At 60.4% G+C, this 54,280-nt stretch carries 61 protein-coding genes and 1 pseudogene (2 of these 62 only partly in view); 25 read left to right on the forward strand and 37 right to left on the reverse strand.

What is annotated here, in order from left to right:
• Together ACEK02_RS05475 and ACEK02_RS05480 are read right to left on the reverse strand one after the other, a co-directional pair.
• On the reverse strand, positions 1–1,697 hold the beginning of the coding sequence (locus ACEK02_RS05475) for an MBG domain-containing protein (RefSeq protein WP_371420786.1). The gene continues 5,395 nt to the left of window position 1, outside the view; 1,697 of the gene's 7,092 nt are visible here — the first part of the coding sequence; its start codon is at positions 1,695–1,697; its stop codon lies beyond the left edge, outside the window.
• Positions 1,698–1,764: 67 nt separating this feature from the next.
• The gene (locus ACEK02_RS05480; protein ID WP_371420787.1) at positions 1,765–2,481 is read right to left on the reverse strand and encodes a hypothetical protein; all 717 of its coding nucleotides are present in this window, start codon (positions 2,479–2,481) and stop codon (positions 1,765–1,767) included.
• Positions 2,482–2,806: 325 nt separating this feature from the next.
• Here ACEK02_RS05480 and ACEK02_RS05485 point away from each other — a divergent pair, with 325 nt between their 5' ends.
• Positions 2,807–4,516, forward strand: coding sequence for a ShlB/FhaC/HecB family hemolysin secretion/activation protein (locus ACEK02_RS05485; RefSeq protein WP_371420788.1), 1,710 nt, complete (start codon positions 2,807–2,809; stop codon positions 4,514–4,516).
• A 77-nt stretch (positions 4,517–4,593) separates the two neighbouring features.
• Positions 4,594–5,334, forward strand: coding sequence for a response regulator (locus ACEK02_RS05490; RefSeq protein ID WP_371420789.1), 741 nt, complete (start codon positions 4,594–4,596; stop codon positions 5,332–5,334).
• Here the strand turns inward: ACEK02_RS05490 and ACEK02_RS05495 are convergent.
• The 8 genes from ACEK02_RS05495 to ACEK02_RS05530 all read right to left on the reverse strand — a co-directional run bounded on the left by ACEK02_RS05495 (position 5,331) and on the right by ACEK02_RS05530 (position 14,738).
• Entirely contained in the window at positions 5,331–8,024 is a 2,694-nt protein-coding gene (locus tag ACEK02_RS05495) for an ATP-binding protein (protein ID WP_371420790.1), read from the reverse strand. The two genes, ACEK02_RS05490 and ACEK02_RS05495, sit on opposite strands and share 4 nt — an antisense overlap.
• Complete coding sequence (locus tag ACEK02_RS05500) at positions 8,021–9,049, reverse strand: ABC transporter substrate-binding protein (protein WP_371420791.1); 1,029 nt, start codon at positions 9,047–9,049, stop codon at positions 8,021–8,023. Before ACEK02_RS05500 ends, ACEK02_RS05495 begins: the two co-directional genes overlap by 4 nt.
• A 665-nt stretch (positions 9,050–9,714) precedes the next feature.
• The gene (locus ACEK02_RS05505) at positions 9,715–9,963 is read right to left on the reverse strand and encodes a hypothetical protein (protein WP_371420792.1); all 249 of its coding nucleotides are present in this window, start codon (positions 9,961–9,963) and stop codon (positions 9,715–9,717) included.
• Between the two features lie 469 nt (positions 9,964–10,432).
• Positions 10,433–10,930 carry an Hsp20/alpha crystallin family protein gene (locus ACEK02_RS05510; RefSeq protein ID WP_371420793.1) on the reverse strand — a complete coding sequence of 166 codons (498 nt, stop codon included), beginning with the start codon at positions 10,928–10,930 and terminating at the stop codon, positions 10,433–10,435.
• Positions 10,931–11,006: 76 nt separating this feature from the next.
• Entirely contained in the window at positions 11,007–11,468 is a 462-nt protein-coding gene (locus ACEK02_RS05515; protein ID WP_371420794.1) for an Hsp20 family protein, read from the reverse strand.
• Positions 11,469–12,075: 607 nt separating this feature from the next.
• Complete coding sequence (groL, locus tag ACEK02_RS05520) at positions 12,076–13,695, reverse strand: chaperonin GroEL (RefSeq protein WP_371420795.1); 1,620 nt, start codon at positions 13,693–13,695, stop codon at positions 12,076–12,078.
• Positions 13,696–13,734: 39 nt separating this feature from the next.
• A complete protein-coding gene (gene groES / locus ACEK02_RS05525) occupies positions 13,735–14,049 on the reverse strand; it encodes a co-chaperone GroES (protein ID WP_371420796.1) in 315 nt (104 codons plus the stop codon).
• Between the two features lie 362 nt (positions 14,050–14,411).
• A complete protein-coding gene (locus ACEK02_RS05530; protein ID WP_371420797.1) occupies positions 14,412–14,738 on the reverse strand; it encodes a hypothetical protein in 327 nt (108 codons plus the stop codon).
• Positions 14,739–14,976: 238 nt separating this feature from the next.
• Between ACEK02_RS05530 and ACEK02_RS05535 the strand changes: the two genes are divergently transcribed.
• On the forward strand, positions 14,977–15,429 hold the full coding sequence (locus tag ACEK02_RS05535; RefSeq protein ID WP_371420798.1) for an Hsp20 family protein: 453 nt from the start codon (positions 14,977–14,979) through the stop codon (positions 15,427–15,429).
• 112 nt (positions 15,430–15,541) lie between these two features.
• Positions 15,542–16,411 (forward strand): RNA polymerase sigma factor RpoH, encoded by an 870-nt coding sequence (gene rpoH, locus ACEK02_RS05540; RefSeq protein ID WP_371420799.1) that lies wholly within the window; start codon positions 15,542–15,544, stop codon positions 16,409–16,411.
• A 172-nt stretch (positions 16,412–16,583) separates the two neighbouring features.
• Here rpoH and ACEK02_RS05545 read toward each other — a convergent pair whose 3' ends face one another.
• From ACEK02_RS05545 to ACEK02_RS05560, 4 genes are read right to left on the reverse strand one after another with little or no spacing between them, the layout of a single operon-like run.
• Positions 16,584–17,195, reverse strand: a complete 612-nt coding sequence (locus tag ACEK02_RS05545; protein WP_371420800.1) for a cysteine hydrolase family protein — start codon at positions 17,193–17,195, stop codon at positions 16,584–16,586.
• A 2-nt stretch (positions 17,196–17,197) separates the two neighbouring features.
• The gene (locus ACEK02_RS05550; protein ID WP_371420801.1) at positions 17,198–17,629 is read right to left on the reverse strand and encodes a hypothetical protein; all 432 of its coding nucleotides are present in this window, start codon (positions 17,627–17,629) and stop codon (positions 17,198–17,200) included.
• Positions 17,626–17,967, reverse strand: a complete 342-nt coding sequence (locus ACEK02_RS05555; RefSeq protein WP_371420802.1) for a DUF3147 family protein — start codon at positions 17,965–17,967, stop codon at positions 17,626–17,628. The genes ACEK02_RS05550 and ACEK02_RS05555 overlap by 4 nt, the downstream gene beginning before the upstream one ends.
• On the reverse strand, positions 17,960–18,529 hold the full coding sequence (locus ACEK02_RS05560; protein WP_371420803.1) for a phosphatase PAP2 family protein: 570 nt from the start codon (positions 18,527–18,529) through the stop codon (positions 17,960–17,962). Before ACEK02_RS05560 ends, ACEK02_RS05555 begins: the two co-directional genes overlap by 8 nt.
• A gap of 183 nt (positions 18,530–18,712) precedes the next feature.
• Here ACEK02_RS05560 and ACEK02_RS05565 point away from each other — a divergent pair, with 183 nt between their 5' ends.
• A complete protein-coding gene (locus ACEK02_RS05565; protein WP_371420804.1) occupies positions 18,713–19,201 on the forward strand; it encodes a ferritin-like domain-containing protein in 489 nt (162 codons plus the stop codon).
• Here ACEK02_RS05565 and ACEK02_RS05570 read toward each other — a convergent pair.
• Genes ACEK02_RS05570 through ACEK02_RS05610 form a run of 9 tightly spaced genes read right to left on the reverse strand, consistent with a single transcriptional unit; the run spans position 19,182 to position 27,113 of the window.
• Complete coding sequence (locus tag ACEK02_RS05570) at positions 19,182–19,352, reverse strand: hypothetical protein (protein WP_371420805.1); 171 nt, start codon at positions 19,350–19,352, stop codon at positions 19,182–19,184. The two genes, ACEK02_RS05565 and ACEK02_RS05570, sit on opposite strands and share 20 nt — an antisense overlap.
• 59 nt (positions 19,353–19,411) lie before the next feature.
• Complete coding sequence (locus ACEK02_RS05575) at positions 19,412–20,329, reverse strand: dihydrodipicolinate synthase family protein (RefSeq protein WP_371420806.1); 918 nt, start codon at positions 20,327–20,329, stop codon at positions 19,412–19,414.
• Positions 20,330–20,341: 12 nt separating this feature from the next.
• Positions 20,342–21,127 carry an SDR family oxidoreductase gene (locus tag ACEK02_RS05580; protein WP_371420807.1) on the reverse strand — a complete coding sequence of 262 codons (786 nt, stop codon included), beginning with the start codon at positions 21,125–21,127 and terminating at the stop codon, positions 20,342–20,344.
• Positions 21,128–21,173: 46 nt separating this feature from the next.
• Entirely contained in the window at positions 21,174–21,857 is a 684-nt protein-coding gene (locus ACEK02_RS05585; RefSeq protein WP_371420808.1) for a GntR family transcriptional regulator, read from the reverse strand.
• Positions 21,854–22,873 carry a Gfo/Idh/MocA family protein gene (locus ACEK02_RS05590; RefSeq protein WP_371420809.1) on the reverse strand — a complete coding sequence of 340 codons (1,020 nt, stop codon included), beginning with the start codon at positions 22,871–22,873 and terminating at the stop codon, positions 21,854–21,856. Before ACEK02_RS05590 ends, ACEK02_RS05585 begins: the two co-directional genes overlap by 4 nt.
• Positions 22,870–24,006, reverse strand: coding sequence for an ABC transporter ATP-binding protein (locus ACEK02_RS05595; protein WP_371420810.1), 1,137 nt, complete (start codon positions 24,004–24,006; stop codon positions 22,870–22,872). Before ACEK02_RS05595 ends, ACEK02_RS05590 begins: the two co-directional genes overlap by 4 nt.
• A 9-nt stretch (positions 24,007–24,015) precedes the next feature.
• Positions 24,016–24,858, reverse strand: coding sequence for a carbohydrate ABC transporter permease (locus ACEK02_RS05600; RefSeq protein WP_092149946.1), 843 nt, complete (start codon positions 24,856–24,858; stop codon positions 24,016–24,018).
• An 11-nt stretch (positions 24,859–24,869) separates the two neighbouring features.
• Positions 24,870–25,820 (reverse strand): carbohydrate ABC transporter permease, encoded by a 951-nt coding sequence (locus ACEK02_RS05605; RefSeq protein ID WP_371420811.1) that lies wholly within the window; start codon positions 25,818–25,820, stop codon positions 24,870–24,872.
• A 9-nt stretch (positions 25,821–25,829) separates the two neighbouring features.
• A complete protein-coding gene (locus ACEK02_RS05610; protein ID WP_371420812.1) occupies positions 25,830–27,113 on the reverse strand; it encodes an ABC transporter substrate-binding protein in 1,284 nt (427 codons plus the stop codon).
• Between the two features lie 195 nt (positions 27,114–27,308).
• Here ACEK02_RS05610 and ACEK02_RS05615 point away from each other — a divergent pair, with 195 nt between their 5' ends.
• On the forward strand, positions 27,309–29,009 hold the full coding sequence (locus ACEK02_RS05615) for an IlvD/Edd family dehydratase (protein ID WP_371420813.1): 1,701 nt from the start codon (positions 27,309–27,311) through the stop codon (positions 29,007–29,009).
• Between the two features lie 418 nt (positions 29,010–29,427).
• Here ACEK02_RS05615 and ACEK02_RS05620 read toward each other — a convergent pair.
• Positions 29,428–30,267 (reverse strand): annotated as a pseudogene (locus ACEK02_RS05620) (molybdopterin-dependent oxidoreductase).
• Positions 30,268–30,279: 12 nt separating this feature from the next.
• Entirely contained in the window at positions 30,280–30,477 is a 198-nt protein-coding gene (locus tag ACEK02_RS05625; protein ID WP_371420814.1) for a hypothetical protein, read from the reverse strand.
• Between the two features lie 77 nt (positions 30,478–30,554).
• Here ACEK02_RS05625 and ACEK02_RS05630 point away from each other — a divergent pair, with 77 nt between their 5' ends.
• Positions 30,555–31,886 (forward strand): chloride channel protein, encoded by a 1,332-nt coding sequence (locus tag ACEK02_RS05630; protein WP_371420815.1) that lies wholly within the window; start codon positions 30,555–30,557, stop codon positions 31,884–31,886.
• A gap of 16 nt (positions 31,887–31,902) precedes the next feature.
• Here the strand turns inward: ACEK02_RS05630 and ACEK02_RS05635 are convergent, their stop codons facing one another.
• The 4 genes from ACEK02_RS05635 to ACEK02_RS05650 form a co-directional block, all read right to left on the reverse strand.
• Positions 31,903–32,214, reverse strand: a complete 312-nt coding sequence (locus tag ACEK02_RS05635; RefSeq protein WP_371420816.1) for a cytochrome c — start codon at positions 32,212–32,214, stop codon at positions 31,903–31,905.
• 10 nt (positions 32,215–32,224) lie between these two features.
• Positions 32,225–33,433: a molybdopterin-dependent oxidoreductase gene (locus tag ACEK02_RS05640; RefSeq protein ID WP_371420817.1), complete on the reverse strand. Its 1,209-nt coding sequence runs from the start codon at positions 33,431–33,433 to the stop codon at positions 32,225–32,227.
• Positions 33,434–33,810: 377 nt separating this feature from the next.
• The gene (locus ACEK02_RS05645; RefSeq protein ID WP_371420818.1) at positions 33,811–34,212 is read right to left on the reverse strand and encodes an ArsR/SmtB family transcription factor; all 402 of its coding nucleotides are present in this window, start codon (positions 34,210–34,212) and stop codon (positions 33,811–33,813) included.
• Entirely contained in the window at positions 34,209–34,868 is a 660-nt protein-coding gene (locus tag ACEK02_RS05650) for a peroxiredoxin (protein ID WP_371420819.1), read from the reverse strand. Before ACEK02_RS05650 ends, ACEK02_RS05645 begins: the two co-directional genes overlap by 4 nt.
• Before the next feature lie 91 nt (positions 34,869–34,959).
• Here ACEK02_RS05650 and ACEK02_RS05655 point away from each other — a divergent pair, with 91 nt between their 5' ends.
• The 12 genes from ACEK02_RS05655 (at position 34,960) to ACEK02_RS05710 (ending at position 44,175) form a co-directional block, all read left to right on the forward strand.
• On the forward strand, positions 34,960–35,886 hold the full coding sequence (locus tag ACEK02_RS05655) for an MBL fold metallo-hydrolase (protein WP_371420820.1): 927 nt from the start codon (positions 34,960–34,962) through the stop codon (positions 35,884–35,886).
• Positions 35,886–36,329: a YeeE/YedE family protein gene (locus ACEK02_RS05660; protein WP_371420821.1), complete on the forward strand. Its 444-nt coding sequence runs from the start codon at positions 35,886–35,888 to the stop codon at positions 36,327–36,329. Before ACEK02_RS05655 ends, ACEK02_RS05660 begins: the two co-directional genes overlap by 1 nt.
• A complete protein-coding gene (locus tag ACEK02_RS05665) occupies positions 36,326–36,778 on the forward strand; it encodes a DUF6691 family protein (RefSeq protein ID WP_371420822.1) in 453 nt (150 codons plus the stop codon). The genes ACEK02_RS05660 and ACEK02_RS05665 overlap by 4 nt, the downstream gene beginning before the upstream one ends.
• Positions 36,771–37,421, forward strand: a complete 651-nt coding sequence (locus tag ACEK02_RS05670; RefSeq protein ID WP_371420823.1) for a peroxiredoxin — start codon at positions 36,771–36,773, stop codon at positions 37,419–37,421. Before ACEK02_RS05665 ends, ACEK02_RS05670 begins: the two co-directional genes overlap by 8 nt.
• A gap of 72 nt (positions 37,422–37,493) precedes the next feature.
• Complete coding sequence (locus ACEK02_RS05675; RefSeq protein ID WP_371420852.1) at positions 37,494–37,688, forward strand: DUF2892 domain-containing protein; 195 nt, start codon at positions 37,494–37,496, stop codon at positions 37,686–37,688.
• 35 nt (positions 37,689–37,723) lie between these two features.
• Complete coding sequence (locus ACEK02_RS05680) at positions 37,724–39,382, forward strand: TIGR01244 family sulfur transferase (RefSeq protein WP_371420824.1); 1,659 nt, start codon at positions 37,724–37,726, stop codon at positions 39,380–39,382.
• Positions 39,379–40,164 (forward strand): sulfite exporter TauE/SafE family protein, encoded by a 786-nt coding sequence (locus ACEK02_RS05685; protein WP_371420825.1) that lies wholly within the window; start codon positions 39,379–39,381, stop codon positions 40,162–40,164. The genes ACEK02_RS05680 and ACEK02_RS05685 overlap by 4 nt, the downstream gene beginning before the upstream one ends.
• A 15-nt stretch (positions 40,165–40,179) precedes the next feature.
• Positions 40,180–40,668 (forward strand): DoxX family protein, encoded by a 489-nt coding sequence (locus ACEK02_RS05690; protein ID WP_371420826.1) that lies wholly within the window; start codon positions 40,180–40,182, stop codon positions 40,666–40,668.
• A complete protein-coding gene (locus ACEK02_RS05695; protein ID WP_371420827.1) occupies positions 40,599–42,056 on the forward strand; it encodes a cytochrome ubiquinol oxidase subunit I in 1,458 nt (485 codons plus the stop codon). Before ACEK02_RS05690 ends, ACEK02_RS05695 begins: the two co-directional genes overlap by 70 nt.
• Before the next feature lie 3 nt (positions 42,057–42,059).
• On the forward strand, positions 42,060–43,067 hold the full coding sequence (gene cydB, locus ACEK02_RS05700) for a cytochrome d ubiquinol oxidase subunit II (RefSeq protein ID WP_371420828.1): 1,008 nt from the start codon (positions 42,060–42,062) through the stop codon (positions 43,065–43,067).
• On the forward strand, positions 43,067–43,180 hold the full coding sequence (locus ACEK02_RS05705; RefSeq protein WP_371420829.1) for a DUF2474 family protein: 114 nt from the start codon (positions 43,067–43,069) through the stop codon (positions 43,178–43,180). The genes cydB and ACEK02_RS05705 overlap by 1 nt, the downstream gene beginning before the upstream one ends.
• Positions 43,181–43,704: 524 nt before the next feature.
• Positions 43,705–44,175, forward strand: a complete 471-nt coding sequence (locus ACEK02_RS05710) for an isoprenylcysteine carboxylmethyltransferase family protein (RefSeq protein ID WP_371420830.1) — start codon at positions 43,705–43,707, stop codon at positions 44,173–44,175.
• Between the two features lie 80 nt (positions 44,176–44,255).
• Here ACEK02_RS05710 and ACEK02_RS05715 read toward each other — a convergent pair whose 3' ends face one another.
• The 6 genes from ACEK02_RS05715 to soxY form a co-directional block, all read right to left on the reverse strand.
• Positions 44,256–44,774 carry a DsrE family protein gene (locus tag ACEK02_RS05715; RefSeq protein ID WP_371420831.1) on the reverse strand — a complete coding sequence of 173 codons (519 nt, stop codon included), beginning with the start codon at positions 44,772–44,774 and terminating at the stop codon, positions 44,256–44,258.
• A gap of 53 nt (positions 44,775–44,827) precedes the next feature.
• A complete protein-coding gene (locus ACEK02_RS05720) occupies positions 44,828–45,532 on the reverse strand; it encodes a c-type cytochrome (protein WP_371420832.1) in 705 nt (234 codons plus the stop codon).
• Positions 45,516–46,790, reverse strand: coding sequence for a sulfite dehydrogenase (gene soxC / locus ACEK02_RS05725; RefSeq protein WP_371420833.1), 1,275 nt, complete (start codon positions 46,788–46,790; stop codon positions 45,516–45,518). The genes ACEK02_RS05720 and soxC overlap by 17 nt, the downstream gene beginning before the upstream one ends.
• Positions 46,791–46,859: 69 nt before the next feature.
• Complete coding sequence (gene soxB, locus ACEK02_RS05730; RefSeq protein ID WP_371420834.1) at positions 46,860–48,557, reverse strand: thiosulfohydrolase SoxB; 1,698 nt, start codon at positions 48,555–48,557, stop codon at positions 46,860–46,862.
• A 55-nt stretch (positions 48,558–48,612) separates the two neighbouring features.
• Complete coding sequence (soxZ, locus tag ACEK02_RS05735; RefSeq protein WP_371420835.1) at positions 48,613–48,942, reverse strand: thiosulfate oxidation carrier complex protein SoxZ; 330 nt, start codon at positions 48,940–48,942, stop codon at positions 48,613–48,615.
• Positions 48,943–48,983: 41 nt separating this feature from the next.
• A complete protein-coding gene (gene soxY / locus ACEK02_RS05740) occupies positions 48,984–49,445 on the reverse strand; it encodes a thiosulfate oxidation carrier protein SoxY (protein WP_371420836.1) in 462 nt (153 codons plus the stop codon).
• A 168-nt stretch (positions 49,446–49,613) separates the two neighbouring features.
• On the opposite strand from soxY, the gene soxA reads away from it, so the two are divergent.
• Genes soxA through ACEK02_RS05755 form a run of 3 tightly spaced genes read left to right on the forward strand, consistent with a single transcriptional unit; the run spans position 49,614 to position 51,595 of the window.
• Positions 49,614–50,432 (forward strand): sulfur oxidation c-type cytochrome SoxA, encoded by an 819-nt coding sequence (gene soxA, locus ACEK02_RS05745; protein WP_371420853.1) that lies wholly within the window; start codon positions 49,614–49,616, stop codon positions 50,430–50,432.
• Between the two features lie 9 nt (positions 50,433–50,441).
• Entirely contained in the window at positions 50,442–51,068 is a 627-nt protein-coding gene (gene soxX, locus ACEK02_RS05750) for a sulfur oxidation c-type cytochrome SoxX (RefSeq protein ID WP_371420837.1), read from the forward strand.
• A 29-nt stretch (positions 51,069–51,097) separates the two neighbouring features.
• Positions 51,098–51,595 carry a heme-binding protein gene (locus tag ACEK02_RS05755; RefSeq protein ID WP_371420838.1) on the forward strand — a complete coding sequence of 166 codons (498 nt, stop codon included), beginning with the start codon at positions 51,098–51,100 and terminating at the stop codon, positions 51,593–51,595.
• A 2-nt stretch (positions 51,596–51,597) separates the two neighbouring features.
• Here ACEK02_RS05755 and ACEK02_RS05760 read toward each other — a convergent pair whose 3' ends face one another.
• Together ACEK02_RS05760 and ACEK02_RS05765 are read right to left on the reverse strand one after the other, a co-directional pair.
• On the reverse strand, positions 51,598–52,188 hold the full coding sequence (locus ACEK02_RS05760; RefSeq protein ID WP_371420839.1) for a SoxW family protein: 591 nt from the start codon (positions 52,186–52,188) through the stop codon (positions 51,598–51,600).
• A gap of 10 nt (positions 52,189–52,198) precedes the next feature.
• Positions 52,199–52,993 carry a cytochrome c biogenesis CcdA family protein gene (locus ACEK02_RS05765; protein ID WP_371420840.1) on the reverse strand — a complete coding sequence of 265 codons (795 nt, stop codon included), beginning with the start codon at positions 52,991–52,993 and terminating at the stop codon, positions 52,199–52,201.
• Positions 52,994–53,057: 64 nt separating this feature from the next.
• Between ACEK02_RS05765 and ACEK02_RS05770 the strand changes: the two genes are divergently transcribed.
• The 3 genes from ACEK02_RS05770 to ACEK02_RS05780 form a co-directional block, all read left to right on the forward strand.
• Positions 53,058–53,381, forward strand: a complete 324-nt coding sequence (locus tag ACEK02_RS05770) for a hypothetical protein (protein ID WP_371420841.1) — start codon at positions 53,058–53,060, stop codon at positions 53,379–53,381.
• A gap of 26 nt (positions 53,382–53,407) precedes the next feature.
• On the forward strand, positions 53,408–53,785 hold the full coding sequence (locus tag ACEK02_RS05775; protein WP_371420842.1) for a metalloregulator ArsR/SmtB family transcription factor: 378 nt from the start codon (positions 53,408–53,410) through the stop codon (positions 53,783–53,785).
• Positions 53,786–53,857: 72 nt separating this feature from the next.
• A protein-coding gene (locus ACEK02_RS05780; protein ID WP_371420843.1) for a YeeE/YedE family protein crosses the window boundary here: on the forward strand, positions 53,858–54,280 show its beginning. Its footprint extends 678 nt past the window's final position; only the first 423 of its 1,101 coding nucleotides appear in the window; it begins with the start codon at positions 53,858–53,860; the stop codon falls past the right edge of the window.

Below are 54,280 nucleotides of genomic sequence, written 5' to 3' on the forward strand. Positions count from 1 at the left end.
CTCGAATAGTCGGTCCACATGTTGGCGACCCGATTGCCAGTGCTGGTCAGCGACACTGACGAGAAGTTCAGCGGCAGGACCAGATTGGTCACCAGGATCGGCGCGGTCTGCGTGATATTACCGGGCGCCGTCAGCCATAGCGTCCCGCCATTGCTGCCGGAAATGGTGCCGTTGATCTGGATGTCGCGATAGGCGTTGAGATACAGCGTATTGGCTGAAGTCCAGGAGATCGGCGCATTGATGATGATATCGCCGGCGCCCTGCGACTGGTTGCCCGGCCCGCTGGCTGAGGACGCCGTGGTAATCAGCGTGACATTGGCCGAGCCGAGATTGGCGCCGATAGTCGCCGCCGCTGCGGAATCGATGGTCAGCGTAACTGGATCGAGCAGCCAGTCGCCGGTGTGCCCCTTCGGCGCTGACGCATCGACGCGAATGCCGGCGAAATCAAGCTGCTTGCCCGACGTCTCGATAAAGCCGCCGTCGCCGCCATTGACGCCGCCGCGTGCCGACAGCGTACCGCGCACGCTGGTGAGACCGTCCGACCACAGCACGATCTTGCCGCCCTTGCCGCTGTCCAGCGCATCGGCGCGGATCACCGTGGCCGAATCCGCTGTGACCTTGACGGCATGCTGGAAGTCGCCGCGACCATAGGCATCGCCGCCGATGCGGACGCTGCCGCCGCCAGCCGCGCCCGACGCATCGATGCGCGCACCGGCCAGCGCGATCTCGGCGCCGCTGATGTCGATCTGGCCGCCTTTCCTGGCGGCAACCTGATTGCGTGACTTGCCGGTCGCCGTGACGCGCCCGGACACGTTGACGCGCCCACCCTCGCCGCCACCGAGCACGATGCGCCCGGCACGGGTGCCGATGGAATTGGCACGAATCGTACCGGGCACATTGACCGCGTCGCGCAGGATATTGTTCGCCGTGGCGGCGCTGAGGAACACCTGCCCGCCATCGGCACGGATCTTCCCGCTATTGGCCACCAGCGCCTTACCGGTGCCATCGACGAGATTGCCGAGCTGATTGGAAGGCACGGCGACCGACAGGAAGCCGTCGCCGGAGAGATCGAGCGTGATCATCTCGCCGGAGCCGAGGCCGACCCTGCCGAGCCGCGCCGAAATGATGCCGTCGTTGGCGACGCGGCCCCCGAGCAACGCCGCGAAGCCGCCGTCGGACACGTTGATGCGGCCGGCATTGGTGACCACGGCCGAGGAGCCGTTGCCGGTGAACTTGTACTTGCCCGACAGGAAGTCCTCGTTCCTGATGTCGAGGGTAGAGGCTGCGAAAGAGCCCGTATTGACGACACCCGTATTGGTGATCGCGACACCGTTCGGATTGACCAGCAGCACGGTGCCGGGCGCGTTGATCGTGCCGGCGATACTGGAAGGCGTGTTACCCGTAACGCGGTTGAGGGTGGCCGCCGCCGCGCTTGGCTGGTTGAAGTTGACGGTGCCGCCGGCGCCGATCGAGAACGAATTCCAGTTGATGATGGCGCTGTTCGAGGATTGGTTGACGTTCAGCGTCCCGGCCGACGGCGCGGCGATACTCGCAGCGCCGTGAGTTACGGTGCCACCGCCCGGCAGCGTCTGCGCCAGCGCAACGCTGCCACTGAACACTACGCAGCCGAACACCAGCGGTGCAAAGGCCGCCTTCATACTGCCTCGGATCGGCGTCACCTTGTATGTCTGTGCCATGCCCAGTTCCTGTCACCTGCACGGGCGCCGTTGACCGACGTTCCCGAAATTATCTCGTCGGTCCGCTCTAGAATTTGCCGCGCTCGATCCGCGCAATGTCGGGATCGTCACGCTCGGCGATGTAGTTGATGATCAGCTTTGGCGGCCCCTTCGGATCCGGCGACGTAGTCTGGTTGCCCTCGCGCTGCATCTGATACTTGACACCATCCGCAATCAGCCGGACCGCCCCCTTCTTCTCGTCCTCGCCGGCGAACAGCACGATGGTGTTCTCGCCAACAGGGATGCCCGAACGCAGGGTGTCCTTCTTCCAGGCGAATCCCGCGAAGTATCGCTCGATCCGCGATCCCGCCGCGATCATCGCATTGGGATCGATCGCCGGCGTAGACGCCACCTCGCCCCAGATGACATTCACCTGGATCAATTTCTTCGACTTGTTGCCAAAGATGTAGGCAACCCGCGCGGCGCCCGGGCCGGGATCGAGCGACGGCAGATTGACGGTAATGACATTCGTACCTTCGACGCTGTTCACGCCGCTCGTGATATCGGCCGGCTTGAGATTGAATGCCTTCGTCACGATGGCCCGCACCTCCGCCTCAGTCATGCCGAAGCGGGCGTCGCGGAATCCGGTGACCTCATACTTCGGCGCCTCATGCTGCGCCCGGGCCGGCAAGACATCGGCCACGCCCGCGACAATCGCCGCGACGAGGAGCAGCCGCGCCATCGCGCGCTTGAACGCATGCGACATGGAAGCACGACGAATGGAAGTGCCGAAATGATCTCTCACCTGCCCAACTCCTAAGCGATCAGTTGCATCGGTTGATGCGCAGAACCGCCCCGGGCTGCGCGCACGCAGCCGATGCCCATGGTAACAGCGTCTTATTAGGGGCTGGATGCAATCAGTTTCGAACACCTTGTGAACGCACGTTCACATCGCCCATCAACGACCGTTATGGTTGATGCACGCCAAAACTATCCATGCATATATGCGCCGCGTCACCGCTGCCTGACGACGCCAGTCGTCGGATTGCGCATGCCCCACGGATGCATGCGCACTGCACGTGGGAAGTTCTGGGGCTGCCTTGATGTCTATTCGTTCGACAAAGAAATCCTTGGCGTTGATCGCAATCGCCCTGGGATCGTCATGCAGCGGCGCGCTCGCTCAGTCCCCCGCGCCCGCACCAAGCCTCGTACAACCACCGACCATTGCCACGCCGCCCGCATCGACGCGCATCACCTTGCCGCAAATCGCCGCCGGCTCAGCCGTGCCGGATGCCGCTAAAAAGCTGACATTTATCCTGACCGGAATCGACATCGAAGGCGAATTTGACGAGATCGCCATCGCGAGGAAAGAAGCCGCGGCAGCGCTGCTGGGAAAGTCCGTCACGGTCGCAGATCTGTTCGGCCTTGCCGACAAGCTGCAGCAAGCCTATGTGCGCGCCGGCTACCCGCTCGTGCGCATCGTCATCCTGCCCCAGGAACTTGACCGGCGCGCACGTGTAAAGCTGCGCGTCATTGACGGCTACATCGAGAAATTTGACACCAGCACGCTGTCCGGAACATCGGCCGCTCGCGTTGCAGCCGTGCTGGCGCCGTTGCTCAACAAGCGGCGCCTCACGCAGAACGAACTCGAACGGCAGCTGCTGATTGCGGGCGATACACCGGGTCTCGTTCTCAATGCCACTTTTGCTGCCGGCTCGGCCATCGGCGGCTCTGTCCTGGTGCTCAGCGGCCGGTACAGGCCCGTCTCGGCGAGCCTCTATCTCGACAACGGCATGCCCAAATCCTTTGGCGAATGGCAGGCGGCGACGTATTTCTCGCTCAACAACCTGACGGGATTTGGCGAACAACTCTCGGTCTCCATCGCTGGCCTGCCCGACAATGATTTCGTGACGCCCTATCCGACACGTCGCTATCTCGGTGCAAACCTCGCCGTCCCACTCGGTATCGACGGCTGGCGGTTCGAACTCGGTGTCACCGATGGTCGCACGACCCCGCGGGTCGATGCGATATTCGCTTCACAGGGTGTTTTCCGGCAAGGGCGCGCGAAGCTCGCCTACGATGTCGTCAAACGCCGCGATACCGAACTGAGCTTCAATGCGCGCTTCGATCTCACGGAAGAACAGGTCAGCACGCTGATTACGACACCGGCCACGCCGCTATCGCTTGACCGTACACGCGTGCCACGCGTCGGCCTCGACGGCATCCTGCGACTACGCGAAAGCGGAACCACCCTCAGCTACACGGCGACCTATTCTCACGGCATCAATGCGCTTGGAGCCCGATCCATGGCCGATGCGACGCCGTTGCTCACGCTCTCGCGGCAAGGCGCGGACGCGGAATTCAGCAAGCTCGACGGTCGCATCGACGTCATGCAAACGCTTCCCGAGAACCTGTTTCTTTCGGCTGGGCTTGCCGGACAGACATCGTTCGGTCGCCCGATGCTCACATCCGAGCAATTTCCGATCATTGGCGCCAATATGCTGTCCGGCTTCGCCGCCGGCACGCTCGCCGGCGATACAGGCTGGGTGGGACGCGGAGAGTTCGGCTGGAGCACCCAGCTCCCGTTCATCGCCGAACCGCATGCAATCGTGCCTTACGTCTTCGCAGCGACCGGCGAGCGCCGCTACGAAATGCCGACCGTCCTGGAGATCCCGGTCATCCGCGCGAACAACTATGGCGGCGGCATGCGCTTTCAGCTCGCGCCGCAGGCACCCGACGCCCCGTCGCTGTCCGGCTTCGTGGAGCTGAGCGAACGACGCGCCAGCGCTTCCAGCCTCGACGGCTGGATGGTGTTCGCCGGCGGCTCGATCCGCTACTAGACTTCAGCAATGGCGACAACGAACAGGTCACTTGCTTTCAGTCAGATGCCATTCCATTGATACGGCAGGAGCACAAGATGTCGGCGCCAGCCCCTTCATTTAACCGAGATTCGCAGCGCCGCGACAGGCTCCTGATCGTCGAGGACGACCCCGTGACGCGGGCCATGCTGGCCGGTTACTTCACCGATCACAATTTTGACGTCGCCGAAGCGGCAAATTGCGCTGAGTGCCGTCAGAAGATCAGGAAGAACGGTGCAGAGCTCGTTTTCATCGACGTTCAGCTTCCGGACGGCGACGGGTTCGAACTCGCGAGGGAAATCCAGAGCGTGAGCCAGGCCGGCATCATATTTGTCACGCGCCGCGATACCGAAGTTGATCGGATCCTTGGCCTTGAATTGGCCGGCGATCACTACGTCACGAAGCCGATTAACCTGCGCGACCTGCTCGCACGCGCGCGCTCGGTCCTCAGGCGACGCGCGATCGAGCGTGATGCCGTGATCGCCGGCACTACGATCGTATTCGGGCGCTGGATCATCGATCTCGTGCGACGCGAACTGGCCACACTCGGCGGCGAGCTGGTGCATCTCACACGCGCCGAATTCGACCTGCTCGCAGCGCTGGTCGGTGCCGATGGCAGGCCGCTCAGCCGGGAGTATCTGATCGAAGTCGTCAGCAATCGGCAGACCGATGTCGATATACGTACTGTCGACGCCCTCGTTGCCAGGCTCAGACGCAAACTCGCCAGCGGCAGCAACCAGCCCCTGATCACGACCGTGACGGGCATAGGCTACAAACTCACGATCGAATCAAAGCGCTAAGCTCGTTCGGACTCTCGTAACCGTTCATTGAGTGCAGCGATGGATTCATGGCAGGTTGCCTCCAACTGCACGGCAGCACTTTCGAGCGCATCCACCGGCAATCGCGCCGCATCGGCCTCGATCCCGTTGCATTGGGAGAACAGGCGCTCGAGACCGAGCGCACTGGCCGCACTGCCGATCCGATGCGCCAGGCGTTGCATGTGATGCCGATCGCCCGTCCTGGCCGCTTCTACCATGCTCCGCGTCAGCGGAAGGCAGGTGTCAAGGAAGATCGTGCGCAGACCACGCAACCGCGGCACCCCTAACAATTCTTCCTGATCGTTGAAGAAGTCGTCATCGATGAGAGAACCAGCGGTGAGCTCGGACGCCCCGACCGGGGTGCCTGGCTGATCGTCGACACTCGCCTGCAAGGCTGATTGCAGCGCCTGTAGCGTGATCGGCTTGCTGACGCGCGCGTGGATGCCACTGGCCGTGAGCCGTCCCTGTGTCCGATCCGACAAGTCGGCTGTCAGTGCGATAATCCGTGGCGATTGATCGAGCTGCAGCCTGCGGATGAGCCTGGCCGTGGCAATGCCGTCCATCTCCGGCATATGCACATCCATGAGTACGACGTCGAAGGCGCCCGAGCGAACGAGCTCCAGGGCCACGGCTCCACTCGATGCCACGACAGGTTCGTGACCGAGACGAACAAGGAGGGCATGCCCCACGTCGCGATTGACCGGATCGTCATCGACGAGCAGCACGGACAGCTTCGTTACCGGAGGTCTCACCTCGACAACGGCCGGCACCGGTTGCGCCCGATCGAGGGGAATGGACAGGGTAAACGTGCTTCCCTTGCCGAGTTCGCTGCGGACCGAGAGATCACCGGCCATCAGCCGCGCCAGCCGGCGGGAAATGGCAAGACCAAGCCCCGTGCCGCCGAACCGACGCTCGATATCGCTATCGGCCTGCACGAAGTCTTCGAAGATGCGCTCCTGAATGTCTGGCGCGATTCCGATACCCGTATCCGTGACCGACAGATGGAGCATGCCGGGGGCATCCGGCGTATCGAATACGAGATCGACCTGGATACCGCCCAGCGCGGTGAATTTGACGGCATTGCCGAGCAAGTTGAGCACCAGCCGACTGAGCTTGATCGGGTCACCGGCGACATCCGCGGCCACATCGCCCCGCATCGACAGGCCCAGCGTCAATCCCTTCGCCTCGGCCTCCTGCCTCAACAGATCCAGATCTGCTTCGATCAGTTGGTCCAGGCGAAAATTGCGTAATTCGAGCTTGTCGGCGCCCGCTTCGAGGCGGGCATAGTCGAGAATCGATTCGATCAGTGCGAGCAGGGTATCGCCCGAGACCTTGGCTGCCGTGAGCAAGCGAATCTGGCGCCCGTCCAGGTGGCTGTTATCGAGCAGTTGCAGCACGCCCATCACGCCGTTGAGTGGCGTCCGCAGTTCATGGCTGACCACCGCAAGGAAGCGCGACTTGGTTTCATTGGCCAGTTCGGCCGCCTGTCGCGCGTGATGCGCTTCTGCCCGTTCCTCGATCGCTTGATCGCGCGCCTGCGCGAGTTCGGTCGTCCGCGCCGCAACCCGTCCTTCAAGGGTCAGATATGACTCCCGCAACCGCTCTGCCATACGGTTGAACTGCTCGCCCAAGGTCTGCAGCTCGTCACCCGTCCGAATGACAAGTCTCTGATCGAGATCACCACTTCCGATGCGTTCAGCGCCTTCCGTCAGCGCACGAATGGGATCGGCCATACGGCGGCTGAGCAACAGCGCCGCGAGAAACGCGCAGAACAGCGAGACAAGCAGCAGCAGGGCCGAATTGAGCATCGACGCGTAAAGCGACGCATAGGCTTCGTGCGTTGGCAGTTCGACGAACACCTTCCAGCCGATCGGCGCGATGGATGTGTGAACGGACAGAACGCGTTTCCCCGCGAGATCGGTGACGACGGAACCCGCATCACTGTCGGCGCTGCCCGCGAGCGCGGACGCAACCTGCGGAAGCCCCGACAGATCGGTGTTCTTCAGCACAAGGCGGAGATCGGGATGGGCTATCAAACGCCCCCTTGTATCGACGACGAAGGCATTCCCCGCGTTCCCGACTTTGATCTGCGAGACGAGATCCCACATGAAGCGGAGATTAACATCGGCGATAGTCACGCCGCCATCCGCGCCGCTCACGGCAACGGTGATATAGGGCTCGGTCTCGCGGAAGAAGAAGATCGGCCCATAGTAGACACCGCGTGCCCTCGCATCGACGAATGCGGGTGACTGCGAAAGATCCGTATTGCTACGCACCGTGTCACGTACATAGCGCGACACCCGTAGTTGCTCGCGACCTTGCGGATCGAGTTGGGCGATTTCGGAGATCGCCGGCGTCAGGCGTAGCAGACGAATGCCGGTAACGCGCATCTCTTCTGGCGGAAGCATCTGTAGCGAGAGCTGGGACAACCAGACGAGCTGCCGCTCGATCTCCTTGAGAAATTGATTGATCTTGTCCGCCGCGGCACCGGCCTGCTCGCGTTGCACGGCGATCAGCAGGCGTTGCTGCTCGCGATAGGAGAATATCGCATCGACCACGTTGTTGGCGATCAGCGCTGCCGAAACGACTACCAGAAAGGAAACGAGATACTTGCGGAACAGACCGCCGCGTACCGGCGGTCGTGCATCGCGATCGGCGCCGATCGCGCTCATTCGATGATCTTGTCCGCGCGGGCCAGCAGCACCGGCGGCACAGTCAGGTTCAGTGACTTCGCGGTCTTGAGATTGATGATCAGCTGATAGGTGCGCGGCGATCGCACCGGCAACTCCGCGGGCTTGGCGCCGCGCAAGATCAGGTCCATATATTCGACCATCGCCTCCACCAGCTCCGAGCGCTCCGACGCCGCCGATTCATACTTGAAGCCGTAGGAGACCAGGCCACCTTCGGTCATGAAGAAGTGATAGGAATAGACCGCCGGGACCGCATTCGCCGCTACAGCGGATACGATCGCCTTGCGGTTGAGGACGGTGAACGCATCGGGCGTCACGACAAGTCCGCCGGCCGGTGCACCGCCGAGCCGGGCAATCTGTGCGGATATGTTGTCCGGTTCCGAAACCGGAAGCGGGATAATGTCAACGCCGAAAGATGACGCCATCTCCCTCAACGGATCGAGATAGTAGTCGCCATTGCGTGGCGCAGAAAGCGGATTGAAAATCACTCCGACGCGCTTGACGCGAGGCGCAAGCTCCAAAAGGATCTCCAGCCATTTGCTGCCCATCGATGGATGGCTAGTCATGAAGCCGGTGGCATTGCCCCCAGGGCGCACCAGGCTCTGCACAAATCCGCTGCTGACCGGATCCGCGGCCGTTGAGAAAACGAGCGGAATGCTCTGGGTCTCGCTCAGAATAGCTTGGGCGTCGAGCACGCCAGCCGTGACGATCAGATCCGGCGTCCGTGCCACGATCTGCTGGGCCATCGCCTTGCGTTGGACCGGATCGTTCAGACACGACAGCGCTTCATACTCGATCATACGCCCATCGACCCATCCAAGCTCGGCGAGTCGGGCCTTCATCGCTGCCAGCCGTGCAACGGTCATAGGCTCGTCATGGGCGGTGCTCAGCAGGAATGAGACGCGCCGCCGCTCGGGCGCCACCTGCGCGACGGCCAGGCGCGGCAGGGATAGGATCGCAGCAAACGCCAGAACACTTCGTCGATCGAGCGCCATAGTCTTTCGCATGAGGAATTTCCCAGCACAACCGCGAGACGTTGTACCGCGGGAGCGGACGTCCCACTACTCGCCTTTCTCAAATATCCGAAATGGACGATCTGAGCGAGAGCGATCAAAGCAGGTCGGGTTCGCTCGCCGCCGAACTCTTGGCAGGGCGACTCGCCCCCTATCTCCGTCTATCAACAGGTTCGCGGATCGTTCCGGCCCGGGCCTGCCTTGCCACCAAAACTGGCTATAATGGCCTGCAATATCCGCTCGGCTTCATTCTCTTTAGAGGCAAGGGAATGCTCAGCCTTTTCCGCGAGCCAGGTGAGGCGCCCCGCGGCCGACATCACTATGCCGCATCGAGAACGCTAACCATGCCGCACTGGGCCCGACGACATGCCGCAAACCTTGGGGTATAAACCTATATCAGAACCTATAGCGCCAACTGCTGCTCAAGCGGCTGCGGAACGCTTGCAGGCCATCCAACGGAAGCAAGAGGCGACCGGATTCGTACAAAACCGCATAGCTAGGCGCATGGGATCTGACGGTGGGCTCGTCCCCGGTGCGCTGTACGATGCCCGTCGGGCGAACCTCACGAGAGGCAAGTTACCTGAATCGTCAACGAGACTTACGCCGCCGACTAAAGGAATACTTAGCCATCTGGACAAGGAACGATCTTTCGCAGGCCCTCAATTACTGCCCGTATTATCTTCTGTGAAGTCGGAGAGAGCGACGCGCGCCCGGGCAAGATCTTCGCGGGCAACTCCGACAAGTTGCTCAGCCGCATCGAGCGCGGCAAAAGCCGCCACGGACGGCTCGGGGCGCTGTGCGGTGATCCTGACCCAAGCGGCATCGACCTCTGAAAGTGCTGCATGAAGATTAGCGATCGCCCGCCCAATCGCGTCGTATAAATCGGCTTCCTGATTTAACCACTGCATTGGCTTTCCTGACATCGATCTACACTTTCATTCAAGCCGGGCGTTTGCCAGCTCTCGAAGTAGAGCTCCGCCGACTATGCAGTAATGTTGCCTCGCTCTTTCACCATTGATCTGCCGTGCGCTTTGCCGGCGCATTTGCGAGCCCAACCTCGACGAGAGCGCTGCGACTCATGCCATTGCGATCGAACCGAAGCTCCAGCCGGCTACCCAGCGGTGTGAGACCGATTAAGTTGCGAAGCTGAGATGCACTTCTGATCGGCATGCCGTCAACTAACTTGACGATGTCACCTTTCCCGCGCGCGTCGGCCAAGTTCGCCGGCAGCCACATGATGAGCATGCAAAGAAGCAGAGGCCATCGGTTAGGCCGACGTCTAGTTGTCTTTGGTGATGAACGAATGAACATTTCTGTAGCAGGTTTCTCAGAATTGCCGTGGTCGGGCGCTCGACAGGCCCGACCACGGCGTTGCTGTTAGCCATTGTTAATCGAGATCCGGCGGACATCCTTTGCTTCGGCAGATTTGGGCACCGTTATAGTGAGTATCCCGTTCTTGAATGTGGCCGAGGTCTTGTCGTCGTCGACGTCCTGCAACGGTATGCGCCGCTCGAATCGGCCGTAATACCGCTCGCTGAATCGACGCTCCTTGTCTTCCGATTCCGACTTCTTCTCGCCTGAGATAGAAAGGACGCCGTCAGCGATTTCGAGGTTGACGTCCTTCTCGTCGAGACCAGGCAGTTCAGCGGTGATGCGCACCTCCTTATCCGTCTCGTCGATGTCGATCTGAGGCCACCCCAGCGCGCTCAGCGTCCGGGTCGACCCGAATGGGGCAAGATCAAAACCGCGAAATACGTCGTCGAACATGCGGTTCATCTCACGATGCAGCGTGAGGAAGGGGTTCGCGTCGGTTCCGCGATGAACGCCGACCTCGCGTCCAGTGCCGCTCCAGGGAATGAGATCTTTGAATGCCATCTTGTCTCTCCTTATTTCGAGCGACTTCCGCCGCGAAGGAGCTGCGGAAGTCGAGTCGTTGACGTGAGTTTCGCGTTCAGGCTGCTTTGCCGTCGATCTGCCGGACATTGGGGCCCGCTGAGCCTGCGATCGAAATACGGCGCGGCTTCATGGCCTCCGGTAGCTCCCGGACCAGGTCGATCTGTAACAAGCCGTTGTCGAACGTGGCTCCTTTGACCTGCACGTAGTCGGCCAAATTGAACTGGCGCTTGAACGGCCGCGAGGAAATTCCCTGGTACAGGAAGTCACGCTGTTGCTTATCTGCTTTGTGTCCTTCGACCGTCAGGACGCTCTGTTCGGCAGTGATTGCGATCTCATCCGCGGAGAAGCCTGCGACGGCCAGCGAGATCTGATAGCGGTCGTCACTCAGGCGCTCGACATTGCACGGCGGATAATTGTCCTCCGCACCGGTCTGCTGCGCCGCGTCGACAAGATCAAACAGACGGTCAAAGCCGATAGTCGACCGCCAAAGGGGGGCAAAATCGTAGCTAGTCCTCATAGCCAAATCCTCCATTGAGCAAGTTGGGTACGAGCGGGCGTCGGACACCTCAGGCGCCCGTCTCCGCCGGGCCCTCAAATGGCGCCCGGACCGCTCTTCGCGGCAAACTAGAAATTAGAAAAGGCCGATCTGGTTTCAAGTAGGCCCCCAAATTTTTAGGGAGGCTGCCAACGGTGCCGCTACCCTCCGCAGGCGCCACTCCTCGCAGCGCTCGAGCCCGGAGGCAGACTCTCGGCGTTCGGGTGTTACGGGATCCTTCGATCGCCGAACGCTGCGAAGCGTGTTGCGGGAAGTTTCGATAGTCAGGTCTCCAAACGTTGCAATTCCGTTTCCACCAGTTCGACCAAACGGGTCAAACGGCGGCGGTCTTCTGACGCAAGCTCGTTAGCCTTGAGAAGCCAGGCGCAATGTTCAATCACTTTGCGTTCGCTCTCAATCAGAAACGATCTGACGCCTGGTATCTGGATCGGTCCCGAAATGCGCGTTGCGTATGGAGGTCGGACACTGGTTGATAAATTCGACATGACCTGGCTAACGCGGGAAGTTTCATTGAAATCCCTTGTCTTCGAGGGGAGCCCGAGATCTGAATCCAGGCTCCCCTCGTTGCTCAGAAGTCCATTTTGGGTAGGGCCGAAACATTCGCCTTCTTCGGCGTGTCAGCCACGAGAGCCTCCGTCGTAATCAGCAGCGAGGCCACCGAAGCGGCGTCCTGCAGGGCGGTGCGAACCACCTTCGCAGGATCGATCACGCCAGCCTCTACCAGGTCTTGGTACTGGCCGGTCGCGGCATTGAAGCCCCAATTGTAGTCACTGCTTTCCAGCAGCTTGCCGACCACCAGGGAGCCGTCCCCACCCGCGTTCTGGACGATCTGTCGGGCCGGTACCTGGATGGCTCGACGCACGATGTCGACGCCAGCCTTTTGATCCGGGTGCGAGGTGGTTACGCCATCCAGCGCCTTGAGGGAGCGGAGGAGGGCCACCCCTCCCCCCGGGAGGATCCCTTCCTCCACCGCGGCGCGGGTCGCATGTAGCGCGTCATCAACACGGTCCTTGCGCTCCTTGACTTCGACCTCGGTCGCCCCGCCAACCCGAATGAGAGCAACGCCGCCGGCAAGTTTGGCAAGCCGTTCCTGCAGCTTTTCACGATCATAGTCAGACGTGGTTTCCTCGATCTGTGCCTTGATCTGCGTGGTGCGTGCGTCGATTTCGTTCTTGCCGCCTGCTCCATCGACGATCGTGGTATTGTCTTTGTCGATCACGACCTTCTTGGCCCGGCCGAGCATACTCAAGGTAACCTTCTCGAGCTGGATGCCGAGATCCTCCGATATCGCCGTGCCGCCGGTGAGGATCGCGATGTCCTCCAGCATGGCTTTGCGACGATCGCCAAAGCCGGGAGCCTTGACCGCCGCAATCTTCAAGCCGCCCCGCAGCTTGTTGACGACTAGCGTCGCCAGCGCTTCGCCCTCGATCTCCTCGGCAATGACCAGCAGTGGCTTGCCAGACTGGACAACCGACTCGAGGAGGGGGAGCATGGTTTGCAGCCCCGTCAGCTTCTTCTCATGGATCAGAATGTAGGGATCGTCGAGTTCGACCCGCATCTTCTCGGCATTGGTCACGAAATAGGGCGAGACGTAGCCGCGGTCGAACTGCATGCCTTCGACCACATCCAATTCGGTGTTGAGGCTTTTTGCCTCCTCCACCGTGATGACGCCCTCATTGCCCACTTTCCGCATCGCCTCGGCCAGGAAGCGACCGATTTCAGTATCCCCATTTGCTGAAATCGTACCGACCTGGGAGATTTCGTCGTTGGAGGTGATGCGTTTGGCATGCGATTTGAGATCGGCCACGATCGCTTCCACAGCAAGATCAATGCCGCGCTTGAGATCCATCGGATTCATGCCGGCTGCAACGGATTTTGCGCCTTCCTTGACGATGGCCTGCGCCAACACGGTTGCCGTGGTGGTTCCGTCTCCCGCGAGGTCATTGGTCTTGGAGGCAACTTCCCGCAGCAACTGGGCGCCCATGTTCTCGAACTTGTCTTCCAGTTCGATCTCCTTGGCGACGGTCACGCCGTCTTTGGTGATGCGGGGTGCGCCGAACGATTTTTCGATCACCACGTTCCGGCCTTTTGGACCAAGGGTCACTTTGACGGCATTCGCAAGCGTATCGACACCCCGAAGCAAGCGGTCACGGGCTTCGGTCGAAAACTTCACGTCTTTGCCAGCCATGATTCTTAATTCTCCTTTCCCTTTGATGACTGCAAGATCTCAGGCGGCATTCTTCAGCGAGCCTGTCTCTTCGACTACGCCTAGAAGGTCACTTTCCTTCATGATCAGCAAATCCCGGCCATCAATTTTCACTTCCGTGCCAGTCCATTTCCCGAAAAGGACACGGTCGCCAGGCTTTACGTCCAGGGGTACTAATTGTCCCTGCCCGTTGCGCGCGCCGGGCCCGACGGCAATCACCTCTCCTTCCTGCGGCTTTTCTTTCGCAGTATCGGGAATGATGATGCCGCCCGCGGTTTTTTCGGTTGCTTCAATGCGTTGCACAACCACGCGGTCCTGCGTTGGACGGAAATGCATAAACATCCTCCTTTACGGTCTAGCGATATCATGAGCCCGGCGCCGGACTGCGCGGGGCAAGGACGACCTAGGAGCCGCCAAAATATGGTTCAAGGGGATATGCGAAATTTCGAAGTCCGGCACTTGCCGGAAGGAGAGAGGAAGGCGGGAGTTCACAAAGGAACGAAGTACTTCGCCGTCCAGCCCTGCGCTATGCCATTCAACGGACGGCGAAGTGTCGAAGCTCAGCCATTTTCCATGAAATCTTGGCTGCGCCAGACCCAACGAGTGCAGCGCTGTTAGCCCGCTGCACCCACAGGAGCCCAGACGTTCTCGATCGCAGTAGGCTGATCGCCCCTCGAGCGCCAGGAATTTTCGCGAGCTTAACAGCCGACCGCCACTTTGGGCTCTTCGAATATGGGAAGCCGCACAGCCGGTGCGCCGCTCAGCGGGGGAGGACCATCCTCCTCGTCGAGGTCCCTCAAAGCACTCAGGATGCGTCCCACCGGGATAGCAGCGGACGAACCGGGAAGCTGCCTCAGCCACGGATTATTCTCGACGGCGAATGCGTCCGACGCCCATGCCGCCAGCACGCAGCGCTTTTCAAGGCTTGTCAGCACCGGGTCGGCCAGCACTTCTGACGGGTCACTGTAAGTCGCTGCCAGAATCGAGTTCGCATGAATGTCGAAGAGTGTCTGGTTCGATTTCATGGTCGTCTCCTTACTCCTTTCTGTTAAGACGGCGACGAGCGATGTAGAGCGGCCGGCCGGCAGGTCAAGAACATCGCCATGGCAGGAGCCAAAAAATTTGCGACTCCCCCTTGAAACTTTCTGCCGTTTTTTTTTATTTTAGAACCGTTGGACGCCAAACGTCGGGTCCAACGTGAGGCGGACGCCGGGGGTGTCCGGCGCCTGCTCATACCCATCTTGCTCATTGGAGGATTTGGCTATGAAGAATTATGACTTCGCCCCGCTCTGGCGCTCAAGCATTGGCTTCGACCGCCTGGTTGACCTCGTGGATGCAGCACGGCGCGCCAACGAGGACAGTTTTCCCCCATACAATATCGAACGGGTCGGGGATGACCGATACCTCATCTCGCTTGCTCTAGCGGGTTTTTCGCCCGACGAGATCACCCTGACGGCAGAGCAGAACGTTCTGACGGTCGAGGGCCGCAAAGGCGAACAAAAGCGTGACTTCCTTTTCCAGGGTATTTCCGGTCGCGCGTTCAAGCGGCAATTCAACCTCGCTGACCACGTCCAGGTGACCAGCGCGACTTTCGAGAACGGCCTCCTGCAAATCAATCTGATCCGCGAGATTCCCGAGGCCATGAAGCCGCGAAAGATCGCGATCAACGCTGCTCCACGCTCAAACGTCGAGCAACTTGAAGCACAGGCCGCCTAACGCCTTTTTCGATCGCTTTATGCAATCGTCCCGCGATGGCTCCAGCCGTCGCGGATTGGCGTGACGTCTGGAATGGCGTGCTGATCACTCGCGAAATCGTCAGGAGACAGGGATGACCCATTTCGCACTTCCGGCCTTGGCCGGCGGAGAAGGCCTCACAAATTATCTCACCGCTATCAAGCAATTTCCGCTCCTCAAACCTGAAGAGGAGCTCGCCTACGCCAAGCGGTTACGCGAAGACGGCGACACGGACGCCGCCTATCATCTTGTGACCAGCCATCTCCGGTTGGTCGCGAAGTTGGCGATGCGCTATCGCGGCTATGGGCTGCCTATCGCCGACGTCATTTCGGAAGGCAACATCGGCCTGATGCAAGCCGTGAAACGATTTGATCCGGCCAAAGGGTTCAAGCTTGCGACCTACGCAACCTGGTGGATCAAGGCAACGATCCAGGATTACATTCTGAGGTCCTGGTCGATCGTCCACATCAGCGCTACTTCGACCCAAAAGCGGCTGTTCTTCAACTTGCGTCGCTTGAAGAGCAAGATTGCAGCTCTCGAGGAAGCCGATATGCGGCCCGACCATGTCGCAATGATCGCGCATCGCTTGAACGTTCCCGAGAGCGAGGTGATCGATATGAACCGGCGGTTCCTCGGGGACATGTCGCTCAACGCAACTGCAAGAGAGAATGACGAAGAGGGAGCTGAATGGCTGGAGCGCTTGGCCGATCCTGCGTCGAATTTTGAAGAAGAAGTCGCGGAACGCAGCGAGCTAAACTGGAAGCGACAGGTGCTTGCGCAAGCGCTCGCTCAATTGAACGTCCGCGAGCGGCGCATCATCGAAGCACGATGGCTATCGGACACTCCGCTTACACTTGACGAGCTGGCTGCAGAGTTCAAGATTTCGCGGGAGCGGGTACGTCAGGTGGAAGTCAGAGCGCTCGAAAAGGCCCGAGCATATGCAGCGGACCTAACCGCGCCATGAGAGTCCCCTGGCGGATGGTCGTGATGGTCGTTGATTAGCTTGCCCGCGACGCAATCACGGGGCTGATTGGTCAAATGACGAAAGACAAGGCCATTCTCCATGCAGGAACTTGCTTCCGGCAGGATTCTGACCGGCCTGCATCGCAGGATGGCCGAGCCAGGCTCTGCCAGAACTAGGAGGACAGAGACCAGCAAGCGAGTATTTCGCCGCACTCCGCCAGCTCTATCTGCAGGTCGAACCGTTTGGCGTAGAGCCCCAGTAGCGCGTCATGCGTCGCGTCCGCCGAACTGCAAAGTCCATCTTTTGCAACGATGATGCGATAGCCCAGATCGACGGCGCTGAGGATAGTTGAAAGAACGCATACGTCGGTCTCCGCCCCTGTAATGATCAGGGTGTCGATGCGGCGCTCCCTTAGAAAACCATGGATGCCCGGGTTTGAGAACGCTGAATAGGCCGCCTTGTCGAGAACGACCGCGGGCGGAACGTGGCGCTGCAAAGGCTCCATGAGTTCGAGAAGCTGCGGATCCACGACCTCGCGCGTGACCAAACGCCATTTGCGGAAATAGCTTCGCCACATCCCGTCCGCCTCGTCCGGTGATACCGGCGGAATGAACCGGGTAAAAACGGTCCGGGAGGGTGCGCGCTCGACAAGACTGACCACCGCCGGCATGACGCGCTCCAGCCACGGCGTCGGCCATGGCCCATCCGGCCCGAACAGGCGCTGCATGTCCAGACACAGATGGACCGTGCGATTTCCGTCGATGTCCGAACGCAGTTCTCCCATGTTTAGCTCCGAGCCTTGCGCAATCGCTTGTAGATCCACCAGCAACAGCCGGCCGCCAACGCCCAGGCAAGGGATGCCAGGGCCAGACTGGTCCACGGCGCCGACGCGTCGGTGCGAAGGACCACTGCAGCGAATGCCATCAGCCCGACACTGCCCAGTGCCGCTCCGACGGCATCGAGTGCGGCGGCGTCCGCACCGCGCCGATCACCCGTCAAGCCGGCTTCCTTTTTTCGCCGCCGTTCGTGCGTCTCGACAAGCGTCGCGCTCGCGCACAGCATGGCAGGAAAGGCCAGGAAAAGACCACCGACGGCTGGGCCCCATAATTGCCCGACGAGACCGGTCATGACTGTCGCCGCTCCGCCAAGCAGAAATCGCACGACATATTCGTACCAGCGACTATCGCCCAGCGACGAGAATGACACCCTCACGATCATGGGTTCACCGCCGCATAGAGGCCGAAAGCGACCGCAAGCCAGACAGGCAACGCGAGGAGAGTGGCCAACGCGGCGGATAATCGCGTGCGTTTAAGGAGATGACAGGTCACGAAGCTGAAGGCGAGCAGCGCAGCTGCACCGCTGAGCATCGACCCGGCATGGATGGATACGGAATCTGATCCGTGGATCGAAGTCGCGAGCGCCAATGACACCAACGCAACCGAAGGCGCGGCCCCGAAAAGTCCCGCAAAAGACTTGGGCCGCAAGATGTCGCCAATCAGTGCGAAGACCGAGACGACGGCGCCGCCCGCAATGAAGCGGATGACACTCTCAGTCATGAGACCCACGACCCGTACCATAACCGGTCCAACGCCTGACGAGTCGCTCGACCAGGAGGCCTCCGACGAAACCCGCGACAACATCGCTACTCCAGTGCGCGAGTACGACGATTCTCGTCATCGAAAGTCCAATGGCGGCGCTCCAGGTAAGCTGCCGATACGGCGTGGGGAACGCCGACGCCGCGCCCGCCAGAGCGCCCACATGAACCGCGTGCCCCGACGGAAACGCATCGTTTGGGCGGCCTGATATCGGGACGCCATGCAAATGGCCGATCGCCGTTAGCCGGTCCGGCCGACGCTGATTGAAGACGTGTTTCAGGGCGTGGGGCAATATGCCGGTGACAACCGATGTCGCCAAAAGATGCGTGCCGGCAGTTCGTGTCTGCTCGCTGCCTCTTCGCGAGAGGAGCCAAAAGGCCACGGCGGCTGCGATGAGGACATGTTCGTCCGCCCCCCAGGTCAGAGCCTGTGCTGCCTGCTCGAAGGCGGAATTTGTGTGCTGCGCTACCGCTGACGCGATCTCGCGATCATAGGTCGCGGGCGTAACCGTGACCGGCCGCATGGCGCACCTCCCTTAAAATGACGATTGGATAACAGGCCTTTCCAACTACGGCTCTCCAGCCTGGTTCCCGTCGGGGCTAACAACGTGTCTTGAACCACGCAAAAATTCGAACGTTGCGGACCATGGGAACCAGTATCCCCGCCTCGTGTTTTTAGACGGCCGTACCAACCAATGGAGAACGAGATGTCCGAGAAAAACCTCAACGATCTTTTCCTCGATACCCTCAAGGATATCTATTACGCGGAAAAGCAGATCTACAAAGCGCTGCCCAAAATGGCCAAGGCCGCGAACTCCGACCAGCTTCGCGCCGCGTTCGAGAAGCATGAGGCGGAGACCGAAGTGCAAATCGAGCGCTTGGAACAGATCTTCGAACACCTTGGCAAGGCTGCCCGGGGTAAGAAATGCGATGCGATCGAGGGTATCCTCGATGAAGGCAAGGAGATCATGGAGGAATATGCTGACACTGCGGGGCTTGATCCTGGCCTTCTGGCAGCAGCCCAGGCTGTGGAGCACTATGAAATCTCCCGCTATGGCACTCTGCGAACTTGGGCAAACACGCTCGGTCTTAAGGACGCTGTGAAGTTGCTTGATCAGACCCTCGCGGAAGAAAAAAAGACCGACGACGCGCTCTCAAAGCTGGCCCTGACCGCCGTTAACGCCAAGGCGGCCTGATCGGACCGAGTTGCCCGATAACGATCCGCCCCGCCATTGCGTTTGCGTTCCGCTTCACGTCGGCACGCAGCGCATCGCGGCGCATGTTGAGCCACAGCAGACCGATGGGGCCGATAACCAGGCCGATGCCGCCGAGCGAGCCGAGGATCACCGGCGCGCGTCGCGTGGCGAACCAGGGTGCGCCAAGAGCTGAGGTTCGCTCGTGGGCGCTTACGTTACCGCGCGCTGCAAACGATGCAGCATGTAATCGATCTCTTCGCGCGCCTTTGCAGAAAGTGCGGAGCCCGGCTTGCGTTGAGCGTCCGACGCCAGAAACCCGCGCTTCATCATCACATATTTCCGCACGGCGAGGCCAACGCCCTGCTGCTGTTCATATCGCAAGAGCGGCAAGTGCGCATCGAAGAGATCATGCGCCTCGTCGCGCTTGCCGGCCTTCTGCAGCTTGACCAGCTCGACTAGCATATCCGGGAACGCGTAGCCGGTCATCGCGCCGTCTGCGCCGCGCTCCATTTCAAAGTCGAGGAACAGTCCACCATTCCCGGTCAGAATCGAGATCGGCCGCAACGACCCTTCAGCCTGGAACGCACGCAGCGTCGATATCTTTTCAAGTCCCGGCCAGTCTTCATGCTTGAGCATGACGCAGGACGGGTTCTCCTGCACGATCTGGCGGATGACTTTCGGCGTCATCTGTACCGACAGTGTCAAGGGATAGTCCTGGATCACGAACGGAATGTCGGCGCCGATTGCCTCAATAGCCTGACGATAATAGCCCGTGATCTGATCGTCGGTGCGCAGGCTCGGCACGGGAGCAATCATCACACCCGCCGCGCCGTTCTCCATCACGGTCCGCGACAGCGCGCGCATCGCTGCGAAACCCGGCGCCGAAACGCCGACGATCACCGGCAGTTTGCCGAAGCCCTTCACGAAATGCTTGGCGATCGCGATCGATTCCTCGGGTTCGAGCTTCGGCGCCTCACCCATGATGCCGAGCACCGTGACGCCGGTGGAACCAGCCTTGAGGTATCCGTCGATCAACGTGCCAAGCGAGGCCTCATCAAGACGACCATCGGGATGAAACGGCGTGGGGGCGATTGGGAATACGCCAGAGGCGGTTGCGTCGAGAGCCATGATTTTGATCTTTCAGATGCTGGTAATGAGACCGCCATCGACGCGGATGACCGAGCCGTTGACGTAGGATGCGCGGGTGCTGGCGAGAAAGGTGACCACATCAGCATATTCTTGTGGCTCGCCATAACGGCCGGCAGGAATGCTGGCGGTGCTCTCCGCAGACACGTCCTCGACGGAGCGGCCTTCACGCTTTGCCTTCTGCTCGTCCAGGAAACGGATGCGACTGGTGGCAACCCGGCCTGGAAGCACGATATTGGCTGTGATGCCGTCACGTCCGACTTCGCGGGCCAGCGTCTTCGACCAGCCCACGAGCGACAGCCGCAGTGCATTCGAAATGCCGAGATTGGGAATCGGCGACACCACGCCGGACGATGTCGATGTCACGATACGCCCCCATTTGCGGGCGCGCATGCCGGGCAGGACGCGATCGGTCAGCGTGATCACCGACAGCACCATCTGCTCGAAGCTCCTGCTCCACAGTGCCGGGTCCTGCCCGGCAGCAGGCGTCGGCGGCGGCCCACCGGTATTGTTGACAAGAATGTCGACCGGGCCGAACGCCGTCTCGATGGCACTGACGCGCGCATCCATCGCGGCACGATCGGCCAGATCGAAAGCGACGGCCATCGCGTCGCCTCCACCCTGCTTGATCTCCGCGACGACACGATCAAGCGCGGTCGCGTCGATGTCGGCGAGCGCGACACGCGCACCTTCATTCGCCAGCGTCTTCGCGATAGCGCTTCCAAGGCCGCCGCCGGCGCCAAGCACCAGCGCGACCTTGCCTTGAAGTCCGAGATCCATGTCCTGTCCTTTGTCGAGATGCGAAATCGATATGCGTGTTGGCCTGTCAGTCCGGACCTCGATTTGGGTCGCGCTCGGCCACGCGTTGCAGGTAATCGGCCTTGCTGGAGTGCATGTGCTCGACGCAGAGCTGCGACAGCGCCCAATTGTCGTTGCCACGCAGCAGTGAAATCATCATATAATGCTGCTGGATCGACACCTGCAGCCCGTCGTGATCGGCAAGGTTCTTGGCACGCATGGGCAGTGTCAGGCCCATGTAATCCTGCAACGATTGCACCAGATACGGGTTTCCGCATGCCGCAAACAGAGCGATGTGAAACGCGTCGTTGGTGTCGTGAATGCCGCGCAGATCGCCGCGCTCTGCATGCCGCACATATTCTGCCTGAATGGCTTCGAGTTCGACGATCAACGACGCCTTGGCCGGCAACGGGATCATCAGTGCGGCCTGGCGCGTGAGCATCTCGCGCACCTCGTAGATCTGCTTCACCTCGGCCGCCGAATAGGAACGCACCGTCGCGCCGACATTCTTCTCCCGCTGGACGATGCCGGTATGCTCGAGATGCACCAGTGCCTGACGCACGAAGTGCCGCGAGGCGCCATAGCGTTCCATCAGATTGTCTTCGATCAGCCGCGCGCCCGGCGGCAATCGGCCGAAGATGATATCCTCTTCGACACGCCGGATGATCTCGGCCTGTTCATCGGCGCGCGACGCTATTTTGGTGACGGTCATCTGGCATTACCTCCAGATGCTTCGCGCCCTGACAGCCGGTAGCAATCCTCGACAAGGCGCAGGGTTTGCAGATTATCCGCGGGAGAGGTCTCGAACGGCGCGCCGCTTTGCAGCGCATCAATAAAATGCGCGATGGTTGCGTCATAGGACCCCTGATAGCCCGCAGCGAGATCGTAGGCGCGGATCTCGCTTTGTGCGCCTGTCAGCTTCAACTGCGTGCCATCGAGCCGGATCATACCCGTCGTGCCAAGGATTTCGAGTTGATCGGCCTGCGATATCGGCGCGCCATAAGCTGCAAAGCTCGCGAACAACGACACACCGGCGCCGCCGCGGGATCGCATCTGGATCACGGCACCGTCTTCACCCGCAATATCCGGACATGTTTGGGTCAGCGCCGCGGCGGTCACATCCAGCGGGCCCAGCAGCATGCGCAAAGTATCGAGATGGTGGATGAGCACTTCAGCTACCAACATGCGGGACTCGCCGCGCATGAACGGCTGGCGCTCGATCGCGGGATATTGGCCGTTCGCATCGGGAATCGTGCCCGATGTCAGCAGCGTCAGGCGCGCAGCCGTCACTGCGCCGATACGGCCGTCCCTGATCCAGGATGCAGCATCGCGATAATACGCACGAAAGCGCCAGTTCTCATGCACCATCAACCGGATGCGGCCGTCTACGTCACGAGCCAGGGCCTCGGCTTCTGCGAGTGTCGGGGCGAGCGGCTTCTGGCAGAGCACCGGCAGACCACGATCGGCGACGAGGCGCACCAAAGGTGCATGGAAAGCTCGCGGCGCAGCGATATCGACCGCATCGAGTTCACACTCCGCCAGCATGTCTTCCGCGCGCGAAAAGCATTGCCCGATGTTGAATTGCCGGGCGCGCACTGTAGCATTCTCCGACGAGGGATCGGCGATCGCGACGACCGCAGCACGTCCCGCGAGCTTCTGCCAGGCCTGCAGATGATATTGCGTGACCCACCCCGCTCCAATCAATCCGATCCGCAACGGCTTGCTCATTGCCTGATATCCCGACGCTTCTCGCCGATGATGGCCCGGCCCGTCATTGCGTCGAACACGAAGACCGCATTGGCCGGGAAATACAGATCGACGGTCTCGTCGATGGCGACAGGCACATGACGCGGCAATCGCGCCGTCCACTCCACGCCGGATTCGATTTCGACCAACAGCAAGGTTTCCGCGCCCAGCGGCTCCACCGCGATCGTGCGCCCGCGCACATGGCCCGCAGGCTCGCCGCCGAGCGCCGCCTTGTTGATATGCAAATCCTCGGCCCGCACGCCGATGGTTACCTTCTGGTCCGCCAGATTGCCCAACACCTGAGGCGACCAGCGCGTGAGCGCGGTCTCGACGCTCGGGCTGCGCGCCACATGACTGTCATCCACGGCAACAACGGCGGCCGTCGCCAGATTCATCGGCGGCGATCCCAGGAACCGCGCGACGAATGTGTCCGCCGGCTCCCAATAGACGTCGAGCGGCGCGCCGATCTGGGCGACGCGACCGGCATTCATGACGCAAATCCGCGTTCCCATGGTCATGGCTTCGACCTGGTCGTGGGTCACATAGATCATCGTCGATCCCAGGCGCTTGTGCTGCTTGATGATCTCGCTACGGGTATTGACGCGTAGCGCGGCGTCGAGATTCGACAGCGGTTCGTCAAACAGGAACACCATTGGTTCGCGCACCATGGCGCGCCCGAGTGCCACGCGCTGGCGCTGACCGCCAGACAGCGCGCTGGGCTTGCGCGTCAGCAGCGGCGTCAGACCGAGGATATTTGCCGCATCCTGCACCCGGCGCTCAATCTCGGCAGCGGCGAAATTGCGCCGACGCAATCCGAAAGCGAGATTGTCTGCAACGCTCATATGCGGATAGAGCGCATAGGACTGGAATACCATCGCGATGTCGCGATCCTTGGCAGGCACCTGATTGACCACGCGATCGCCGATCGAGAGCTTGCCGGAGCTGATCTCTTCCAGGCCCGCGATCATGCGCAGTGTCGTCGACTTGCCGCAGCCTGAGGGCCCGAGCAAAACCATGAATTCGCCGTCGCCGATATGAAGATCGACCTTGTCGACTACCACCGGGCCGGTCGGCCCATATTGTTTGGAGAGTTTGTCGAGGGTAACAACGGCCATGGCTGCCTCTTACTTGATTGCGCCGGCAGTCATGCCGCGAATGAGTTTCTCGGAGAAGAAAATGTACACGATGATCACCGGAATGACGGAGATCATGACGCCGGTGGCGATCATGCCGATGTCCTGGAAATGATCGCCCATGAAGGCGCGAATGCCGACCGGCAGCGTGCGCTTGTCGGGATCGGTGATCAGCACGACGGCGAACAGAAACTCGTTCCAGAGCTGGATGAAGTTCAGGATCAGCGTGGTGGCAATCGCCGGCATGCCGATGGGCAGCACGATGCGTCGGAAAATTTCGAGATCGCCATAGCCGTCGATCTTGGCGGCGTCGAACAGATCCTGCGGAATGCGCGCAAAGAACCCTTCCAGAAGGTAGACGGTCAGCGGCAGCTGCAGCGACACATAGACCAGCGTCAGTCCGAGCAGGCTGTTGTAGAGATTGTAGTCGACCAGGATCTGGTACAGCGAGATCAGGGTGATCTGCGGCGGGAAAATGATCGACGAGAACAGAATTCCGTAGACCAGCCGGTTGCCGCGGAAACGATAGCGCGCGAGCGCATGCGCCGCTGCCGCGCCGAGCAGAGTCACCACGGCGACAGCGCCCACCACCACGATCGTCGAATTCCAGAAATAGGTCGCAAAATCAGAATCAACCCAGGCGATCCGGAACTGCTCCCAATGGAATACTTTCGGCCACGCATAATGATCGGCGCTGATTTCGGCGGTGGTCCGTACCGACATCGTTGCCAGCCATAGGAACGGCCCCAGCGTGTAGATGGTGTAGAGACCCAGCACGAGAGCAAGCGCTCCGCGGCTGAAGAAGCGCGGCAATGGCGCGCGCTCCGCAAGCATGGCAGCCACGATCAGTACTCCAGACGTTCACGAGTCGCCAGAAGGCGATTGAGGATGATGACAGCGGCGCAGACCACCACGAACCACACCGACGCGATGGCCGAGGGGTAGCCGAGATCAAAGGTGTTCCAGTTGAAAGCGCGCTTGTAGACGTAGGTGGATACGGTTTCGGTCGCCCATAGCGGGCCGCCCTGGGTCATGATCCAGACCAGGTCGAAGATCTTCATCTTGCCGATGAAGGCGAGGATATAGAGGTTCAGCAAGGTCGGCCGCAGCATCGGCACGATGACGTAGCGCAGCTTGGCGCCCCAGCCGCAATTGTCGAGTTCGGACGCTTCCAGCACCTCGCGCGGAAGCGAATGGATCGCAGCGAGACAAACCACCATGTTGAAGCCGGCCCATTTCCAGGCATGGGTCACGATGAGCGCGCCAAGCGCCAAATTCGGATCACCAAGCCAGGACGACGCCAATGCCTCAAGTCCGACGGCGCGCAGCGTCGCATTGAGGATTCCCCAATCGTAGTTGAATATCCACATCCACAGGATAGCGACGACGACGTAAGACAGAAGGACCGGAGTGAACCACGCGACCCGCAGGAAGCGCGCAGCAGGCACACCTGCATACAGCGCCAGTGCGAGCAGCAGGCCTGTCACGACGTCGAGCACGGGCGCAATGAACGACCAGATGAACGTGTTCCGCACCGACACCCAGAATGTCTCGTCGGACATCAGCGCGCGATAGTTATCCAGGCCGACAAAGGTCGCATCGAGACCTTCGATGGTGAAGAAGCTGTCGTAGAAGGTTCGAAACGCCGGATAGGCGGTCAGTCCGACATACACCGCCAAGGCCGGCGCCAGAAAGACGGTCAGCACCCACCAGCTTGCCCGGCGCGGATCGGCCAGCGAGGGGGCTGCGTGCTGAGCCCCCTCCTCGGCAACGGATGGAACACTGATCGATGTCATTGTTACTACTCAGCTCTTGAAGCAGGCGCTGTCCATCTTCTCCGCGGCTTCCTGAACGCTCAGGAGGCCAGCCGGAAAAGCATTGTTCATCACCTGGGTGTAGGTCTCTGCACACCTGGCGCGGTAATACAGCAGCGGCGTGCCGAAGAAGTATTTGACGTTCTTGTTGCGTGCGTTGAGCTCCGCAAAGTAGTCCTTGCGCGGGCTGTTGATCTTGGCCGGGTCGGATTTCAGGCCGGTCTGCAGCGATACCTGCTCCATCCACTTGGTGCCGTTCTCGACGGTGGCGATGGATTTCATCAGCGCGCCGGCGCAATCCTTGTTCTTGCTCTTCGAATACATCACGAAGCTGCCGGCGACGGCGAGCGTCTTGCAGTCCGGACAAACGCCCTTGTCCATTGCCGGAAACTGCATGATGCCGAGCGGGAAATTGGCCGGCATGCCACCACCTTCCGGTGGCGCAAAGGCGCGACCGGTGAACCAACTTGGATCCGGGAAGGTCAGCGCGCCCGGCGTGTTATAGAAATAGAAGTGGGACTCACCGAGCTTCAGCGTGGAAAAACTCTTCGGATAGGCACCGGCATCGACCAGCCCCTTCATCCACGTCATGACTTCAACGACGCGCGGATCCTTGAACGACAGCCCGCCATTGAGCAGCTTGCCATAGTCCTCGGTACCGAGCTTGCGCAGCAGCGACTCGAAAAGAAGCAAGCCACCCGGGAACGGACGATCGCCGACGCCCTGCGACACCGGGGTGATGCCGGAGGCAACACCCTTCTTCACCAGATCGGTGAACTGCTCCTGCGTTAGCTGGAAGGACGCCGGCACATCCACGCCGACCTTCTTGACCGCGTCCTTGTTGTAGTAAAGCTCGACCGTGTAGGCCTCGACCGGCAGGCCGTAGACCTTGCCCTTCGATGTCCAGGCCGGTTTCGACCAGTCCTCGTATTGCGCCAGATCGACATAGCTATCCAGCGGCTCAAGGAAGCCTCCGGCGAGAAATTCCGGCTGATCTGGCTCCATGTAGAAAATGTCGGGCGCCTGCCCGGTCCGCACCGCCGATTTGGCCTGGGTGTAGAGATCCGCCTTCGGGATGAAGCTGAGCTTGACCGAGCACTGCTTGTTCGCAGCCTCGAAGTCCTTCACCCGCGTCGTGACCCAATCCTTCTTGGCAGGCTCGTCGGGCCAGTTGCTCCACATCGTGATCTGCGTGGCCTGCGCAAAAGCGGGAGCAGCGCTCGCGATGGTGGCCGCCGCGACAACCGCAGCCAGCCCAATTCTCCGTGCCGTCATGGTGATCTCCTCCGGATGTCTGTTTTTTATTGGGCCGGACCATGGAATAGGTCCAGCATCATTGTCAATAATAAATATCAAAAATGGCCATATTATCAATTTATACCGGCAACTCCCACTCTGATTATTGACAATCTGGACGGCGCCAGCGATGTAACGAAGAAAATCGGCTTTGGTGGCCGCAGGGGAAACGACATGTCCAAAGGGCTTCGCAAAGGGTTGACCAACTATGGCGACGCGGGATTTGCGCTATTTCTGCGCAAGGCGTTCATCAAGGCCATGGGCTATTCCGACGATGCGCTGGAGCGCCCGATCGTCGGAATCACCAACACCTACAGCGACTACAATCCGTGCCACGGTAACGTCCCTGCCATCATCGAGGCGGTGAAGCGCGGCGTGATGCTGGCCGGCGCGATGCCCATGGTGTTCCCGACCATCTCGATCCACGAAAGTTTTGCGCATCCCACCTCGATGTTCCTGCGCAACCTGATGGCCATGGACACCGAGGAGATGATCCGCGCGCAGCCGATGGACGCCATCGTGGTCATCGGCGGCTGTGACAAGACGCTGCCGGCCCAGATTATGGCCGCGGCATCCGTCAATCTGCCAACGGTGGTGATCCCTGTCGGGCCCATGGTCGTCGGTCATCACAAGGGCGAGGTGCTCGGCGCCTGTACGGATTGTCGCCGCCTCTGGAGCGCGCACCGCGCCGGCGAGATCGACGCCGAGGAAATCGAGATAGTCAACGAACGCCTCGCGCCCTCCGTCGGCACCTGCATGGTGATGGGCACCGCCAGTACGATGGCCTGCATCACGGAAGTGCTGGGCCTGTCGCTGCCGATGAGCGCGACCATCCCTGCCCCGCACGCCGAACGTTTCCGTCTCGCCGAAGCAAGCGGCAAGCGCGCCGCCGAAATGGCGGTCAGCGGCGGACCACGTCCCTCGGAATTGCTGACGCCGGCGGCTTTCCGTAACGCCACCGTCGTCATGCAGGCGATCGGCGGCTCTACCAACGGCATCATTCATCTCACCGCCATCGCCAACCGAACACCGTATGGTTACGACCTCGACATGCTCGACGAGATCGGCCGCATTGCGCCCGTGCTGATCGATCTGAAACCGTCAGGCGCTCACTACATGGAGCATTTCCATCACGCTGGTGGCGTGCCCAAGTTGCTCGCCGAACTTGGCGATCTCATCGACGGCAATGCACCGACCATCGCAGGCAAGACGCTGGGCGAAATCGCCGCCCAAGCTGAGATCGTTCCGGGGCAGGACGTCATCCGTTCTCGCGACAATCCGATCAAGGCCGAAGGCTCCATGGCCGTGCTCTACGGCAACCTCGCACCAGGCGGTGCGATCATCAAACGCTCGGCCGCAACGCCCCGGCTGCTGCAGCATACCGGGCGTGCGGTGGTATTCACTTCGGTCGAGGACATGGCCTTGAGGATCGACGATCCCGATCTCGATGTAACGGCCGACGACGTTCTGGTATTGTTGAACACCGGCCCCAAAGGCGCTCCCGGCATGCCGGAAGCGGGCTACCTGCCCATCCCAAAAAAGCTCGGCCGACAAGGCGTGAAGGACATGGTGCGCATTTCAGATGCCCGCATGAGCGGCACGGCATTCGGCACAATCGTGCTGCACATCACGCCGGAATCGGCCGTCGGCGGTCCGCTCGGGCTAGTACGCAACGGTGATCAAATCGAACTGGACGTCGGTGACCGGTCGATCAATCTGCTTGTCGATGAGGCTGAACTCGACAGGCGCCGCGCAACGCAGGCAACGGTTCATGCAAATCTGCCTGACCGCGGATACGCCCGCCTGTTTCAACAGACGGTGACCCAAGCCGACGAAGGCTGCGACTTCGATTTCATGATCGCGAAGAAAAACTGATTGATCATCTTATTCCACGATAGCGACAGGCGAAGTCCGCTTTGCGCCGCATAGCGGAAATGGGCTGATCTTGCTCGCGAACCTCGATTTATAAGTACCCGGCCTAGGGGTCCAGGACGTGACGTTGCAAGGGGCGCGTGTATCACCCGTGTGTATTGCCGGGTAGCCCTCAAGCCATTGTTTTCACTGAATTGTCTTTGGCGCCAACGGCTTACGAAGCCGATGGTGCGCCATTCAGAATAAAACTACGAACTCTTATGTTATTGAGATAGCGAGATAATTTCACGTGTTTTAACGCGTGCGTTTCCCTCGCCTTCCTTTTACCTGACTTTTCTATTTAGCTTATAGCGATGGCAGATCATCTGCCGTGATTGAAGTCCTACCGCACCGTCACCTGAACTCGATGCTACCCGGCACTTCAGTAGCCTTTAAAATTCCACGTATGGTTATTGGAAGACGGCTGGGTTTGGCCCGCCGCGTCCCAGGCGCGCACGATGATTTCGTTCTCGCCCGGCGCAAGATTGAAGACGGCGCTCCAGAAGCTCTAACTCCATGCGCCTGAATCGTTGATGTCAGCCTGAACCCACGTCTCACCGCCATCCCCTGAGACATCGACGCGTTGCACCATGCGTTTGGTCGCAATTGCGTAGCCGCGGATTGTCTGACGACCAGCTTTCAACTGCGCACCCGCTGCCGGATCGCATATTGCTGAGTTCAGTGGCATCGCGTTGATCGTGAAGCCTTTCGACCAATCCACCGTGTCTTCAGTCATATCGGGCGGCAACAGTTTATAATCTCGCTGGTGCATATGATTGTCGGATGGCTTTGACTGCACGGTGATCGACTTCAGCCATTTTGGACTGCGAACACCCGCGTATCCCGGCACGACGACGCGCAGCGGAAAGCCATGCTCAGGTGCCAACGGCTCACCATTCATGGCGAACGCTAACAAAACCTCCGGTGCCATGGCGTTGCTCAAGGGAATCGAGGCGCCGTATTTGAAACGACCTTCACCTTCGATCTCAACTTCGTCACAACATGCGAAGGCGACGTGATCCTGTGCAGCCTCGTCGACACGTGCTCTCCTCAACACGTCCAACAGACGAACGCCCGTCCATTCCGCATTGCCGATCGCGCCGGGTTCCAAAGGATCACCAGTTACCGGCTTTAGACGATGCACATCGGCACGGCGATTGCCGGCGCATTGCATTACCGCGACGATTGTCCGTTGGTCGAATGCACTCTTCAAATCATCCATCGACAGGTCGAGTCAGTTTTTGACGTTCCCCTCTACAGTAATCTTATGTTGTGATGCATCGAGACGCAGTATTCTCCCGTGACCTCGAACATAAAAATCAGAATGACTGGTGATGAATTTGGAACGCAGCCTCGCAAGCGGTGGTTCAGCGTTGAACGGCGACGTCGAATGAACGATCAGGTTTGCCTTGGATTTTTCGAGATCAAGCATGTGAGTTCTCCGTTTTCAGTTAGAACGTCCAAGCGTACGAAACGATCAATGGCACGACGCATTTGGGGCTCATTTAAGTGAGCGATCTGCCCAACGGGGGCATTCCATCGACGCTTCGGCAGCCGCATGCGCCGCGCTTCTGGTTTGCGATCGTCCTGATCGGCATCGGCGCCGGTGCAAGCGCCGCCGCTCTCACGCTCATTCTGCAATTCGTTCAGCGCGTGATGTGGCCCGGCTCTCACGAGACGTTGCTCGATGCGGCGATCGTCGCATCGCCATGGCGGCATGTGGCCATCCTCGTCGCTGCTGGGATGTTGACGGGACTGGGGCAGATCGTTCTCGGTCGGCTGTCACGCAGCAACAGCATCGATATCACTGCCGCGATCTGGTTCTTCGCCGGACGGATGCCTGCATTGCGCACGCTTGGTAGCGCCCTTCTGTCTGTCATCGTGGTCGGCATGGGCGCCTCGCTCGGCCGCGAGGGCGCACCCAAGCAAGCCGGTGCCGTGATCGCCAACGCACTGTCAGATAAATCCGGTTTCTCGGACGAGCAGCGCCGCCTTCTCGTCGCATGCGGTGCCGGAGCCGGAATGGCCGCCGCCTATGGCGTCCCACTGGGTGGCGCGCTGTTCTCGCTCGAAGTCTTGCGTGGCATGCTGGCACTGCGCCTTGTGCTGCCCGCGCTGATGACGTCGGTCATTGCGTCCGCCGTCGCCTGGCTGGTTTTGCCGGATGCGCCAACCTACATCCAGCCTGCCTTCACCCCCTCGGCGCTGATACTGATCTTCGCAGCTTTTGTCGGCGTCATCGCGGCCTTTGCATCGGTTGGGTTCGTGCGCATCATTGCGATTGCCGATCGCAACCGACCGGCCGGGACATGGCGTCTGTTTGCGCCGGTGTTCGTACTTGGTCTGCTTGGCATAATCTCGATTGCCCAGCCGCAATTGCTGGGTAACGGCAAAGACATTGTTCAGATGGCGTTGATGAACCAGATCGCGCCGGTCTTGCTCGTGGCGCTGCTGATCCTAAAGCCGCTCGCCACGATATGTTGTCTAGGCAGCGACGTTCCCGGCGGTTTGTTCACGCCATCCCTTGCGGCAGGCGCGTTGCTCGGCAGCGCAATCGGACAGGTGTGTGCCCTGATCTGGCCAGATGCCCAGCCGGGATTGTTCGCGCTGCTGGGCGCAGGTGCGTTCATTGCGGCGACAACACAGGGGCCGATTTCGTCCGTCGTCCTGTTGATCGAACTGACCGGACATGACCGGTCCTTCATCGCCCCGCTGATCGTCGCTGTCGTGATCGCAACCCTGATCGCGCGAACGATCGATCCGCGCTCGATCTACGATGCGCGGCTGACGGACCAGCAACTCCAAAAACGGCAAGAGCTGCGCGACGCCAATACGCGGTAACCAGCGCGGCTGGTCTTCAATAATTCTCCGACAGATAGTCAACGATCTTGCTCACGTCCGCCTCGTCGATCGGCGCGCCATAGACCTTGATCATCTTGGTCACTTCGGCCTGCCAGAAATTCGTTTTGAAAGCCGGGCCCTGCGGCTGCGTCTTGACGTAATCCGACGAGTGGCACGCCGTGCAATTGTTCTCGAATGTCTCAAGGTTCTTGCCGGGCTTCATCGTGACGGTCTCGTCGGGCAGTTGATAGCCGACCGGCTTGGCGCTCGCAGCGATGCTCGATGTCGCGACGGCAACGGCACACACGAAGTATTTCAATGTGGTCATGATCTGATCCTCAAGCCGCCGTCATGCGCGTGGTCTCGACGACGTTGCGCAGATAGCCGGCCGGATTCCACAACGCCTCCATGGGCTGGGTCTTGCCGTCATTGCTGGTGGCTCGAACCTTCAATTCATGATCGCCAGATGTAAGCTTCACAGGCAATGTCCACTCGCGAAACGAGAACTTGCCGAGATCCTTGCTGAGCGTTGCCGTGGCCCAGGTCTTGCCGCCATCGCTGGAGACCGCGACGTCCTTGATGCCGCTGCCGCCATCGAAAGCGATGCCCTTCAAAGGCGTTTCGCCAGCCTTCAGCTTCGCGCCATCGACGACATTGGTGATGAAGGACCGCACGGTGAATTTGTTGATCGGGATCGTCGCCTTCGGCGCGGTGCCGGGGGCAACGCTGTTGTTTTCCGTGTCGGGAATGCGATACGCGGACTTCATCCAGAAGCCGTCGAAGACGCTGTCGATCACCGTGATCTCGTTCAGATGCTTGACCCAGTAGGTGCCGTAATAACCCGGCACGATCAGTCGTAGTGGGAAGCCGTTTAGAAACGGCAGGTCCGCGCCGTTCATCGCATAGGCCAGCATGACCTCACCATCGCGCGCGTGATCGATGTCGAGCGCTTTGGCAAAATCTGGGGTCTTGTCGCTGACCGGCCCATCCATGCCGGCGAATATCACCTGCTTTGCGCCGCTTTGCACGCCCGCTTGATCCAGCACAGACTTCAGCGACACGCCTTTCCATAGCGCATTGCCCATCGCACCATTGGCGAGTTGCCCGCCTGCGACACGCGGCGTCACGAAGCCGCGACTGTTGCCGGAGCATTGATTAACGGCGACGAGTTCGACGGACGGCAGCTTCTTGATGTCGGCAAGCGACAGCGTTAGCGGCTTGTTCACCTTGCCCTTGATCGCAAGGGAGAATGTCTCGGGATCGAGATCGTAGGGAATATCGGCGAGGTGATAGCGCACAAAGAACGCATCGTTCGGCGTGATGACGTTGTCGTTGAACACCGCGAATGGCGTTTCAAGCTGTGGCGGTCGGCTGGTCAGGCCAATCATCGGGCGCTTTTGTGGATACGTCACCAACGGCCGTTCGCCGTTCTCGAACGGCAGCGTCACCATTTCAGCTGCGAAGCCTGCAAGCGACGATCCGCCGATCATGCTGCCGCCCGCCAGGATAGAAGCACCGCCCTTCAGGACGGACCTGCGGTTCATCATCGTTTCTCTCCTTGGGACATATTCCCGTGATCGATCAACGCATGCAATCTGGATTTATTCCAGCCGATGTTTTTGATCGATGCGTCGGTTTGGGTTTGAGATACTAAGTAGCGGAGTTCGTCAGACGCCGCGTCGTTTCGGTCACGACGCGGAAACCGAATATCAAGAGATCTACCGTGCCCCAGCTACCCGGATACTGTTCGCGCCTCTCGCGCAATGACAATTCCGCGATGGGCGCATTGTAGGCGTTTGCGTGGATCATCTGACGGACTAGATCTAAATTATTGTCAACCGCGGCCCTGTCGGATTGTTCGTCAAGGTGCGCAGCAACCGTGAAAGGGCCAAATCGAATGCCTCAACCGACTTTCGATTCCGTTTCAGATTGAATCAAATTTTACGAACGATGCCGCACCGACCAAGCGATGTCCAAGTTTGGGCGAAGGTGTAGTAGCTACGGAGATCGATGGTGCGATTGCATAAGCCGGACCATCGCCAAACATTGCCTCGATGCTTCGAACGCACGTGATCACCTTCTCGTCCGCCAAGCGGTAGTAAACCAACTTCGAAACCCGACGTGTCTTCACGATCTCGGCGCGCCGCAGCTCGGCAAGCTGCTGGCTCAAGGCCGGCTGGCCGATGCCGGTCGCCTCCTCGATCTCCCCGACCGTATGCTCGCCGTCGACCAGTCGCGACAGGATCATCAAACGCTGCGGCTGCGCGTAGGTCTTGAGACGTTCGGCAGCGACGGCGGCAGCGGCCCGAGAAGCATAGAGCGTCATTTTCCTGCATCCGCCTGCGTCTGGAAGAACCAGTGCTCGTCGTCTCCCGCCAACACGGCGTGCTGGTGCTGTGGCGGCGCGACCAGGAGATCTTCGCCTGGTTGCCATCCTTCTGGCGCCAGGACATCGCCGTCCGACGTTCTCTGAAGTGCCGCGACCATACGGAGCATCTCGTCCACCGAACGACCAACGTTGATTGGATACCACGTCATCGCCTGGATGACACCTTCGGGATCGATGAAGTAGGTCGCCCGCACCGCGGAGGAATCGACCGATTGCGCTTCGATCATCCCATAGGCTCTACCGACAGCCATCGAGGGATCCTCGATGATTGGAAATGGAATCGTGACCGAGAATTTCTGCCGGATCGCACGGACCCAGGCGAGATGTGAGTAGAGGCTATCGACCGACAAACCGAGGAGGGCGCAATCGCGGGCGGCGAATTCTGCTGCCGCCTTTGCGATACCGACAAACTCGCTGGTGCACACCGGCGTGAAGTCGGCGGGGTGCGAGAAAAATACCAGCCATTTGCCGCGATAATCGGACAACTTCACCTCGCCCAACGTGGACCGAGCCTGAAACGTCGGCGCGACGTCGCCGATGCGGAGAGCGCGAGGAGGAGCGGGAAGCCGCGGCAGAGCGTTCATTTCAGTCATGACCGTTGATTGACACCAAAATCCTATTGACGCAACTCAGATACACGATTACACACATATTGTAATCAATAAAGTTGAGATGGGGTGCGCTATGACCGATTTCCTCTTGGAGCAGGCTGCGACAATTATCGGCAAGGCCCAATGCGGTTCGGGTCGGAAGCCTTTCGTCCAAAGTTTTTTCGACGAACCGACTAATACCGTCAGTTATGTGGTCTTCGACGCGGCCACCCGAGAGGCGGCTATCGTCGATAGCGTGCTCGATTACGATGCGTCGGCCGGCCGGACTTCGTTCGCATCAGCCGATGCGATCATCGCTTATGTGACAGCCGAGAAACTGACGGTCATTTGGCTTCTGGAAACGCACGCCCATGCGGACCATCTGTCGGCGGCGCCGTATCTCAAGGAAAAGCTGGGCGGAAAGCTCGCGATCGGCCGCCAGATCGTCCAAGTGCAGAACGTATTCGGAAAGATCTTCAATGAAGGTACGGATTTCGCGCGCGACGGTTCGGAATTCGATCGTCTGTTCGATGATGGCGACCGCTTCGAGATCGGCGGGCTCCAGGGAATGGCGCTGCACGTCCCCGGGCACACGCCGGCCGACCTCGCCTATGTCATCGGCGATGCCGTCTTCACGGGCGACACGCTTTTCATGCCAGACTACGGCACGGCGCGCGCCGATTTTCCAGGCGGCGACTCACGCCAACTTTTTCGGTCGATCCGGCGGCTAATGGAATTGCCGGAACACACGCGGCTATTTCTCTGCCACGACTACAAGGCAGCGGGGCGCGATCGCTTCGCCTGGGAAACCACGGTCGGCGCTCAGAAGACCGGCAACGTCCACGTTCATGAAGGCGTCAGCGAAGACGATTTTGTTGCCATGCGTGACGCGCGCGACGCGACCCTTGGTATGCCGAAGCTGATCCTTCCATCGATCCAGGTGAACATCCGAGGCGGACACCTACCCGAGCCGGACACAAACGGAACGCGCTATCTCAAAATTCCGCTGGACGTGCTGTGATGGGGGAGTTGTTCGCGCACGCGCTTCCTTTTCGAGGATTGGTAGGCGGCCTGATGATCGGTGTCGCCTCTGCCATTATGTTGCTCGGCCTGGGACGGATTGCGGGCGTGAGCGGCCTTGCCGCACGAGCGGCCGGAATCGCATCCGACGGTGCTCCCCGCGTGCTCGCCATCGCTTTCATTGTTGGACTGCCGATCGGCGCTGCGCTCATCACACTCATCCTCGGTCCGGTCGAGGCGCGCTTCGAGCAGGGCTTCACAACCTTGATCTTGGCCGGCCTGCTCGTCGGATTCGGAACGAGAATGGGAAGTGGTTGCACCAGCGGACACGGTGTCTGCGGCATGTCACGTCTTTCAATTCGCTCGTTGATCGCGACGATCGTCTTCATACTGGCGGGTATCGTGACTGTCGCCCTCATGAACGCGATGGGGGTCCGACAATGACGCGTCAATTTCTCCTCGCACTGCTCGCGGGCGCGCTGTTCGGCGCAGGACTTGCTGTCTCCGGCATGGCGGATCCGCAGCGCGTGCGCGGCTTCCTCGACCTGTTCGGCGCCTGGGATCCGACACTCGCCTTCGTCATGGGCGGGGCTTTGATCCCGATGGCCATCGCCTGGCGCGTCCAAAAGCGGATGTCGGCACCGCTGGCCGCCAAAAGGTTCGTCCTACCCTCCACGCGCGATCTTGACCCGCGCCTCATCGGCGGGGCTGCACTGTTCGGCATCGGCTGGGGTACTGCCGGGCTCTGCCCCGGTCCCGCCATCGCCGATCTCGCCGTCGCCCCCAGCCCTGCCGCCGTCTTCGTCGTGGCTATGCTGGCCGGCATGCTCGTTCACCGCCTACTGCCCGCCGCTCCGGCAAGGCAGTCTTCCCTGGAGACGTCCAATGTCTGAGACAACTCATACCGGTCTGCCGCGCCTCAATGCGCCCGCGCCTGCCTTTTCCGCCAAGACGACACATGGCGATCGCTCACTTGCCGACTACAAAGGCAAATGGCTGGTGCTGTTCTCGCACCCGTCTGATTTCACACCCGTTTGTACGACCGAATTCATCGGTTTCGCCGGCGTCGCAGAAGAACTGAAGGCCAAGAACTGCGAGCTACTCGGTCTGTCGATCGACAGCGTCTATTCACACATCGCCTGGACACGGAACATCGCCGAGAAATTTGGCGTCGAGATTCCTTTTCCCATCATCGAAGATCTGAAGATGGATGTGGCGCGCTCCTACGGAATGATCCACGAAGGCGCGAGCGACACCTCCGCCGTACGCGCTACCTTCATCATCAATCCCGAAGGCGTGCTGCGCGCCATGCTCTATTATCCGATGAGCAACGGTCGCTCGATCCCCGAGATCGTCCGCCTAGTCACCGCCATGCAAGCAAGCGACGCCAATGGCGTGGCCACCCCCGCCGGATGGCAGCCGGGCGACGACGCGATCGTCTCTCCGCCGAAGACGGTCGAGGCCGCCAACGCCCGTGAGGGCGAGGGCTTCAAATACACCGACTGGTACTTCTCGACCCGGCCGATCGCCGCCTGAGGTCGCAATCCGGTGCGGTCGCATTGGCCGCGCCGGCCCCCTCTCAACCGAAGGACTCTCGCCGTGAAGAACATGGGAACGACAGACCGGATTGTCCGGCTCGCCGTCGTCATCGCAATCGCTGGCGCATACGCGGCGGGTCTCATCGCCGGCACGCTGGCCGTCGTGATGGGGGTCATCGCACTGATCCTGTTGATGACAAGCCTGACCTCGACGTGCCCCGCATACATGCCATTGGGCTTGTCGACGCGGCCTAAAAATCGCTGACGCTGGTTTCACAACCCCGTTCAAGGACAAGTCTCATGCCTTTCAAATTCCTCACCCCGTCTCTGTCGGTCTCGCCTCAGCTTACCCAGGCCGATGTAGCAGACGCGGCGCAGCAGGAATTCCGCGCCATCATCGATAACCGGCCGGACGGCGAAGAGCCTGGTCAGTTGTCGGCGGCGGAAATGGAGACGCTCGCCCAAAGTCACGGCATGGGGTTTGCGCACGTCCCGACGATCCCCGGCAAGATCGGCGATGTGGAGGTCGCGCAGATGGTCAGCGCCCTCGCGCGCCTCGAAGGACCGGTGCTCGCCTATTGCAGGACAGGCACGCGATCGACGACGCTGTGGGCGTTGTCCCAAGCCGGTGTGCAGCCGGCCGACACGATCATCGCAACCGCATCCCGAGCTGGCTACGACCTCGAAGTGCTTCGTCCCAGACTGGCGATGCACACGACCCGACCGGAAGGTACCAATCCTGCCCGCGCCGATATCGTCATAGTCGGCGGCGGATCCGCCGGTCTTGCCACCGCGGCATCGTTGCTCGAGCGTGACCGCCATCTCGATATCGTGGTCATCGAACCGCGCGAGGAGCACGACTACCAGCCCGGCTGGACGATGGTCGGGGGTGGCGTCTTCAATCGCGAACAAACGAGGAGGACCGAAGCCAGTGTCATGCCGGCAGGTGTGCGCTGGGTCAAAGGCGCAGTGGCAGATTTCGAGCCCGAGCAGAATCGGGTCATCCTCGTTGACGGCAGTATCGTTGCCTATCGTGCACTCGTCGTCGCACCCGGCATCGTCCTCGATTGGGAAGCGATCGATGGTCTGACTGAAACGCTTGGACGAAACGGCGTCACCTCGAACTATAGCTACACGACGGCGCCGTACACTTGGGATCTGGTTCGCAACTTCAAGGGCGGCACGGCCCTCTTCACCCAGCCGCCGATGCCGATCAAATGCGCCGGCGCGCCGCAGAAGGCGATGTATCTGTCCTGCGACCATTGGCTGCGGAACGGAGTGCTGAAGGACACGAAAGTCGCTTTCCATAATGCCGGTGCAGTTCTATTCGGTGTCAAGGAATACGTACCGCCGCTGATGGAATATGTCGCCAGATACGCGATCGACCTTCAGTTTGAGTCCACGCTCGTCGCTGTCGACGGGGCCAATCGCCGCGCGACCTTCCGTGAAAGGACGGGTGAAGTCACCAAGTCCTTCGATATGCTTCATGTCACGCCGCCTCAGAAAGCCCCGGCCTTCCTTGCCCAAAGCCCGTTAGCAAACGCGGCGGGATATACCGATGTCGATCAAACCAGCCTGCAGCATGTTCGCTACGGGAATGTCTTCGGACTTGGCGACGCCGGATCCACGCCGAACGCAAAGACCATGGCCGCTGCGCGCAAGCAGGCGCCGATCGTTGCCGAAAATCTCTTGGCGGTTATACGCGGCAAATCACCTACCGCGATCTACGATGGTTACGGATCTTGTCCGCTGACCGTCGAGCGAGGCAAGATTCTCCTCGCCGAGTTCGGGTACGGCGGAAAACTGCTGCCGAGTTTTCCAAGCTGGATCATCGACGGCACGAAACCGCAACGCCTGTCATGGCTCCTAAAATCCGAAGCATTGCCCTGGATCTACTGGAACGGAATGCTGAAGGGTCGTGAATGGATGGCTAGGCCGCAACACAGCGACGCGACATGATGCTCGAACCTATCCAGTATTTCCTTGGCGCCTTCTCCGGAGGTCTCGTCGGCTTCACCCTTGGCCTAGTGGGCGGCGGCGGATCCATTCTTGCCGTGCCGCTGATGGTTTATCTCGTCGGCGTTTCGAACCCACACGTGGCGATCGGCACATCCGCTCTCGCCGTGGCTGTCAATGCGGCGACCGGGCTCTTCAGCCATGCGCGAGCACATACGGTGAAGTGGCGATGCGGCGGTATGTATGCCGGCGCAGGGATAATCGGCGCGATCGGCGGGTCCACGGCGGGCAAGGCTTTCGATGGGCAGAAGCTTCTTTTTCTCTTTGCGCTGGTCATGCTTGTCGTCGGCGCACTCATGCTTCGCGGGCGAAACGCAATTGGCATTCCGGGAGCGCAGTGCAATCGCGAGAATGCTCCGAAAGTCCTCGGTTACGGCCTTGGCACAGGCATTTTCTCCGGTTTCTTCGGCATCGGTGGTGGCTTCCTGATCGTTCCCGGTCTTGTCGCCTCGACGAGCATGCCGATCATCAATGCGGTGGGTACGAGCTTGGTAGCGGTCACCGCTTTCGGCCTGACGACATCCCTCAATTATGCGCTTTCGGGCTTCGTTGACTGGCCACTCGCTGGCGTCTTCATCGTGGGCGGAATTGTCGGCGGTTTAGTCGGAACTAAAGCGGCAAAGCGCTTGTCGGGCAGCGGATACCTGACGACAGTATTCGCCGCGCTCATATTCGTGGTCGCCGGCTACATGCTTTGGCAAAGCGCCAAAGCATTCACGGCTTGATGGTCAGGACAGGGCGTGAAAATCGGCAGCATGATCGGACGACTGGAAAACGCGCTGGCCCCGTCACGCCGCCTTGCAGCAGCAGTCGATTCCATCTTCCGGATCGGCACCAGCCTGATCTTCATCGTCGGAGGGCTCGGGCATTTCGGCAGGCACGGCGAGATGCTCGCACGCATCGACGAATCGCCATGGCGCGATGCGGTCATGTTGGTCGGTAGCCCATCGATTCTGCTTTGGCTCAGCGGCGGAGTGTTCGTGATTTTCGGTTTCATGCTGGCGCTCGGATATGCCACGCGAACTTCCGCGATGCTGTTGTTCGCTGCATTGGTGCCGATCACGATAGCCGTACACGTTGCACCGGGCCATACCGGACCATTTCTCAAGAACATCGCAATCCTCGGATCGCTGCTGCACTTCTACGCCCGCGGCCCCGGTTGCTTCGCCATCGACTCCCGTTCTCAAGCAAAGGCGGCTTCGCCGTGTTCGAATCCCTCGACGCAGTAATCCTGGCGCGCATCCAATTCGGCTTCACGGTCAGCTTCCACTTCATCTTTCCGTCCTTCTCGATCGGACTGGCAAGCTATCTGATGGTGCTCGAAGGCCTCTGGTTGAAGACGGGACGCAGCATCTATCTCGACCTGTTCAAATACTGGCTGAAGATCTTCGCCGTAGTGTTTGCCATGGGTGTCGTCTCCGGAATCGTGATGTCCTACCAATTCGGCACCAACTGGTCGGTCTTTTCCGTAAAGACCGGACCGGTGCTCGGACCACTGATGGCTTATGAAGTGCTGACGGCGTTTTTCCTCGAAGCCGGATTCCTCGGCGTCATGCTTTTCGGCATGAGCAAGGTCGGAAGAAATCTCCACTTCGCTTCCACCTGCATGGTCGCGCTCGGCACTTTCATTTCCGCGACTTGGATCCTCAGCGTGAACAGCTGGATGCAAACACCGACCGGCTTCGCGATCAATGCCCAGGGCCAGTTCGTCCCTGCGGGATCGTGGCTCGCGATCATCTTCAATCCCAGCTTTCCCTATCGCCTCGCCCACACCGTCATCGCTTCCTACCTTACAACGTCGCTTGTGGTCGGGGCGGTCGGTGCTTGGCATCTGCTGACAGATCGTGCCAATCCGTATGCCCGCAAGATGTTCTCCATGGCAATGTGGATGGCGGCGATCGTCGCGCCGATCCAGATCTTCGCGGGCGACCTGCACGGACTGAACACGCTAGAGCATCAGCCTGCCAAGGTGATGGCGATGGAGGGCCACTATCAAAGTCATCCCGACGGGGCGCCGCTGATACTTTTCGGCATTCCGAATAGCGCAGAGAAGCGGATCGACTACGCGATCGAGATACCGAAAGCTTCATCGCTCATCCTGAAGCACGACCTGAACGCTCCCATGGCCGGTTTGGATAGCATTCCGGACAACCTCGAGCCGCCAGTGGCCGTCGTGTTCTGGTCGTTCCGCGTCATGGTCGGTCTCGGCTTTGCCATGCTGGGACTGGGCTTATTAAGCCTGATCGCCCGCGCTCGTGGATCGCTTTACGAGTGGCCTGTCCTTCACCGCCTTGCCGTCGCGATGGGGCCGAGCGGCTTCGTCGCGGTCATCGCTGGCTGGATCACCACGGAAGTTGGGCGCCAGCCGTACACGGTCTACGGTCAGTTGCTCACCGCACAGTCTCATTCGCCGCTGGCAGCGCCGGCCGTGGCGGCATCTTTGCTGGCCTTCGTAATCGTCTACTTCGCGGTGTTCGGAGCAGGCACGTGGTACCTGCTCCGCCTGATGGCGCATCCGCCTCAGGCCCAAGAGGCAGAACTGCCCCAAACACCGATCCGGTCCGCAGGCATCACGCCCGCACCCGCTTTGGACGGCGCTCGCGCGCTGGCGGAGTAGACTATGATTTACCACCTCGATCTCACTACCGTCTGGGCATTCATCATCGCGTTCGCCGTGTTCGCTTACGTCGTCATGGACGGCTTCGATCTGGGCATCGGCATCCTTTTTCCATTCTTCGCAGTCGGCCAGGAGCGCGATCAGGCCATGAACTCCATCGCTCCGGTATGGGACGGCAACGAGACTTGGCTCGTGCTCGGCGGCGGCGGCCTGTTCGCTGCTTTTCCGCTTGCCTACGGCGTCATCCTCCCGGCCACCTATCCACTGATGATTGCCATGTTGCTAGGGCTGGTCTTTCGCGGCGTGGCCTTCGAGTTTCGCTGGCGCGACCCTCGTCATCGCGCACTTTGGGATCTTGCCTTTACGTTTGGCTCGATCATTGCCGCCCTCGCGCAGGGAATGATCTTGGGGGCGCTCCTGCAGGGCGTGACCGTCGTCGACAACGCCTATGCCGGCGGTTGGCTCGATTGGCTGACCCCTTTCAGCCTCCTGTCGGGAATAGGCGTACTCGTCGGCTACGCGTTGCTTGGTGCCACTTGGCTCGTCTGGAAGGTGGAAGGAACGGCTCAAGCCCATGCGGTTCGATTGGCGCGGGTCCTGGGTATCGCCACGCTGCTCGCTATGGGCGCCGTCAGCGCCGCGACGCCGTTTCTGGACTATGCCTATTGGCAGCGCTGGTTCGAGATGCCCGGCGTAATGTTGACGGCCCAAGTGCCCATTCTCGTCGTCATAGCTGGCCTACTCTTCTTCAAGACTCTCAATGCCGGAAACGAGCGGATGCCCTTTCTGATCGCGCTTGGGCTATTCCTGTTGGGTTTTACCGGGCTGGGCATCAGCATGTTTCCCTACATCGTCCCCGATCAGATCACGATCTGGGATGCTGCAGCACCCGAGCAGAGTCAGATCTTCATGCTGACTGGTACGCTCGTCATCGTTCCGATCATTCTTGCCTACACCGCCTGGGCCTACTGGGTCTTTCGCGGCAAGGTTGGAACCCACGGGTATCACTGATGACCGAAGCCCCTCTATGGCAACGTCTTGCGTGGCTTGCAGGCATTTGGACGGTGAGCGTCGGCGGGCTGGGCATGATCGCTTTTGCCATCCGTATCTGGCTGAAAGCTTAGCCATATGGCCGTCGACGCCGAACGACGCCACCGAATGTTAGCTTGAGGTCTAGCGATCGGATCGATCGCAAATCGCGCCTTTGACGCCTATGGCCATGGCGAGATTTTTTAATAGGAACGGACAATGCGATGCGCCACGTTCAAAAGAAAAGATCGTTTCCAGGCGCTGACTTTGAAGCAAGCGAACGAATGACGATCGAGGTGGAAAACGACGAACGCTCGATGATCGCAGGAATTAGGCAGCTCCGGGAAATCGAGGGAGTCGGTCTGGAAGCTTTGGCTTTCGTACTGGGAACGCAGTCGGCGCAACTTTCGCGACATCTGAACGGCAAGTGCGGTACGTACCTCTCGAGCTACCTGCGGATCGCCCGAGCTCTCGGATTCAGGTGCGAGATCCGGTTCACGAAAGTTGCGCAGGACCCGTGCACCACGACGGCTCTAAAGACATCGTCAACGAAGATGCTTCGACAGAAACCGTCGGGTCCGAAGGCATGGACCGCTAAAGCTGAAGGTTCAAAAAGCACATGATTCTCTATGCCAGGCCTAATGTGATTCCGTGGCCGCCGATTCTACTGGCGACGGCCATCGGATTGGCTTTCTTGGCAGGGATCATCAAACCGATGGAGATGGTGACGAACGCATATGCACGCGCATGCGGTGTCATCATTGTTTTCGGTGGACTAGCGATAGATGGCTGGGCGATCATTACAATGCACCGCGCACGAACCAACATACTTCCGCACCGCGCCGCCGATCGTCTGGTCACGAACGGCCCTTTCCGGTTGAGCCGCAACCCGATCTATTTCGGCAACGCAGTTCTGTGTTTGGGTCTGTCCGTCGCAACGGCAAATCTTTGGCATGTTTTCACGGCCGCCATCATGGTTTTGGCCGTAGACTACCTAGCGATCCGTCGGGAGGAGCGACATTTGGAGGCGTTGTTCGGTAACGATTGGTTGCGCTACCGCAGCGGCACGCCGAGATGGATTATAATCTGACCAAAAGCCTGCGGCTGTACCGCGCCTAAACCAAAAAGCAGCTTGGTATGCCGATGACTTTTTCGCACCGAACGCCGCCCTCAGCCGACCTTCAGATAGGCGAAGCCCTTGGACTGAAGCGCGGCGACCGTCGCGACGCCTGACGGGACGAAGCTCATGAAGGGCGCGTCGAATACCTTGCTCTTGTCTACCTTCAGCCGTTGAAACGTGATCTCGCATAGGTGAACTTTGAGACCGTTTTTGGCGAGGTCGATAACGCGATCGAAGGTCTTCGGCGGAATGTTGTCGTCCTTGAACGGCGTCTCGTCGAGCGTGGAAAGAAAATATTTGATCGCGACGCTGTGGGCCACGATCACCAATTGCAGCCCGAACGGATCAGCACCGTAGGCCGAGTAATGATTGGCGATGTTGTTCAGGGTCTGCGCGAAGCGCGCGTGATCGCCGTAGTCGCAGTGATAGAGACAGGCGACATCAGCCTCCTTCTTCAAATCCTGCATGGTCAAAGACGGCCGTTGCATGGCATGGGCCGAAGCCGCGACGAGACTGCTGGCGCCAACCAGCAGGCTACGGCGCGTCGCGGAGTTGTTTGACGCTGTCATGGAAACCTCCGGATCGAATGGCCAGCTTATGGTTCGGCTAAGTCGATCAGTCGTCAGTCCACCTTCGGTCCTGATTTGCCCTCGGGCGTGACGTCGACATTGATCGCTCGGCCGATCACTTTCTGGACGGGACGGCAGTCTTTCATGCAGGGATCCTTCTTCCAGAACTCCTTTTCGGCGGTCTCCCGGTCGTCATCGTAGAACGCGGACGCATTCGGCATCTTCACGGATGTGAAGTTCTTCTCGTTGAGTTCGAAATTGTCGTCCTTGATGATGTCGTTCATGGTCAGGATGTAGGCGACCAGCGCGTAGACGTCGTCGTTGGACAGCGACTGCGCGTTGCCGTAGGGCATCGCGCGCTTGATGTAGTCGTAGACCGTCGACAGATCGGGCCAGAACGAGCCGACGGTCTTGTCTGGTCGATCGGCCTTCAGCGTGCCCTCGCCGCCCGCCAGCACGGGCCACCGGCCGACACCCTGGCCGAACTCGCCATGACACGACGCACATTGCGCCTGAAATAGTTCATCGCCCTGTTTGGCGGTGCCCTTGCCGACCGGAAGGCCTTTGCCGTCGGGGCGTACGTCGGTATCCCAAGCCTTCACCTCTTCCGTGAGAGCCGCGCGGCCAAGTCCGAGCTTCGTCGCTACCTGCGCGGATTTAGGCGCAGCGGGCTGTTGCGCGTCGCCGGAGGAGACGGCAAAGGCCGTAGCGGCCGCACACAGAACAAGGGACGCGAAGACCTTAGCCGATTTCGACATTTTCGGTCTCCCCGCCAGAGCGCACCAGCCACGTCTGGATGCCGTTGTTGTGGTAGATCGAATTGACGCCGCGCACCTTGCGCAATTCGTCCTTGGTCGGCTGCACGTAGCCGACCGAATCCATCGCGCGCGACTGGATCATCATCTCCTGACCGTTCCAGTCGAAGTCCACGTAGAAGCGCACCATCGATTTATCGAGTACGGGGCCGTCGATACGCGCGGCCTGCCAGTTGCGGCCGCCATCGAGCGAGACATCGACACGGTTGACGGAACCGCGCCCCGACCAGGCGACGCCACTCAGTACGTTGCGGCCCTTGTGTTTCAGCGGCGCCTGCGGCGAAGGATTGGTGACGACCGACTTCGCGTCCATGATGAAGGTGTGCTTACGCGAACGGCCGTCGGCGAGGAGATCGGTGTATTTCGACGTCTCCTCGCGGGTCTGCCACGGCTGATCGCCGGCCTCGATGCGGCGCAACCACTTGACCCACAGATTGCCTTCCCATCCCGGAATGACGGCGCGCAGCGGATAACCCTGCTCGGGCCGCAACGCCTCGCCGTTCATGGCGAACGCGAGAATGACGTCGTCGAGCGCCTTCTCGATCGGCAGCGACCGGTTCATGCCTGCCGAATCCGCGCCTTCGAGCATCAGCCACTTGGCGTTCGGCTTCAGGCCCGCCTCGTCGAGCAGCGTCTTCAGCTTCACGCCGGTATACATGACGTTGTGGATCATGCCGTGCGTGAACTGGCAGCCGTTCAATTGCGCACCGCGCCATTCCATGCCGGAATTGGCGGCACACTCGAGAAAGTAGATCTTGTTGACGCGCGGCATCCGCCTGATGTCGTCCATCGTGAAGACGAGCGGCTTGTCGACGAGGCCGTTTATCATCAGACGATGATCCGCCGGATTGATCTCCGCGATGCCGCCGTGATGACGTTCGAAACACAGGCCCGACGGCGTGATGATGCCATCCAGTTCGTGCAGCGGCGTAAAGTTGACTGAGGACTCGGCGGACGCCGTCAACCAGGACACGTCGCGCCGGACGACGTTCTTCTCGAATTTGGAGGGCGACCCGTACGGCCGCTTGTCGACACCGTCACCGAGGTATCGATTCCAGTCCTGAACCTCTGTGATGAGCGGATCGGGCTTGGCGGCCTCTTGCGCGCGTACCGGCATTGCAGCGAGAGCCGTCCCGGCACCAGCCAGGCCGGCGGCCAGAAATCCACGACGATTGAATTTGTTCGGTGCTGGATGATCCATGCGACATCCTCTTTATCTATCAAAATACGTGAATGTGTCGGTGCTAATGATGCGGCTTGGGCCGCGACATCAGGTACCCGTTACCTTGACGGCCTTGTTCTGATCGATCGTGACGGTGCCGAGTTTGGCGACGTGCGCCTTCACGACATCCCAGATCGGCGGGCCCTGCGTGTTCTCGTTGATGCTCGCCCAGCCGGAGACGCTGTAAGTTTTGGATGCCTCGATCGGCTGGCCCGACTTTAGATGGGTCATGCTTGAAATGCGCGACCCCATCGGCTTGCCGATGTCGATCGCGTAGCCCATGCCGCCGATCCGGACCATGTCGCCACCGCCCTGAAAATACGGATCGGGATGGAAGATGTTGTCGGCGACATCCTCGAGCACGTCCTTGAGCTGGTTGCCGGTCATCTGGTTGCGGTAGCAGTTCGGATAGGTGATCGCGGTGGCGTTGGTGATGTCTTCCCATGTGATGTCATCGCCGGGCAGCAATGTGCCACCCCAGCGGAAGCCAGGCGACAGCGCGATTTCGGTGTCGCGTTCGGAAAGCATCGCGTTGCAGATCAGATCGTCGAACGTTCCGTTGAAATTGCCGCGCCGGTACAGCAACGAATCCGTCTTGCCCACGACCTGCGCGAGATCTTTCGCGAAAGGCGCGCGAACTTTTTCGATCAACGCGGTCATCGACGCGTCGGGTTTGATCGCATCGGAGAACACAGGCATCAGCTTGAAGCGGACGCCGGCGACCTTCTTGTCCTTCACATCGATGTCGAGACGCGAGACGAACTTGCCGTGCGATCCGGTCGCGACCAGCACGGTGTCGCCGACGCGGACGAGACCGGGCATCGCGTCATGCGTATGAGCCGTAAGAATGACGTCCAGCCCCTTGACGCGACCGGCGAGCTTGCGGTCGACGTCGAAACCGTCATGCGACAGCAGAACCACGATCGATGCGCCCGCCGCGCGCGACTCGTCGACCTGCTTTTGGATGTCTTCCTCGCGGATCCCGAATTCCCATTTCGGAAACATCCAGCGCGGATTGGCGACGGCCGTGCGAGGCAGCGCCTGGCCGATCACGGCGATCTTGGCGCCTCCGCGCTCGAAGATCTTCTTGGGCTCGAAGACAGGCTCCTGCCACTCGTTGTCGCGGACGTTCTGCGCAAGAAATGCGAACGGTGCCTTGTCGGCGATCTCCTTGACGCGGTCCGCGCCGTAGGTGAATTCCCAATGACCGACCATGGCGTCGAGTTTCAACGCGGACATGACATCGACCATGTCCTGCGCCTTTGTCTGCAGCGAACTCCAGCTTCCCTGCCAACTGTCGCCGCCGTCGAGCAGAAGCACCTTGTCGTCGCCGCGTTCGGCTCGAACCGCGCCGATCAGCGTCGCGACGCGGTCCATGCCGCCCATCCGCCCGTAATTGCGCGCCAGCGACGTGAAATCGTCAGACGTCAGCGCGAAGGCATCGGCCGAACCGGCCGCGATTTTGAAGTATTTCCGAAATTCTTCGTCGGTGATGTGCGGCGGGATGCCTTTTGCTTCGCCGACACCGAGATTGATCGACGGCTCACGGAATTGCAGCGGCATCAATTGCGCGTGGGTATCTGCGACGTACAAAATCGTCACCATGCCGAGCGGGTCGAAGCGCAGGATGTCGTCCTGCGTCAACCGCTGCTGCGCGGCGGCACGGCCGAGAGGCCCAAGCCCGCTGCCGATCGTCAGCGCCGACGCAGCCGCCGTCGCCTGCAGGAAATCCCGCCTCGATATCATGGATCCACCTTGGTCCCTTCAGACGAAGGGTTTGTGTTCGGAGATGTCGGACCTGTCAGGCCACGGTCAGCTTGTTCGTCGCGACGTAGTCCGAACCGTCATCATCCTTCCATGTGAAGGTGAACTCTCCGGTCTCGGACGCTTTGTAGAAGAACGACTGGTAGGGATTGGCCGAAATCGCCGGATTCCATTCAGCTTCGAAGACTGTCTTGCCGTTGAACGCCGCGATGAACTTGTTGATGATCTTGCGCGGCACGATCTTGCCGGCGGCGTCCTTGCGTTGACCGGATTCCATCTCGTGCGAAATGAGGGTCTTGATCTCGATCATCTCGCCCGGCTTGGCCTGTGCGGGCACGCGAACGCGGGGGGTCGGCTTTGTCGCCATGGGAATTCCTCGCTAGAATTGAGTTTGGTCGATGCGCGGGATCAGCCGCCGCAGCCGCCGATCGTGACCTTCACGTTGGCCTTCGCCATGTGCAGTTTGCCGTTCGACATCTCGGCGATGCAGACGATGTTCTGCGTCTCGGCGAGACGCATCCGCGTCGACGCGGATGCCTTGCCGCAAGCCGGCGTGAACTTGTAGCTGACGACGCCGGGCAGCGGATTGCCTTCGGCAAAAACGTGGACGGACTTCACATAATCCGCATCGGTCATGGGGCTTTCGACATCCACGTTGACCGGAACGACGAGGCCGTTTTCGGCGATCTCCGGCACGTCGAGCTTGATCTTGCCGCTCTCGAACGTCTTGTCGCCGTAGAGCTTCTTGATTTCGTCGCTCACCATCTTCTCGGTGGCGAACGACATGCGCGGCGCAAGTACGGCCGCAAGTCCGGCGATTGCTGCCAGACCAAGTGCTCCGCGGCGGGAGAGATGTTCGGATGTGATCATAAATTTTCCTCCTGCGGGAGCTTCGTCCCTGACGATAGTATCGCTTGACGAGTGCAAGGCCGATCTATCTTATCTGCACACATCATTATATCGTTTTTCTTGAATGTAAAGACGATCTAAAAGATTGATCGCCGCAGAGACGGCGATCTGGTGGAGGGACGACCGATGATGAAAGCCCCATGGCGGATGGCGGCGGCGCTATTGCTGCTTGTCAGTTGTGACACGGCAGCGCGCGCGCAGGATGCCAGCGAAAAGGAAATCGAGCGCTATCGCGAGATGATCTCCGATCCGATGTCGAACCCGGGCTTTCTCGCGGTCGATCGCGGCGAAGCCTTGTGGAGCGAAGCGCGCGGCACGAAAAATGTATCGCTCGAAACCTGCGACCTCGGCGTGGGCGCGGGCAAGCTCGACGGCGCCTTTGCGAAACTTCCGCGTTATTTCGCGGATGCCGACCGGGTCATGGATCTCGAGCAGCGTCTGCTGTGGTGCATGGACAAGGTGCAGGGTCTCGACACTAAGGACGTGATCGCGCGTCGCTTTTCGGGTCCCGGCCGCGCCTCCGACATGGAGGATCTCGTCGCCTTCATCGCCAACAAATCGACGGGCATGAAGATCGATATCCCGCTTAGCCATCCGAAAGAACAGGAGATGGCCGCGGTCGGCGAGGCGATGTTCTATCGCCGCGGCGGCGTCAACGATTTCTCCTGCGCGACATGCCATGCCGACGAAGGCAAGCGCATCCGGCTGCAAGGCCTTCCTAACTTCTCCAAGCCCGGCAAGCAGGCGCAGGAGACGATGGGCGGCTGGCCGACCTACCGCGTGTCGCAGGGCGCGCTGCGGACCATGCAGCACAGGCTGTGGGACTGCTTCCGTCAGCAACGCTGGCCGGTGCCGGAATATGGTTCGGACGGCATCACGGCGCTGACGTCGTTCCTGCAGCAGCAGGCGGCCGGCGGCGAAATCAACGTCCCCTCGATCAAGCGATAGGAGCGCAACATGGAACCGTTTTTCAAATTTGCCGCGCTCATCGCGGTCAGTGCGTCTCTGCCGCTCGCTGCATTCGCGCAGAACACGAAAAAGCCGATCGATCCGGCGATCGTCGACAAGTACATCCAGTCCACCTTCGGCAAGGCTCCTAAGGAATGGCAGGACCGGATCATACCGGATGAAACGCTGAAAGCCTGTAACGCGGCGCATAACGACGTGTCGAGCGCAGAGGCCGACAAGATCACCGCACGCGAGATGATGCGCGTCGTCTATCCCGCCGACGGAAAGTTTCTGGGTGACTGGAGAGAAGGCGCGAAGATCGCCAATAATGGCCGTGGCGGACAGTTCTCCGATCCGCCGGATACGGTCGCCGGCGGCAATTGCTACGCTTGTCATCAGATGGAGCAGAAGGAAGTGAGCTACGGCACGCTTGGCCCCAGCCTGACGAATTACGGCAAGGACCGAAAATACGACGCTGCTGCGATCAAGGATGCCTACACGAAGGTGTACGATTCCCAAGCCGTACTGGCGTGCTCCAACATGCCGCGCTTCGGTGCAAACAAGGTGCTGAAAGAGCAGCAGATCAAGGACATCGTCGCCTTCCTGTTCGATCCCGTGTCGCCGATCAACAAGTGACGTCGCCGCCAATTAAGAAAGGGCCGACCATGATCATGCGCCTGCTTCTATTATCGGCCATAGCCGGCTTTACGCCGATGTCGGCGCATGCGCAGGAGGCGACGGTCACCTACAAATCGCTCAGTCTCGACCTCGCGCTCGACGCGGCGCGCGTTGCCTTGGCTGATTGCCAGAAGCGCGGCTTTCAGGTCGCAGTGTCGGTCGTCGACCGTTTCGGCCAGCCGCAGGTGCTGCTGCGCGATCGGTTCGCCGGTCCGCACACGCCGCCGACCGCGACCGGCAAGGCTTGGACCTCGGCAACCTTCCGTAGCACCACCACCGACCTCAACGCCATCAGCCAGCCCGGCATGATGCAGGCCGGACTACGAAACCTGCCGAATGTCGTCATCATCGGCGGCGGAGTTGTGATCGAGGCCGGTGGCAGCGTGCTAGGTGCCATCGGAGTCTCCGGCGCGCCGGGCGGGGATGCTGACGAAGCTTGCGCGAAAGCGGGCATCGCAGCCGTCCAAGACAAGCTCGATTTCTGACGTCAGGCCTGCCGCTTCAGCCAGTCCGGAAACGAGGATTGCTCGTAACCCTCCTCTCGGACGTAGCGAAACATCGCAAGAAAGTCATTCGGCTCAAGCAATCCCGGCATGCGCGCCACTTCTCGCGCCTGCCCCGTTTTTGCGGCAAGACCCTCCGCTGATTCCGGGAAGAACTGGATCGTCGGCGTGAAGCGGATGCCATAGGATTCGCCGACGGACTTCTCGCCGCGCCTGCGGCCATCGAAATCGGTCACCTCGCGCGCGCCGATATGGTTGAGATGCAGGATCTCGAAATTGTCGCGGACATAATTTTCGATCTTCGGGTCCATCATATGAACCGTGTGCATCCGCTTGCAGGCCGGACAACCCTTCAGGCCCCACATGATCGCGAAGCGTTTGCCTTTCGCCGTCGCGCCCGCAAGGTCGTCCGAAAGGTCGAGGAAGCTCTCCAGATACCAGTCCATCTGATAGAGCCCGTCATCGCTTAGGCTGGCTTTCGCCAGGGCCGACGAGGCGGACCGAACGCCGAGAGCAGCGACGCCGATGGCCGCGAGCGCATGTCGCCGCGTCAGTGATTGCCTTGGATCAAACATCACGGCCTCCTCATCCGATCGATCCGAAAGCGGGAAACGTTTCCAGCAGCCATCCTGCGATCTGCGGCATCCCGCTGGTCAGGAACAGCACGCCCGTTATTACCAACGCGCCGCCGATCGCCATTTCGATCGCGCGCATGTGGCCTCGCAATCGGACCATCAGACGCATGAATGGTCCGGAAAACAAGGACGCCAACAGAAACGGGATGCCAATGCCGAGCGCGTAGGCTCCAAGCAACAGCGCGCCGCGCACGGCCGAGCCTTCGACGCCGGCGACCATCAGGATCGCTGCGAGCACCGGGCCGACGCAAGGCGTCCAGCCGAAGGCAAAAGCGAGCCCGACCAGATACGCCCCGACAAAGCCGGCGGGCCTACGCACCGTCTGGAAGCGCGCCTCGCGAAACAGAACACCGATCCTGATAATGCCTAGAAAATGCAGGCCGAGCAGGACGACCAAGACGCCGGCAATGATGCCGAGTGTCTGGAAATGCGCGGTCACGGTCTTTCCGATCAGCGACGCCGACGCGCCGAGCGCAACAAAGACGGTCGCGAAACCCAGCACGAACGCAATGGCCAGCGCGACGACCCGGCCGTTCGGTCTCCAACCCGATCGCTTATCCTGGCGCGTCAGATCGTTGAGGCTGATGCCGGCGAGGAAGCACAGATACGGCGGTACCAACGGCAGCACGCAGGGCGACAGAAAAGACAGCAGCCCCGCACCCAATGCGCCTAGGAATGAAATAGATGACACTACGGATCGACCGGCGCTGGCAGAAACATTCGAATGCGTGTATATATAGCACATGTTTCATACTTCGCGCATAGAAACTCTAGTCATTGCATCGGCTGTCCTCGCTGCATCGCTCTCCATGAGCCGCATCGCGCAGGCGTCCGAGCTCGTGATGTTCGAGCGCGCCGGCTGCGTGTGGTGCCAGCGCTGGGACCGCGAGATCGCGCCGATCTATGACAAAACGGACGAGGCCAAAGTGCTCCCGTTGCGTCGCGTCGACATCGACCGCGACAAGCCGACCGACATCACGCTCGCGTCTCCTGTGATCTACACGCCGACCTTCGTGGTGATCGACAAAGGCCACGAGATCGGACGCATCAGCGGCTACACCAATGACATGTCGTTCTGGGGCCTGCTCGGCAAGTTCGCCGCTCTTGTCCAGGCCGCGCCTGATCACACCTGATCCTTCCGCTCACAACGCCGGTAACAATGACGTCCATTCTCCCATCCGCTCTCGAAGCCGAATTGCGCGACGGCGCGGAATACTCGCCTGAACTCGATCAGTTGATGCGCAAGGCTCGCAAAGCCAGCAATTTCCTCAAGGCACTGTCCCACGAAAACCGTCTGCTGCTGCTGTGCCTGCTCGCCGAGCGCGACCGCTCGGTCACCGAACTCGAAAACATCCTCTCGCTGCGACAGTCCGCCGTGTCGCAACAACTCGCTCGGCTGCGCTACGACGGAATGGTCGATACCCGCCGCGACGGCAAGACGATCTACTACAGCCTGGCCAACGAGGATGTGCGCCGCGTGATTTCCGTCGTGTACGATATCTTCTGTGCGCCGGCAGAAACGACAGGCAAAAAATAATCTGCCGGACGGCGGACGGATGGATGGCGGCCCGTAAGGCCAAGCCGTTCACCGGACAGGGAAGGAAAGTCCATGCAGGATATGTCTGCCTGGGCACAGGCGCTCGGCGGCTTCGTCGTTGGCATGATCGCCGGTTTCGCGGTTCGTCATGCGCGTTTGTGTTCGTTCGGCGCGATCGAAGACGCTATGATGGGCGGTGACACCCGCCGTCTGCGCATCTTCGGCCTGGCGCTCGGCGTTGCCATTCTCGGCACGCAAGCGTTAATCGTCAGTGGCCTGTTCGATCCATCGCTTTCCACCTATACGCCGGCAAGTCTGCCGATTGTCGCGATCGTGATCGGCAGCGTCTTGTTCGGCGTTGGAATGGCCTTGGTCGGCACCTGCGGATTCGGATCGCTGGTGCGCCTCGGAGCCGGCGATCTGCGCAGCCTCATCGTCGTTCTGGTGCTGGGTGCCGTCGCATTCGCCGCGCTGCGCGGAATCTTCGCGAGTTTC

This window comes from Tardiphaga sp. (assembly GCF_041424195.1).
Classification (GTDB): domain Bacteria; phylum Pseudomonadota; class Alphaproteobacteria; order Rhizobiales; family Xanthobacteraceae; genus Tardiphaga.

Excerpts from the sequence above, each read along its gene's own strand:
- ACEK02_RS05490 (WP_371420789.1), top strand. The coding sequence starts at position 4,594 with ATGTCGGCGCCAGCCCCTTCATTTAACCGAGATTCGCAGCGCCGCGAC.
- ACEK02_RS05495 (WP_371420790.1), bottom strand. The coding sequence starts at position 8,024 with ATGAGCGCGATCGGCGCCGATCGCGATGCACGACCGCCGGTACGCGGC.
- ACEK02_RS05500 (WP_371420791.1), bottom strand. The coding sequence starts at position 9,049 with ATGCGAAAGACTATGGCGCTCGATCGACGAAGTGTTCTGGCGTTTGCT.
- ACEK02_RS05505 (WP_371420792.1), bottom strand. The coding sequence starts at position 9,963 with ATGCAGTGGTTAAATCAGGAAGCCGATTTATACGACGCGATTGGGCGG.
- ACEK02_RS05510 (WP_371420793.1), bottom strand. The coding sequence starts at position 10,930 with ATGGCATTCAAAGATCTCATTCCCTGGAGCGGCACTGGACGCGAGGTC.
- ACEK02_RS05515 (WP_371420794.1), bottom strand. The coding sequence starts at position 11,468 with ATGAGGACTAGCTACGATTTTGCCCCCCTTTGGCGGTCGACTATCGGC.
- groL (WP_371420795.1), bottom strand. The coding sequence starts at position 13,695 with ATGGCTGGCAAAGACGTGAAGTTTTCGACCGAAGCCCGTGACCGCTTG.
- groES (WP_371420796.1), bottom strand. The coding sequence starts at position 14,049 with ATGCATTTCCGTCCAACGCAGGACCGCGTGGTTGTGCAACGCATTGAA.
- ACEK02_RS05530 (WP_371420797.1), bottom strand. The coding sequence starts at position 14,738 with ATGAAATCGAACCAGACACTCTTCGACATTCATGCGAACTCGATTCTG.
- ACEK02_RS05535 (WP_371420798.1), top strand. The coding sequence starts at position 14,977 with ATGAAGAATTATGACTTCGCCCCGCTCTGGCGCTCAAGCATTGGCTTC.
- rpoH (WP_371420799.1), top strand. The coding sequence starts at position 15,542 with ATGACCCATTTCGCACTTCCGGCCTTGGCCGGCGGAGAAGGCCTCACA.
- ACEK02_RS05545 (WP_371420800.1), bottom strand. The coding sequence starts at position 17,195 with ATGGGAGAACTGCGTTCGGACATCGACGGAAATCGCACGGTCCATCTG.
- ACEK02_RS05550 (WP_371420801.1), bottom strand. The coding sequence starts at position 17,629 with ATGATCGTGAGGGTGTCATTCTCGTCGCTGGGCGATAGTCGCTGGTAC.
- ACEK02_RS05555 (WP_371420802.1), bottom strand. The coding sequence starts at position 17,967 with ATGACTGAGAGTGTCATCCGCTTCATTGCGGGCGGCGCCGTCGTCTCG.
- ACEK02_RS05560 (WP_371420803.1), bottom strand. The coding sequence starts at position 18,529 with ATGCGGCCGGTCACGGTTACGCCCGCGACCTATGATCGCGAGATCGCG.
- ACEK02_RS05565 (WP_371420804.1), top strand. The coding sequence starts at position 18,713 with ATGTCCGAGAAAAACCTCAACGATCTTTTCCTCGATACCCTCAAGGAT.
- ACEK02_RS05575 (WP_371420806.1), bottom strand. The coding sequence starts at position 20,329 with ATGGCTCTCGACGCAACCGCCTCTGGCGTATTCCCAATCGCCCCCACG.
- ACEK02_RS05580 (WP_371420807.1), bottom strand. The coding sequence starts at position 21,127 with ATGGATCTCGGACTTCAAGGCAAGGTCGCGCTGGTGCTTGGCGCCGGC.
- ACEK02_RS05585 (WP_371420808.1), bottom strand. The coding sequence starts at position 21,857 with ATGACCGTCACCAAAATAGCGTCGCGCGCCGATGAACAGGCCGAGATC.
- ACEK02_RS05590 (WP_371420809.1), bottom strand. The coding sequence starts at position 22,873 with ATGAGCAAGCCGTTGCGGATCGGATTGATTGGAGCGGGGTGGGTCACG.
- ACEK02_RS05595 (WP_371420810.1), bottom strand. The coding sequence starts at position 24,006 with ATGGCCGTTGTTACCCTCGACAAACTCTCCAAACAATATGGGCCGACC.
- ACEK02_RS05600 (WP_092149946.1), bottom strand. The coding sequence starts at position 24,858 with ATGCTTGCGGAGCGCGCGCCATTGCCGCGCTTCTTCAGCCGCGGAGCG.
- ACEK02_RS05605 (WP_371420811.1), bottom strand. The coding sequence starts at position 25,820 with ATGACATCGATCAGTGTTCCATCCGTTGCCGAGGAGGGGGCTCAGCAC.
- ACEK02_RS05610 (WP_371420812.1), bottom strand. The coding sequence starts at position 27,113 with ATGACGGCACGGAGAATTGGGCTGGCTGCGGTTGTCGCGGCGGCCACC.
- ACEK02_RS05615 (WP_371420813.1), top strand. The coding sequence starts at position 27,309 with ATGTCCAAAGGGCTTCGCAAAGGGTTGACCAACTATGGCGACGCGGGA.
- ACEK02_RS05625 (WP_371420814.1), bottom strand. The coding sequence starts at position 30,477 with ATGCTTGATCTCGAAAAATCCAAGGCAAACCTGATCGTTCATTCGACG.
- ACEK02_RS05635 (WP_371420816.1), bottom strand. The coding sequence starts at position 32,214 with ATGACCACATTGAAATACTTCGTGTGTGCCGTTGCCGTCGCGACATCG.
- ACEK02_RS05640 (WP_371420817.1), bottom strand. The coding sequence starts at position 33,433 with ATGATGAACCGCAGGTCCGTCCTGAAGGGCGGTGCTTCTATCCTGGCG.
- ACEK02_RS05645 (WP_371420818.1), bottom strand. The coding sequence starts at position 34,212 with ATGACGCTCTATGCTTCTCGGGCCGCTGCCGCCGTCGCTGCCGAACGT.
- ACEK02_RS05650 (WP_371420819.1), bottom strand. The coding sequence starts at position 34,868 with ATGACTGAAATGAACGCTCTGCCGCGGCTTCCCGCTCCTCCTCGCGCT.
- ACEK02_RS05655 (WP_371420820.1), top strand. The coding sequence starts at position 34,960 with ATGACCGATTTCCTCTTGGAGCAGGCTGCGACAATTATCGGCAAGGCC.
- ACEK02_RS05660 (WP_371420821.1), top strand. The coding sequence starts at position 35,886 with ATGGGGGAGTTGTTCGCGCACGCGCTTCCTTTTCGAGGATTGGTAGGC.
- ACEK02_RS05665 (WP_371420822.1), top strand. The coding sequence starts at position 36,326 with ATGACGCGTCAATTTCTCCTCGCACTGCTCGCGGGCGCGCTGTTCGGC.
- ACEK02_RS05670 (WP_371420823.1), top strand. The coding sequence starts at position 36,771 with ATGTCTGAGACAACTCATACCGGTCTGCCGCGCCTCAATGCGCCCGCG.
- ACEK02_RS05675 (WP_371420852.1), top strand. The coding sequence starts at position 37,494 with ATGGGAACGACAGACCGGATTGTCCGGCTCGCCGTCGTCATCGCAATC.
- ACEK02_RS05680 (WP_371420824.1), top strand. The coding sequence starts at position 37,724 with ATGCCTTTCAAATTCCTCACCCCGTCTCTGTCGGTCTCGCCTCAGCTT.
- ACEK02_RS05685 (WP_371420825.1), top strand. The coding sequence starts at position 39,379 with ATGATGCTCGAACCTATCCAGTATTTCCTTGGCGCCTTCTCCGGAGGT.
- cydB (WP_371420828.1), top strand. The coding sequence starts at position 42,060 with ATGATTTACCACCTCGATCTCACTACCGTCTGGGCATTCATCATCGCG.
- ACEK02_RS05705 (WP_371420829.1), top strand. The coding sequence starts at position 43,067 with ATGACCGAAGCCCCTCTATGGCAACGTCTTGCGTGGCTTGCAGGCATT.
- ACEK02_RS05710 (WP_371420830.1), top strand. The coding sequence starts at position 43,705 with ATGATTCTCTATGCCAGGCCTAATGTGATTCCGTGGCCGCCGATTCTA.
- ACEK02_RS05715 (WP_371420831.1), bottom strand. The coding sequence starts at position 44,774 with ATGACAGCGTCAAACAACTCCGCGACGCGCCGTAGCCTGCTGGTTGGC.
- ACEK02_RS05720 (WP_371420832.1), bottom strand. The coding sequence starts at position 45,532 with ATGTCGAAATCGGCTAAGGTCTTCGCGTCCCTTGTTCTGTGTGCGGCC.
- soxC (WP_371420833.1), bottom strand. The coding sequence starts at position 46,790 with ATGGATCATCCAGCACCGAACAAATTCAATCGTCGTGGATTTCTGGCC.
- soxB (WP_371420834.1), bottom strand. The coding sequence starts at position 48,557 with ATGATATCGAGGCGGGATTTCCTGCAGGCGACGGCGGCTGCGTCGGCG.
- soxZ (WP_371420835.1), bottom strand. The coding sequence starts at position 48,942 with ATGGCGACAAAGCCGACCCCCCGCGTTCGCGTGCCCGCACAGGCCAAG.
- soxY (WP_371420836.1), bottom strand. The coding sequence starts at position 49,445 with ATGATCACATCCGAACATCTCTCCCGCCGCGGAGCACTTGGTCTGGCA.
- soxA (WP_371420853.1), top strand. The coding sequence starts at position 49,614 with ATGAAAGCCCCATGGCGGATGGCGGCGGCGCTATTGCTGCTTGTCAGT.
- soxX (WP_371420837.1), top strand. The coding sequence starts at position 50,442 with ATGGAACCGTTTTTCAAATTTGCCGCGCTCATCGCGGTCAGTGCGTCT.
- ACEK02_RS05755 (WP_371420838.1), top strand. The coding sequence starts at position 51,098 with ATGATCATGCGCCTGCTTCTATTATCGGCCATAGCCGGCTTTACGCCG.
- ACEK02_RS05760 (WP_371420839.1), bottom strand. The coding sequence starts at position 52,188 with ATGTTTGATCCAAGGCAATCACTGACGCGGCGACATGCGCTCGCGGCC.
- ACEK02_RS05765 (WP_371420840.1), bottom strand. The coding sequence starts at position 52,993 with ATGTGCTATATATACACGCATTCGAATGTTTCTGCCAGCGCCGGTCGA.
- ACEK02_RS05770 (WP_371420841.1), top strand. The coding sequence starts at position 53,058 with ATGAGCCGCATCGCGCAGGCGTCCGAGCTCGTGATGTTCGAGCGCGCC.
- ACEK02_RS05775 (WP_371420842.1), top strand. The coding sequence starts at position 53,408 with ATGACGTCCATTCTCCCATCCGCTCTCGAAGCCGAATTGCGCGACGGC.